This is a genomic window from Nocardioides sp. NPDC057577 (genome assembly GCF_042801335.1).
GTDB lineage: Bacteria > Actinomycetota > Actinomycetes > Propionibacteriales > Nocardioidaceae > Nocardioides.
Window position 1 is genome coordinate 1 of record NZ_JBHVGB010000029.1, and the last position, 47,901, is coordinate 47,901.

Genomic DNA, 47,901 nt, shown 5'->3' on the forward strand with positions numbered 1-47,901 from the left:
GCCGACGCCCAGCGGCACCGGCTCCTCCGCGAGCGGCGAGGCCAGCCTCAGGAACCCGCTGCGCCAGCACCGGCGCCGCTCGCCCTCGGGCGTGCGCAGGCTCACCCACACCTCGGCCGGTGCGGGCGGCGCGCCCTCGGCGAGGACGTGCGTCAGCGCGTTCTCCAGCTCCTCGACGCCCTGGGCGAGCAGATCACCGAGCGGCCGCCCCAGCACGGAGGTGCGCCCCGCCCCCAGCGCACGCGCCGCGTGTGCGTTGACCACGGCGGGCCGCAGGTCGACGTCCACGAGGACGACGCCCCAGCTCGCGTCCTCCAGCAGGGCCTCGCTCAGCGCGATGGAACGCTCCAGGTCGATCTGCGCGTGCACCTCGCTGAACGCGCAGTACACCCAGGTCTTCGGGCCGCCCTGCCGGGCCTGCCACTCCTCGTGCCGGTCCCGGATCCAGTCGCGCAGGTCGGGGAAACGGCCCTCGACCTGCTCCATCCAGTCGTTGGCGCGGCGTCCGTTGCGGGCGCCGCGATCGACGTAGTGACCGATCGCGCCGCCGTAGAAGCTCTCGGTCCTGCGCCGTTCGGTGTAGCCGTCGGTGTCGAAGAGCGGGTGGGTCGGCTGCAGCCACAGCTCGGCGCGCAGCCAGTAGAGGAACGGGTCCTGGTCTCCCATCTGCTTGCGCAGCCGCGGGGTCAGCCTCGCGACGAAGAACTCCGGGTCGAAGAGCGGACTGGGCTGTGCCAGCGGCTTGGCCGGGTCCTGCTCCAGATAGTGCCGGGCGGCCCGCTTGCGGTCGAGGCGCTCGCCGACCTGCTCGGCGTACCACTCATGGTCGAACAGCGGGCAGTCGACGAGCAGGCGTACGTCGTCGGCCCTGCTGTAGAGGGGCGAGTCGTTGTAGACCTTGCGGGCAAGGTCTCGCCCCCGGCGCAGTCCGCCACGTGCGATGCGCTTCAACTCTTCGTCCACTAAAGGTCCCCCAAGACGCTCTAGATCTGCTTCGGCAGTGGATCAGACTGTCACAGTGCCCATCAACCGTGAATGGTGCCACGCAAGGTTTGACCAAGCCTCACGGTCAGCTCTGCCGCCACAGCGGCATGACCGCGTCCCGGATCTCGTCGGGCATCGGCGTCACCGGGCGCGACGGGTCGGTGTTGTCGACGTAGACGTGCACGAACCGGCCCTCGGCCGCGGCCTCTTCGCCCGGACCCTGGAAGAGCCCGATCCGGTAGATGACCGACGAGCTCCCGACCTTGTCGACGACCAGCCCGGCCTCGACCGGCTCGGGGAACCCGATCTCGCGCAGGTAGCGGCACGAGGTCTCCGCGACGATCCCGATCTTCGGCAGCTTCCGCACGTTCACGCCGGTCGTCTCGAACAGGTAGGCGTTGACGGCGGTGTCGAAGTACTCGTAGTAGGTCGCGTTGTTGAGGTGACCGTAGGCGTCGTCGTCGCGCCAGCGGGTGGTGATCGTGCGCCAGTGCACGTAGTCGGCGCGGGTCGGGGCCTTGCGGTCAGGAGTGCTCATCGCGGCTGATCTTAGATCCTAGAGCTCGTCCTCGACCGCACGGACCAGATAGGGCGCCAGCGTCATCGAGAAGGTCGCGGTGATGTGGCTCCGGTCGCGATAGGCCTGCACGTGGCCGACCACCAGGGGACACCGGTCCTCGTCGCAGTAGGCCGCGGAGAGGTCTATCAGCGAAGCGCCTGGCCCTGCCAGGCGGACCGCCTCGGCGAGCGGGTCAGAGGTGGCGTACGCCTCCTGGCGGGTCATCTCGCACGCGCCGGCGTCCGCGAGCGTCTCGATCTCGTCGAGGCAGGTCGCCGCCTCGGGGGTGAGGTACGGGTTGTCGGCGAGCGCGACGATCTTCGTTCCCCGCGCGAGGATCGGCTTCCAGGCCTGCGCGAGCTGCTCGGCGACCGGGTCCGGCTCGCCGGCCGCGCGGTTCGGATTGCGGCGTTGGGTGACCAGCACGACGTCGTACGCCTCCTGGTCGAGCTGCTCGATCAGCGCCTCGCGGTAGGCGCGGCGCTGGTCACCCGCGGTGGCCGGGAGCAGCCCGCCGCCGTTGGCGACCAACGTGTCGACCGACCATCCTGAGCTCTCGGCGACGCGGGTCAGGCCGGGGATCAGCGAAGCGCCGTGCGAGTCACCGACCAGCGCGACCCGGAGCGCATCCGGGTCGTCGGAGCCGAGGTGGCAGACCTTGGGGCGGGCGTCAGCGGCGTACGTCTCGATCTCGGGGAGGTAGCACCGGTAGGCCCGGCCGGTGTCATCCTTGCGGGCGATCGGCGCAGGGAGAAGTACGCCGTCGAGCTCCGGGTTCCGGCACCCCTCGATCAGGGCGGCGGCGCCGAAGCAGTCGGTGTCTCCCGAGGCGAGCGCCTCAGCCTGGGCGCGGCTCTCCTCGACCAGGTTGCGTCCATGCAGGATCCCGGGGACCGCGACGGCGGTGACCAGGGCCGCTCCAAGCACAGCGAAGAGGAAGGCCCGCGGGGTGGTCCCCAGGATCGGTCCGGTGCGGAACGGCGTCTCCACGAACCGGTAGGTCAGGGCCGCGAGGCCGATGGTGACCAGGAGGATCAGCGGCTCGCGGAGCCAGGTGCCGAGCACGGGGCCGGTCTCGGGGAGCACGACCACGAGCGGCCAGTGCCACAGATAGAGCGAGTAGGAGACCGTCCCGATCCACTGCACGACCGGATGGCCGACGACCCGAAGCCCGAGGCCGCGGGGCGCGCCCGCCCAGATGACCAGCGCGGTGCCGCCGACCGGCAGCAGCGCCACCCAACCCGGGAACGGCAGCGAGTCGTTGAAGAGCAGCAGCGCGCCGACCATCCCGAGCCAGCCGGCCACTGCTGCGTACGGCGCCCAGCGCCCTGGAACGCGCTTGAGGGAGAGCGGCAGCACAGCGATGAGACCGCCGACCGCGAACTCCCAGGCGCGCACGTAGGTGACGAAGTAGGAGTCGGCGCCGTCCGTCGCGGTGACATAGACCGAGGCCGCGAAGCTGACCACGAAGACGGCGAGGAAGACCGCCCGGATCGCCGTCAGCCGCATATTCGGCCGTCGCCGGGTCAGGAGCGCCGCCGCGACGACCAGCAGTGGCCAGATGAAGTAGAACTGCTCCTCGACCGAGAGGGACCAGTAGTGCTGCGCCGGCGATGGCGGGTCCTCGGCGGCGAGATAGTCGACCGCCGCCCAGGACAGCTGCCAGTTCTCCACGTAGAACGCCGCCGCGACCGTCTCGCGCAGGAACTGCTGCCACAGTGCCTCCGGCACCAGGACGTACGTCGCGACCGCACCGCACACGAGCACCAGCAGCGCCGCCGGGAGCAGCCGACGGATCCGGCGGGCCCAGAAGGCACCCAACCGCACTCCGCCGGGCTTGGCGGCCTCGCGGACCAGGTGGGAGGTGATCAGGAAGCCCGAGATGACGAAGAAGACGTCGACGCCTGCGTACCCTCCCCTGATCGTCCCCGGCCACAGGTGGAAGAGGACGACACCGAGCACCGCGGCCGTGCGCAGCGCCTGGATCTCCGGCCGCTTGTCCCGGACCGGCGTCGACGTCCCGGTCTGCTCGGCGGCGGGCGCGACGGCGGTTGCGGTCACCGGCGCACCCGACGGACGATCCGGCCGGCGACGCGGCGGGCCTTGCGTACGCCCCGCTCGCCGAAGCTCAGCGGGATCTCGATCCCGTGGCGCGGGCGGCCGTCGAGCTGGACGATCTGCGCCCGGTCGCCGATGCGCTCGCCGATGACGTCCTCGTGGATGATCACCGGCCCGTCGAACTCGCCGAGCGCGTCACAGCCCTCGAACCGCACCCGCCAGCGACCGCCCGAGAGCGCGGCGGTGGGCAGCGCGACCTCGAGACTGCCGGAGGCGAGCTCGGTGGCGTCGTAGTCCAGCGTCCGGCGCCGACGGTCGTGGAGAAACACGACGCGGAGCCTAACGGACTCGACCATCGTGTGAGCCAGATGGAGATGGGCGCGGCCGTCGACGAGCGAGAGTGAGGTCGCGGTCACCGGATCGGTGGCACCGGAGACCACCCGGCGCAGCAGCTCGGGACCGTCCTCGAGGGCGGCCATGATCCGGCCGAGCCGCCAGTTAGGCACCTCCTCTGCTCTGACGGCCGCGGCGACCACGGTGAACAGGTCGCGGTGCTTGAGCACCAGGTCGGCGAGGTCGTCCCCGACGAGGGTCTCGTCGCCCAGCGAGATCGACGCGACGGCGTTGACCAGCGGCCGCTGGAGCGTACGCAGCGGCACCACGCCGCTGTCGGCGACGAGCTGCAGCGTCTCCAGGATGTCCGCGACCTCACGGTCGCCCCAGCGGACGCCGTCGCCGATCAGCCGGGCGGCGGTGGCCCACTGCCCCGACGCGACCAGTCGCCAGCCCCACCGCTTGTCGCGCTCCAGGTCGTCGACGACGCCGTCGTCGAAGTGCCCGACCAGCTCGGCGACCAGGGCCCGGGCCGGCTCGAGCGCGCCCGGGTCGATCACCTCCATCCCGCGCAGCGCCCGGACGATCGCCATCCAGCCGTCGGCGTCGAAGATCAGCGAGGCATACTCCGCGCGCACCTCCGGGTCGCCGAGCGCGACGATCCGGCGGGCACAGCGCAGCTCCTGCTCGAGATAGCTGATGATCCCCGCCGGGGAGTGCGACTTCGCCGTCATCGACCCCGGTCCTGGCCGGTCACGGTAGACGTAGACCGTCTCGGTCACGATGTCGAAGCGGGCCGTGGTCAGCGCGTGCACCATCGGCTCGATGTCGTTGGAGCGAGAGGCGTCGGGGAACGAGATCCCCGCGGAGTCCCAGAAGTCGCGCCGGAAGACCCGGTTCCAGCAGGCCCGGTTGCGCAAGGCCGACGGCGCGTCGGCCAGCCTCACCAGGGTGCGCTCCTCGTCGAAGGCCGGCCACGCCCGCACCGGCCACCAGACCCGGTCGCTGAAGAGCTTGAAGAACCGGCCGACGACCATGTCGGATCCGGTCTCCCGCGTCTTGCGCAGCATGGTGGCGTACGCCCCGCGGGGCACCAGGTCGTCACCGTCCGCGAACGCGAGGAAGCGGCCCCGCGCCAGCGAGACCCCGTGGTTGCGCGCCTGTCCCCCGCCCTTGCCGGGCGAGCGGACCACCCTCAGGCGCGGGTCGCGGGCGGCGTACGCCTCGACGATCTCGAACGTGTCGTCGGTGGAGGCGTCGTCGACGACGATGACCTCCATGTCGACCGGATCGGCAGGCGTGGACTGGTCCTCGAGGATCGAGGAGAGCAGGTCCCCGACCCACAGGCCGACATCGTGCGTCGGGACGACGACGGAGAGCTCGGGTGTGGTCATCAGGCTGCGCCCTTCAGATCGCCGGCCAGCCCGTCGAGCAGCCGCAGGTAGTCGCGCGACATGTCGTAGGGCGTGTACGTACGGGTGAACTCATGGGCGGCCCGATGCCGCGCCTCCTGCCCCTCGAGCGCCTCCAGGATCGCCGCGGCCAGGGCGACGGGCTCATCGGGCTCCGGCGCGTACGTCACCACCCACGGCTGGTCGGCGAACTGCCGCGCGACCGGGGTGTCCTCGGGGATGAGGGCGGTGCGGCCGAAGGTGCCGGCGGCCAGCAGCGAGCCGGAGTTGAGGATGCGGCGGTACGGCAGCGCCACCACGTCGCTGGCCCGCATCCAGTCGGAGAAGTCGGCGGTCTCGACGAACCCGAGCCGCTTGACGATGTTCGGCGCCGAGAGCATCTCCTCGACCGTCTCCACGTCGGAGGCGGGCACCACCTTGCCGGCCACGACGAAGGTCAGGTCCGGCACCTGCTCGGCGGCGATCTCCACCGCCCGGCACAGGACGTCGAGGCCCTTGTACGCCCGGATCTGGCCGATGAAGCCGACCGTCGGCACCCCCTGCGGGACGCCGATGCGATCGCGCGAGGCGGCGTCGTCGCCGCCGTCGGGGTAGACGCCGAGGTAGGACGAGTGCGGCAGGTCGACGACCTTGTCGGCCGGCAGTGCGTAGTAGGCCGCGGTCTCCTCGACGGTGGCCGGGTTGAGCTGGATGATCCGGGTCGCGTAGCTCGCCAGCGCCTTGGCGACGGCAAGCTCGACATCGACGTAGTCGGCCTCGTGGGCGATCGAGTTGTGCACCGTCCACAGCACGTCGGCGCCACGGTCGCGCAGACCGCTCAGCACGTCCTCGAACCGCGCGGCGTTGGCCCAGGCCTCCTCGAGGCTCTCGCAGCCGGCGGTCACCGGCGAGGTCCAGTGGACGTGGAGCACGTCGCCCCGCCCCATGTGCTCGGCACGTGCCTCGAGCCGGTGCAGACCCTGCACTCCCTCGACCACGTCCCAGCCCGCCGCCCGCGGTGCCACGGTGAGCATCGTCAGGTAGGGGTTGCTCCGGTAGTAGGGGAACGACAGCAGGGTCGAAGGCATGTGTGGGGGTCCTCAATTGCGTAAACCGTGACGATCCCCCGAACGTCGAGACAACGTCTCGCCGGTGCCCCGGTCGGCCCGGCGACCGAGCGATTCTAGGCAGCCGAAAAGACCCACCTTGACCACTCGAAGACGTTCTCCGCATGCCTTCATCACGGGTTCATCGACGGTTCATCGAACCCACATCGCTGAGTCGCTCAGCGGCGGGATCAGACCTCAACGGCGCAGGTTCGCGACCACCGTCGGGAGGCTGTCGCCGAACATCTCGACCCGGTCGACGGATCGGATCGGCACGTCGACGGTGGTCCCCCAGGCGCCGGTGCCCTCCTTGACGGTGCACGTCCCGAGCCACCGGGTGCGCCCGTCGGTGCCGACCAGGCGTACGTGGTAGGTGCCGTTCGGGGCGTCCTCGACGGACATGAACAGCCACGATGGCCGTCCTTGGTAGGCGAAGACACTCCCGGCGCTGGCTCCGTCGATCGTCAGGTCCGCGGCCCGAAGGTAGCTCCCGTCGGCGGTGGAGAGCACGCCGCGGTAGTCGTCGGCGACGTCGCGGTCCTCCGCGCCACGCCACCAGGTGAGCCCGCCGGCAAGGGTCGCGACCAGCACCATCGCCGCCGCGACGAGCAGGCCGGTGCGGATCCGGTGCCGAGGAGGACGCTGATCCAGGGCCGCCAGCACCCTCACGTCGAAACCGGCAGGCGGCTCGCGCTCCGGAGCGAGCAGCAGCAGGGCATCGACGGTGCCCGAGACGTCCTCGAGCTCGCGTCGACAGCTCGCGCAGGTTGCAAGGTGCGCCAGCCCACGAGCACGCGCCTCGCCGGACGCCACCCCCATCGCCAGCTCCGGGATCAGCTCTCGCACCTCCCGGCAGCGCTCGGACTCAGGCATCGCGAACCCCCATTCGTTGCCGCAGCCTCTCCAGGCCCCGGCGGACCCTGGTCTTCACCGTGCCCGCCGGAACATCCTCCCGGGTGGCGATCTCCTGTGCCGTCAGCCCGAAGTACGTCATCAGCACGATCGGAGCGGCCATCTCGTGCGGGAGCTCCGCCAGCGCCTGCCGCAGCGCGAGATCGGTGTCCAGGTCATCGCTCTCCTCGCTCTCGTCCCGCACCGTCAGCAGGGCCACCAGGAGATCCGGGTCCATCGGATCGTCGTGGCGGTAGCGGATCGCGTCGATCGCCGCGTTCCGGGTGATGGTCAGCAGCCAGGTGGAGGCACGCCCACGTCTCGGGTCGTACGTGGCCGCGTGCCGCCACGCCTTGACGAAGGTGTCCTGGGCGACGTCCTCGGCGAGAGCGGGCAGCCGGACGATCGTGAGGGCAAGGCCGTAGACGCGAGCCTGATGGCGGCGTACGAAGGCTGCGGCCGCATCCTGGTCGCCACCGGCCATCGCGGCCAGCAGCGACTCGTCCGACACGGCCCCCACGCCGGCCCTACCCTCCGGCCGTACGACGGATGGTCATCTCCGCGGTCCCGCGTCGCGACGCCACCGAACGACCGTACCCCCGTCAGTAGCCATAGCCGCCTCCGTTCTCCTCCGGCGTGGAGGACTCCGAGGGGGCCGAGGCGCCGTCGGTCCGCGCCGCCGCCCACACGAACTCGGTGCCCTGGAAGTCATCCGTGAACCCGTCGCCCTTGAGCTCCCCCGCCCCCTCCTTCGCGAACGTGTACAGCGGCAGCCCGTCGTGCGTCAGCTGAGACTCTCCGTCCGGACGCTCCACGGTCCCGAAGTCGTCACCCTGCGCAGAGTTCGCCGCTTCGACGTCCGCATCGGTAGCGACCACCGGCTCCCAGAACTTCGTGCAGGCGTCGACGCAGTGGATCTCCCCATCCTTCTCGACCTCTGCGGTGTAGAGCGTGTGCCCCTCGGCATCGACAAGCACCTCGGTCCCGTCGACCTCGGTCGCCGAGACGAGCGCCGCCCCTCCTCCACCTGCGTCCGACCCATCCCCGCCGCTGCTGCCGCACCCCGCGGCGAAGAGTGCTGCAGCCGCAACCACGAGGGCGGCCCTTGCCACGTACGAAGTCGAAGGTCTCATGCCAGTTATACGGGCCGACCCTCACCTCGGGATTCATCGCCTGGTCGAAATCTGGTGGCAGTACGCCGGGGTTGCTGCCAACCTCGACGCCATGAACGTCGAGGTACGCACCATCACCGCTGACGACTGGGCTCTCCTGCGCCACCTCAGCCTGCGGGCGCTGGCCGACTCCCCCGACGCCTTCAGAACCACGATCGCCGAGGCCGAGGCTCACCCGGAGCACTTCTGGCAGCAGCGGGCCAAGGGGTCAGCACCGATCCTCGTGACCCTTGAAGACGGCCGAGGAGTCGCGATGGGTGGCGCCTTCACGCCCCCGGACAGCGCCGTCGCCGACATCTGGGGCATGTGGACCGCACCCGAGGCACGCGGCCACGGGTACGCCGCCGAGATCCTCACCGATCTGGTCAACTGGTGCCGCGACCGCGATCTCGGCGTACGTCTGCACGTGACCGAGGGCAACGAACCCGCGCGCCGGCTCTATGTCGCCCACGGGTTCAAGCCGACCGGCATGTGGGAACCGCTTCGGGAAGGATCGGCGCTGCGGGTCGAGGAGCTACAGCTCGTGAAGTGACTCGATGGGACATTCGCCCGTCATAGGGGGCCGCCTCTCGCCCGCGCCCATTCGTCGTACGGCACCGGGTCGGCGTCGCTCTCCGCCTGGTCGACGATGCTCTCGGTGAACCAGGTCCGCAGCGAGACCATCTCCGGTGTGGAGCGCAGGGTGAGCAGCTGGTGGGTCTCGCTGATCTCGTCGGCCAGGTTGTCCGCGGCCAGCAACTCACGGAGCAAGGGAGCCATCTCGCGGGGCAGGGTCATCTCGATGTCGACGTACTCCAGCCCCGCGGCGGCTGCGTCGAGGGCGGTTCGACGACCCAGGTGGCGCGCGAAGGCCGGTCGAGTGACCAGCCGTTCGATGAGCTCGCCGAGCTCGCGCGGCGGGGTCGGGCCGTCCTCGGAGTCGATGAGCTGGAGCTCACGGACCAGATCGTCGAGGCGCTGGTCGATCTGGAGCCCGAGCTGCACCGGGCAGGCGGGCAGCCGGACGGTGACCCAGTCCGCGGGCAGGGCCGCCGGCTCGGGCATCGCCTGATCGCCGTAGGCCACGGTGGGAGGTCGTACGTCGTGCTCGACCCCGTCGCCGGCGAGCTCGGCCCAGATGCGCCGCCCGTCGACACGCTCGTCGATCCCCCACGACTTCGCCAGCACGGACACGATCGCCAGCCCGCGCCCGGTGGTGCCCTGACTCCGGAGAGGCGGCGGGGCGACGGCCGGGAGCGGGACCAGTGCGCCGTCGTCCTCGACGCTGAGCCGTACGCCCGGCTCGAGGTCGCGCAGCCGGACCTGCATGTAGGGACTGCCGCTGTGCAGGGCAGCGTTCGCCGCCATCTCGGTGACGCACAGGGCGGCATCGTCGAGGAGATGCCCGTGGCCCCACTCGGCGAGCCCGTCGGTGACGAATCTGCGCGCACCGGGCACGCTGGCGGTCTCAGCCGCAAGGCGCACCCGCAGCTCACGGCCCTCGTCCGGCACGGACTTCATGGGGCCAGTGTGCCCCGCGTCCACCGCGTCCGTCAGCGAACCGCGCGGACCGATCAGCCGGCGGTGACGGAGCGTCGGGCACGGTGCCGGCGGACCGCAGCGCGGTTGGCACAGCGGACCGAGCAGTAGCGCTGCCGTCCGTTGCGGGTGACGTCCACGACCACCGCCGAGCAGGGGTCGCCCTCTGCGCTCCCCGCGGCGCACCGGCCCAGTCGATGGATGCCCCGAGTGGTCAGGTGCAGCGCGGTGCCCACGCTGATCACCGCTCGCAGCACGTCAGGAAGCGAGTCGTTGGCGTCGTCGCGGAAGTGGAGGTGCCACCCCTCCCCGTCGTGGTCGGTCAGCCTCGGGTACGCGGTCGCCTGCGCCATCAGCTCGTTGAGCAGCCCCGCCCTCTCACCCGGCTCCGGCGCATCGACGACGCGAAGCCACTCATCGATCACCTGCCGGGTGCGCCCGTGATCGTCCGGAGATGAAGCGAAGTCCATCGTCATCCCGAACTCCCGGGTCCGGGCCTCGATCCCGGCCCGGTCCTCGGGCCAGTCGTCGGCGAGCGAAGCGGCCAGGAGCACGGCGTACTCACCGTAAGGGTTGAGATGCATAAGACCATTACAGCAGAGTGGCGACCATGACCGACAGCGCAACCGAGGAGTCCCGGCGCACGAACGCCACCCACGAACACGGCTGGCTCACCGAGTCCAGCCATCAGACCTCGGAGGGCCGAGTCCTCTATGTGCGCTGCGCGCAGTGCGGCGTACGTCGCGTCGACCTACAGCCCCACCCACTCCTGCCTCCGCGGTCACTGAGCCGCGTGCAGGGGCGCTAGCGGGAGCGTCAGGCGGGCTGGGCTCGGTCTCCGCCGGGCGCTGCTCATTCGCGTGCGCCCAGGCGGGCGGCGATGCTGGATCGGACCAGCCATGCAGCGACGCAGGCGAACACGGCCGCCGGCAACGCATCGGCGCCCTCCTTCCCGACCAGCAGCATCGCGAAGAGCATGCCGCAGAACAGCAGGCCCGTCCCCGCCGTCATGCCTGCTGCGGCGCCGACCGCGACCGCCCAGGTCGGGGAGCAGTCGAACATCGCGACGCACAGGCTCGCGATCCCGACCCCGAGGAAGACGGCGGGGAAGACCGCTCCGCCGCGGAAGCCGACCCCCATGCAGATCGCGAAGCCCAGTGCCTTGGCGAGCAGGACCACCACGATCACCCCCGCCGACTGGTTGACCACCTCACCGATCGCGCTCTGACCGGAGAAGAGGACGTCGTCCAGCTCACCGCCCAACGCCTCGGTGAGGAGGGTCAGCAGCCCGATCGCCAGACCGCCCAGCACCAACGGAACCAGCAGCCGTCGGCTGTTGGTGACAACGGTGTGCACCCGCTCGGCGCCCCTGTGGGCCACCGCCATCAGGATCGCAGCGACGATCCCCACCACGATCGCGAGCGCGACGTCGACGAGGCGCGTGCCGTCGTACGCAGGCAGGTCAGGCACCTGGAGACCGGCCGAGCTGATCCCACCCCAGTCGCCGAGTCCGACGAACAGCAGGTATCCGGTGGCGGCGGCCACCAGACCCGGGACCAGGACCGGCACGAGCTGGGCGCCGGTGGCCAGTCCGGCCTCGAGCAGCAGCAGTCCACCGACCAGCGGGCCGCCGAACAGGGCCGAGACCGCCGAGAACGAACCGGCCGAGGCGAGCACGCCCTGGGTCTCGGGACTCATCGTTCGGCGGCCGGCGAACACCATCCCGACCGCCGAACCGATCGCAATCACCGGCGCCTCCGGTCCGAGGATGACACCGAACGGCAGCGACCCCAGCGCCGCCAGGACGACCGATGGCGCGTAGCGGACCGGTGTCGGCGCCATGGAGAGCCCGTCCACCGGCGAGTGCCCACCATCACCGGGCAGGAAGCGACGTGCCAGCCAGACGATCAGCGCACCGGTGATCGGCAGGCCGATCACCAGGAACCAGGGTGCCGAGTCGTAGCCCAGGTCCGCGGGAAGGTCGTGCCACAGCCAGTCCTCGGCCCAGTGGACCACCGCGAGGAAAAGCGCTGCTGCGAGCGCGGCAGGGATGCCGATCGCCATGCCGAGCGCGACCAGGCCGAGGTATCCGCGAACTATCGGCGTAGGTGTCGACACACACCGATTCAACCAGTCTGGCACCGTTTCCGTGTGCCGGTTGCGGGATATCCGTCCCCGCCCCGGGTTGGTCGGCGCGAGGCAGCGATCAGGCCGGCTGAGCGTCGCGGAGGCGCTGCGAGATGACGGTGGTGACGCCGTCGCCGCGCATGGTGACGCCGTAGAGCGCGTCGCCGATCTCCATGGTGCGCTTCTGGTGGGTGATCACCATCAGCTGGGAGTTCTCGCGCAGCTCCTCGTAGATCTCCAGTAGCCGGCCGAGGTTGGTGTCGTCGAGCGCGGCCTCGACCTCGTCGAGGATGTAGAAGGGCGAGGGACGCGCCTTGAAGAGCGAGACCAGGAACGCGACGGCCACCAGGGACCGTTCGCCACCGGAGAGCAGCGAGAGCCGCTTGACCTTCTTGCCCGGCGGCCGGGCCTCGACCTCGATGCCGGTGGTGAGCATGTTCTCGGGATCGGTGAGGACCAGGCGGCCCTCGCCGCCCGGGAAGAGCCGCGCGAAGACGTGGTCGAAGGCGACGCGTACGTCCTCCCAGGCCTCGGTGAAGACCTGCTCGACGCGGTTGTCGACCTCCTTGACGATGTCCATGAGGTCCTTGCGGGTCTGCTTGAGGTCCTCGAGCTGCTCGGTGAGGAACTTGTTGCGCTCCTCCATCGCGGCGAACTCCTCCAGGGCGAGCGGGTTGACCTTGCCGAGCGCGCGCAGGTTCTTCTCGGCGATCTTGAGCCGCTTGGCCTGCTCGGCACGGACGTAGGCGATCGGCTCGCGCTCGTTGCCGTCCTCGTCGGGGTGCTGCGGGACCAGCTGGTCGGGACCGTAGTCCTTCACGATCGCCTCGCCGTCGAGACCCAGCTCCTCGAGGATCCGCTCCTCGAGCTGCTCGATCCGCATCCGCTGCTGGGCGCGGGCCATCTCGTCGCGGTGGACGGAGTTGACCAGCTCCTCGAGCTCCTTGCCGAGGTTGCGCAGCAGCGAGCGGCACTCGCGCAGCGCCTGCTCCCGACCGGCGCGGGACTCCTCGATCTCCGTGCGGGCCCTGGCGGCCTGCTGCACCGAGACCTCCAGACGGTCCAGCGCGTACGCCACCGCGGTGCCGACCGCTCGCGCGGCCTCGCCCTCGCGGCGCATCTGCTCGCGGCGGGCCGCGGCCTTGGCGCGCTGCTCGCGCTCCTGACGGGCGGCGCGGAGCAGACCTTCGGCACGGCCGGCCAGCGCGCGGGCGCGCTCCTCGGAGGTGCGCAGCGACAGCCGGGCGTCCATCTCGCGCTGCCGTGCGTCGCGGGCCGCCTGGGCCAGTGAGTCGCGGGCGCTGATGTCGGGCTCGTCCTCGGGGTCCTCCTCGGCCATCGCGAGACGCTCCTCGAGCTCGGCGAGCCCGGCGACGGCGTTCTCGCGCGCCTCCTGTGCCTGGGTGACGGCCGCGAGCAGCCGCTCGGCCTCGCCGCGCGCCGCCCGCGACTGCGCGCCGAACTGGCCGAGCTCTTCGGCCACGGCGGCCAGGGTCGCGTCGGACTCGTGCAGCTTGGCCAGGGCGACGTCGACCCGCTTCTGCGCGGCCAGCCGCTCCGACTCCAGGCGGGAGGTCTCGAAGGTGGCCCGCTCGGAGACCGCGTGGGCCTCGGCGAGCTGGGCGGTGGCCTCGTCGACCGCGGCCTGTACCTCGATCAGGCTGGGTACGCTCGAGGAGCCGCCGGAGGCGAAGTGGGCGCCGATCAGGTCGCCCTCGCGGGTCACCGCGGTGACCTCCGGCGAGGCCGAAACCAGCGTCTGGGCAGCGGCGAGGTCCTCGACCACCGCCACCTTGTCGAGCAGTCGTGCCACCGCGGGCCGCAGCACCGCCTGGCACTCCACCACGTCCACTGCGTACGCAGCGCCGGCAGGCAGCGCCGGCCAGCCGCCGGTCTCCTCGGGCGAGCCGCCCAGGAGCAGCCCGGCCCGGCCGAGGTCCTCGGTCTTGAGATGCTCGATCGCGCCGACCGCACGCTCGGCGGACTCGACGACGACCGCGTCCGAGGCGGTCCCGAGCGCCGCGGCCACCGCGGCCTCGTAGCCCGAGCGCACCGCCAGCAGCGACGCGACCGATCCCAGCACCCCGGGAAGGTCGGAGCCGAGCAGGGCCCCGGCGCCGTCCTTGCGGTTCAGCCCCATCTCCAGCGCATCCTTGCGGGCGGCCAGGGTGGAGCGGTCCCGATCAGCCTGCGACGCCTCGGCCTGCAGCTTGGCCAGCCGCTCCTCGATGTCCTCGAGCACGGCGGCAGCGGCCTCGTGCTCGGCGTCGAGGCCCTCCTCGCCCGCGTCCAGCCCGGCGACCTTGGTCTCCAGGGCGGTGAAGTCGCGCTGCGCCCGCTCGGCACGCGCCAGCGCCTCCTCACGAGCAGCGGTCAGGCGCCCGACCTCGTCGTCGGCGGCAGCGGCCCGCGACTTGAGCGCGTTGACCTGACCGGTCAGCCGGGCCAGCCCCTCACGACGGTCGGCGGCAGCCCGCTCGAGCCCCTTGACCCGTCGTTCCTCCTCGGCGGCGGCATCTTCAGCCGACTTGCGGGACTCGACCGCCTCCTCGAGGGAGTAGCGAAGCTCCTCCACCTCGGCGTCAGCGGTCTCCTCCTGCTCGCGGGCCACCTCGGCCTGGGCCTCGAGCTCCTCGGGGTCGCGCCCCTGGCGCACCTCCAGATCCTCGGAGCCGGCCGCGTTGCGCACCCGCTCGGAGGCCAGCGACTGCGTGCCGCGCAACCGCTCGCGCAGGGAGTTCAGCGCGAACCAGGTCTCCTGCGCGGCGGCCAGCGCCGGCAGGTCCTCACGCAGCGCCGCCTCCAGGACGGCCTCCTGCTCCCGCCCCTCCGCGATGGTCTCCTCGACCTCGGCACGCCGGGCCAGCAGCGCACCCTCGTCGGCCAGCTCCTTGTCGAGCTCGGTCTTGGCGGTGACCAGGTCGTCGGCGTAGATGCGGGCCTTGGCGTCGCGTACGTCCATCTGCACCGTCTGCGCCTGCCGGGCGACCTCCGCCTGGCGGCCGAGCGGCTTGAGCTGGCGGCGGATCTCGACGAGCAGGTCCTGGAGCCGGTCCAGGTTGACCTGCGTGGAGTCGAGCTTGCGCAGCGCCTTCTCCTTGCGCTTGCGGTGCTTGAGGACCCCGGCGGCCTCCTCGATGAAGCCGCGCCGGTCCTCGGGGGTCGCGCGCAGGATCGTGTCGAGCTGGCCCTGGCCGACGATGACGTGCATCTCGCGGCCGATACCGGAGTCACTGAGCAGGTCCTGGACGTCCAGCAGCCGGCATGGTTGGGAGTTGATCGCATACTCCGAGCCGCCGTTGCGGAACATCGTGCGCGAGATGGTGACCTCGGCGTACTCGATCGGCAGTGCGCCGTCGGTGTTGTCGATCGTCAGCGAGACCTCGGCGCGGCCCAGCGGGGCGCGCCCGGAGGTGCCGGCGAAGATGACGTCCTCCATCTTGCCGCCACGCAGGCTCTTGGCGCCCTGCTCACCCATGACCCAGGCGAGCGCGTCGACGACGTTGGACTTGCCCGAACCGTTGGGCCCGACGATGCAGGTGATCCCCGGTTCCAGCTCGAGGGTCGTGGCGGAGGCGAACGACTTGAAACCCTTCAGCGTCAGACGCTTGAGGTACATCGGCTTCTCCCCCGGCTCAGGACCACGTGGTCATACACAGTTCGCAACACATCAGCGTGGCTGAGGTGAGCCAGCAAATCTAATCGCCGCTGCTCAGGGGAACCCCAGCGGGTCGAGGATAACCCGCCGGGGCTGTCGATCTGGGGACCTCGGCCCCCACGGCAGTCGGAGTCAGAGACCGACTGTCTGCTTCACCGAGGCCCGCAGCTCCCTCAGGTGGGCGTCGGCGGCCGTACGCAGGCCCGCGACCGCCTCGGGGTCCGGGACGACCCGGTCGGCGAACCTCTCGGCCAGGTCGGCGGCGTCGAAGGCGGAGACGTTGGCCTCGAGCCCGATCCGCTTCATGAAGTTGCGGTTCTTGTTGGTCGCGATCATCACGATCGACGGGACGCCGTACATCGTGGCCACCACCGAGCCGTGGAACTTCATGCTCGCGAACGCGGTGCACTCCCCGATCGTCCGGGTGAGCTCGTCGAGGTCCTCGGTGTAGACGACCTCCTTGCCCGCGATGTCGAGGTCGTCCGCGTTGGACACGTCGCGGCGGCCGACGTCCATCGTGCCGAGGATGAGGTGGCGTACGCGCCAGCCCTCCGCGATCGCCTTGCCGGCCATCTCCTCGATGCGCGAGTAGTCGTCGGGCTCCTCGAGGTTGGGGCGGTAGCGGGTGACCACGCCGAGGATCGGCGCACCCTCGGGCTTGGACGCCGCGGGAAGGTCCAGCGAGCAGACCATGTCGGGGGCGACCTTGATGTCCAGGTCGGCGGAGATGTTGGCGAGGATCCAGTCGGCGGTCGGCTGGTCGCGGACGCCGATGAACTTCACGTTCGGGTGCTCGAGGAACTTCTTGTGCTTCTCGATGATGTGCGGCTTGATCTCGGTGTTGCGGTAGAGCGGCACGCCGATGCCGACCACGAAGACGGGCTTGGCCAGCATCTTGTGGTTGAAGTAGCGCGGGTCGGCCTGCCACGGCTGCAGGATGTCCCCGCCGCCGATGAGGACGGCGTCCACCTCGTCGACGATCTCTGCCAGCGGCCGGTCGTAGTAGGGCTTGGTCATGTTGTCGGCGAGCACCCGCAGCTCGAACTCCTCGCCGAAGTACTGCTCGTAGACCGACAGGAACAGCTCGTCGCCGTAGTTGCCGGCTCCGAAGAACCCGGCGAGCCCGATGACCGGCTTGCGGCCGCGCCGCTCACGGCGGGCCAGCGCCGCCCTGATCTGCTCCTTGAGCGGGGCGGGCAGGCGGCGGGCCGCGGAACGCAGGACCGGGTTCTGGCGCAACGAGGACAACGGAGAGCTCCTGGGGGATCACGATACGGGCCGCCGACGGCGGCGAACCGCGCGAGCGTAGCGACGCCGGGAAGTCCTGGACGCCCACCGGCCGAACCTCAGGTGAACGCTCGGCGACCAATGCGGAGACCCCCGAAAAGGTCGAAACCGACCCTGAGTACAGAGTCGGTTCCCCCTGAACGAGGCCAGCGTTGAAAATAGCTCTCGCTCGTGGTGTTGCAGAGTTGCCCGCAGGTCAGGCGGGCTGCATCTCCTGCATCGAGGTGTCGAGGTCCGCGGTGTGCGCCTCGACCAGTGCATCGTTCTCCGTCTTCAGGGAGAGAACGAGATCCTCGAGCTCACGCACACGTGCACGCAACCGAGCATTCTCGGCGGTGAGGTGGGCGGGAGTCCGCAGGTCGCTGCTCATGTAACCGATCAGCGCCTTCGCCATGAATACGTTTCCTTCGTTGGAATCACTAGAAGTTCCCGCGATACCGGGCCGTCTACAAGAGTGACACCGTAATCGGCGAGCGTCAACGTCGGGCGTCCAAAGCCGGGACTTCCGACCGTGCGATCCAGCGGATTCCACCGCAATTCGGGCAAAACTTGAGTGCATCGCACTCAACTTCGGTTCAGCCGCGGCGGCGGCGCTCACGCAGCTGCATGAGCTCCTTCTTCTCCTTGCTGGTCAGCGAGTCGGCGCCCTCGGCGTGGATCTTGTCGAGGAGCTCGTCCATCCGCTGGTCGTCCTTGGAGACGGTCGAGGACTCCCAGGGACCGGTGACCACGGTCGGGCCTGACTTGCGCTTCTTGGCCTTGGCGGGCTTGGCCGCCTTCGGCTGCCCGGGCGCGCCGGCCACCTGCGGGATCCAGGGGAACCGGTCGAGCAGCCCGAACTGGCGTGCCACGAAGGCGTTGACGAAGAGGCCGACGACGAAGACCAGCAGCATCACCCAGCTGCGGTAGCCGAGGTACTGGATCAGCTGGATGCCGACGAGGATCACACCGAAGAGCCAGGCCGGGATGTTGAACATGAACATCCGGTCGGGCCACTGCGCGATCCACAGCAGCACCACCATCATCTCCAGCATCCCGAGGCCGGCGAGGACGTACGTCGGGTCCAGCACCGCACCGAAGAGGACAGCCAGGAACGAGAGCACCGCGGTGAACGCCACCAGCAGCCAGGCGAACCGGACCCGGCCGAGCTCGTTGCGCTCGAGGTCGGAGCCGAAGTACCAGAAGAAGAAGATCGCCAAGACGTCGAAGATGCTGAACTGCGGGTAGGCGAACGGCCAGGTGACCAGCGTCCACAGCTTCAGATCGGCGAGGTTGGGCTGGATCAGGGCCAGCCCGGCCAGCACGCCCTGGCCACCCATCACGGCGAACAGGACCAGTCCGACGATGCTCGCGAAGACCACGAGCCACGTCGTGGTCACCCCCAATGAACCGATGTGGAACCAAGGCTCGTGGGGATAACGACCGCCTGGGGTCAACCGGAAACGTTCTCGCACGGGGCGAGCCTATCCACGCATTGGTTGCCGCGTCAGCAGGGCACTCCCACCGACCTTCTCGATGTTGCCCAGATCCGGGGGCAGCGCCGGATCCGAGCGCCACGGATGCTGCCGAACGGCAGCCCGGGCGCCGTACCTGTCGATCATCGCGATCAGCGCGACGAGGTCCTCGGCCCGGTTCTGGGCGACCAGCCACGCCATCAGCCGTTGGGCACGCGGAACCGTGGTGTTCTCGAACGGCACCCCGGCCTCGTACCAGAACTCCAGGACGGCGCCGCGCAGCAGCTCCCAGTAGCGGCTCGGGTCCTCGGTGTCGGGGTGGACGGCCGCGCGGAAGTGCTCCCACATGTCGATCGGCAAGACCTCGACGAGCAGGGTCTCCATGAGCTTCGCCGAGCCGGCCGCGCGTACGAGGTCGATGGTCTGGCGCTTGGTGTCGATCCGCTCGACGAGGTTCGCGATCTGCGCGCGCCGCTGCGTCGCCGAGGACCGGTCGGAGCGGACCTGCCAGTCGTAGACGATCTCCGTGATGACGTCGAAGGAGTCCGCGGCGAGGAACGCCTGCGTGAGCGCAACCTGGTCCTGGTAGCGGGTGCGCTCGGGGAAGGCGATCGCGTTCTCCGTCCAGAACGATCGCCGGAAGATCTTGTTCCACACGAAGATGTCGGCGAGCATCAACGGTGCGTCCTCGATCCGGCACCTGAGCCGCTCCTCCGCGTGGTTGCGGCGCATCAGCGGTGTCATGAACCTGCGTTCCACCCCGCCTTCGACCGCGACCCGCTCTGCCGCGCCGACCGCGAAGTCCGAGCCCGTACGCCGCAACGACCGCACCATCGCCGACCACGCATCGTGCGGAAGCGTGTCGTCGGGGTCGACGAACGTCAGCAGCTGTCCGGTCGCCGCGTCGATCCCGGTGTGACGCGCCGTCGACACCCCCGAGTTCGGCTGGGTGATGACGGTGACGCAGGCTTCCTCAGCGGCGAGGCGCCGCAGGATCTGCGCGGAACCGTCGGTCGAGCCGTCGTCGACGACGATCACCTCGAGCTTCGAGATCTCGGTCCGCGGCTGGCCCAGGATGCTGCGCAGGCTCTTCTCGACGTACTCCGCCACGTTGTAGACCGGCACGACCACGCTGAGCGTCGGCCTGCCCCGCAGCAGCCCGCGCGCCCGACGGGCTCCGGCTTCGGTCAGCTGGCGCCAGTCGCTCACGGTGCGCCGTCCCCCGTGGGTGGAGTCCCTGGGCGGGGATGTCGGGCTGTCAATCATTGGTGATCACTTTCGCAGCGCAAGGACGGAACGGAACTGCTTCCGCGACGCCCTGGGTTTGTCACAAGGCGTCTTCGATGGCGCGGCCCAGGTACGGCGCAAGGGTTCGCGTGTAGGTGAGGGTCAGGTGTTCACCGTCATCACGGTAGACGATGACGTGACCGACGACCGGACGGCAGAACTTCGGTTCGCAGTAGAGGTCCGTCAAGTCCACCAGCACCGCATTCGGGTCGATGGCCACGGCCTCTGCCAGCCCCGACGGCGGAAGGACCTTTCTGCGCGGCTGCGCACACGCTGAAGCTGCGTCGAGCCGCTGCGCCTCCACGCAGGCCATCGTTCCTTCCGGCATCGCCGGGTTGTCCTCGATCGCGATCACGGGCACCTTTCGGGCGGCCGGCCGGCGCGCCCACGCGCGGGCAAGCCCTTCAGCCGTCTCAGCGACCGAGGTCGTCACATCGTCTCCGGCCAGGATCGGAGAGGAGTTTCGCGCCTTGGAGGTGAGGATCGCGTCCAGGTCATCAGCGTTCTCGACGTACGCACTGATGCCACGCCGCCACTCCTGGCACAACCGATGGTCTGCGGTGCTGTTCTTCTGGAGGTCCGACTCTGTCCAGTAACAGCCGACTCGGCCGGCGACATCGATCCGCCACCCGAACTCGTGCGCGATGTCCTCGTACGCCCCGACCAACTGGTCGTTGTGGGAGTCGCCGACCGCAAGCAGTCGTCTGCTGTAGCCCGTCTTCGGACCGAGCCGGCACATCACGACGTCCCCGGTCGTGGCGGCCGAGCTCGACCAGCACTCGCTTCGGTTCGCCTGGTCAGTTGCGAGGTCCGACGGGTTCGGGACGAGAACGCCCTCCAGATCGGGGTTCTCGCAGGCCGGATCGGCGAGCTCGGCTGCGCCCAGACATGGCAGGTTCCGGGCCAGGAGGGCGTTCGCCTTCCGTTCCGACTCCGCTGCGCTGATCACCTGCGCTGCCAGCCCCGTGGCAGCGACGGACAGCACGACCACCATCGCCGCAGCACTCCACAGACCGACCGAAACCGGAGAGCGTCCGCCAAGAAGCCTGGTGGAGAAACGCACCCGGTTCTCCCACTGGGTCGTACTGAGCCACGCGAGCGGGAAGGTCACACCGAGAATCAGGAGCTTCGCCACGACGTCCAGGGGCGCACCGGTGACGTACGGCACCAGGACGATCAGCGGCCAGTGCCAGAGGTAGATGGCGTACGAGGTGTCTCCGACGATGGACACGGGTCGCCACGACCCGGCTCGTGCGAGGAACGTTCCGCGGCCGAGCCAGATGACCAGCGCGGCGCCGCCCACCGGAACGAGGGCGGCGACCCCAGGAAACGGCGTCGCGCTGGTGTACTGCGTCGCCGCCGCCGCGATCAGGGCGAGGCCGATCGCCACCCCCAGAGCGCGGGCCGTCCTCGACGTGATCATCGGCAAGAACCCGATCAGAACTCCGACGGCGAACTCCCAAGCGCGGGTGAAGGTGGAGAAATACGCCTCCGGGGTGTTCGCGGTGAGCCAGACGCCGTAGGTGATGGAGGCGCAGGCGATGAGCGCGAACAGCCATCCGGCGAGTCGCCGGGTGGTGACGTACGACGCGGGGCCGGTCGCTCGGGAGACCAGCATCACGGCGAGCAGTAGGAGTGGCGTGAACGCGTAGAACTGCTCCTCGACGGAGAGGCTCCAGAAGTGCTGGACCACGGAGGGCACGTTGTCGGCGGCGAGGTAGTCCACGCTCGCCCAGGCGAGCCGCCAGTTCTCGACGTACAGGCTCGAGGCGGCGATCTCGGTCAGGAACTGCGACCAGAGACTTCGCGGCACCCAGATGAACGTCGCGACGGCACTCACCAACAGGACCAGGAGCGAAGCCGGCAGGAGGCGTTTCGCGCGCCGTGCCCAGAACGCCCCCAGGCGAATGCGGCCGGTCGTCTCCATCTCACGGAGCAGGTGACTTCCGATGAGGAACCCCGAGATAACGAAGAAGACGTCCACACCGATGTACCCACCGCTCAGTCGCCCCGGCGCGAGGTGGTAGGCGAACACGGATAGGACCGCGATCGCGCGCAGCGCTTGGATGTCTGGCCGGAACGCACCCGCTCGCGCAGGCGCACTCGATGCCGTACGCGTATCGTCCGTCCGCGTACTCGTAGTCGTCGTCACGGAGCCCTCCCGTCCACGTGCACCAACGCGGCCGTCAGAGGAGCGGCGCCGTGGCGAGGTCGTCCGGGCCGATCACGCGGCCGTCGTCCGCGACACCTCGGATGCGCTGCAGCAGGGCATCGTGGGAGACCCCCACCCCGTCCTCGAGGTGGTCGAGCACCTTCTCGAGCACGCGGTCGTTGTTGCCCTGGAACGCGTTGCGACGCCACAGGGCGACGGTCTGGGCCTCCTGGATCTGCTGGTAGCCGGCACGCTCACGGGGCATCCAGACCGGGTAGCCGTTGGCGGTCGCCATCGCCTTGAGCCACAGGTCGTCGGCGTACAGCGCGGTCTCTGAGATCGCGTCGAGGTCGAAGGTCGCCGCCGGGAGCGAGTGCGGTGGGTAGAGCACCCCTCCGATCCCGGTCGGAAGGAGCTGGTAGCTCGCCTTGCCGCGCAGATAGTTGCAGTCGTAGACCCACCCGTCGTAGGAACGAAGGGTGCCGTCGGGCCGGAACATGGCCAGGTTCGCCCGCTGGCAGATGATGGCCTTCGGGTTCGCCAGGTGGCCCTCGTACAAGGTCTCGACGAGGTTCTCGTCGTAGACGACGTCGTCGTCCACGGTGACGACGAGCGCCTCGGGATACTCCTGCACGGCGTAGAAGTACTTCTTGTGCGGCGCGATGTCGCCGTCCACCCAGCGGATCTGGAAGCAGTCGTCCTGACGGTCCAGGACATCCTGCGGGACGTCGGCCTCTCGGTTGGGGAAGTTCTCGGTGGACAGCCACAGGAGCACCTTGTCGGGCCGCATCGTCTGCTCCACGAGGGAGTCGATGCACTGGCCGATGGTGAGCATCCGGTGAGGGATCGAGGTCAGCGACACCACAACATCCTGGGTGGCTGACGGAACTCGTCCGCGGCGTCGCTCAGCCTTCGCCACCACCGGCTGGATCCTGCGGCCGGCACCAGCAGCGATCCGCCGTTCGAACAGGCCCCCGAGGTCCTTGGTGTAGGCATCCATGCTGGCTCGCTCGTCGTACGCCCGACGGGACGCGCTGCCCATCTTCTCGAGCGTCGAGGCCTCCTTGTCCATCATGGCCATGAACGCGTCGCGGAGCGCCATCACGTCACCGGTGTCGACGACCAGGCCGTTGGCGTTGCTGACCATGTACTTGGCGCCGACGTTCTCCGTCACGATCAGCGGCTTGGAGAGCATCGCTCCCTCGAGCGCGACCAGGGAGCACGACTCATCGCGCGAGGCGACGACCACGGTGTCCATCTGTGAGAGGAGCTCGATCTTCTCCCGCTCCTCGGAGATCACGCCGTGGTAGTGGATGTTCTCCTCGTCCGCGATCTGGCCGAACACGTAGGAGCTGACCGAGGTGCCACTGTTGATGAACCCACCCGCGAAGTGCAGCTCTGCGCGAGCTCGATACTCCTCAGGCATCGCCTGGTAAGCAGCGATGAAGACGTCGTATCCCTTGCGGTGCTCGATGGTGCCGAGCTGGACGAACCTGAACGTGCCTCCGGCGGCGATCTCGTACGGCTGTGCGTACTCGGAGACGTCGACGACGCTGTTACGCACCACCTCGACGGGGCCCTCTGCGTGCTCCGCGACGGCTGCTGCGGCGTACTCGCTGACCACGCAGATGCTGCGGCTCTGGCGCAGAGTCTCCTGGCGTTCCGGGGCTGCGGCGAAGAAGTCAGGCAGGTTGGTCGCCTCGCGCACGTACCAGACGAGTGGAATCCGTCCCTCGAGGACGCGTACGTAGTCGTCCGTCGCCACGGTGTTGCAGACGACGAGCTCGACGCCGCTCTCGATGAGCTTGTTGATCCGCTTCGGGCCCAGCTGGCCGGCACGCATCACCTTCACGGAGATGCCGAGGGCCGCGAACTCCTTCGAGAAAGGACCGGGCTTCGCGGTCCAGACCACCGGCTCGTACCCCAGGGACATCGCGACCTTGCACATCCGGTGCAGGCTCCTGGGCGTGCCGGTGTAGGTCATCTCCGGCGACACGAACACGATCCGCCGTGACCGCGAGACCTGAGCGAAGTCCTTCGACGTAGCCGCAGGCTCGAGAGCCTGGAGCGGCCCACCGAGGTCGAACAGGTCACCGAATCGCTCGGTGTGCGTCTCCTCGCCGAACAGGGCCGGCGTGGCGTCGTAGAGGAAGTCCTTGTAGACCTCGTGGGAGTACGCCTCGTTCTCGATCGCAGCCTTCAACGGGTTGAACGCGACGTAGGGCGAGATCGGACGGATGTCCTGGCAGCTCTTCGAGCGCGCCAGGTACGCCTCGACGAAGTCGAGGATCCCGCGCTGCATCTCGGTGATCTGCTCGACGTTGCGCGGAGCGTTGTTCCCACGGACGGCCACAGCACGGCCATCCTCGAACCCGTAGCCCACGACGCTGGAGGCGACCTCGGTGAACAGGTACTCGAGCGGGTGGTGCAGCAGGTCCGTCCTGCGTGCCGCCTTCGGGCCACCGGGCATCATGAACCTCGCCAGGTCCAGGTTCGTCATCGGCGAGTAGGCATAGGCGCTCATGAAGCCGTCGGACACCGTGTCGGTGACCTGCTCGGTGCGGCTCGTGCACATCAGCGCGCCGGAGACCTCGAGTGCGCGGTCGGCCAACGCGGTCCGGAAGAAGTGGCGAAGAGCGGTGATACAGGTGCCGCTCCAGCCGATGTCGACGATCAGAACCCGCTTGGCATCGCCGACGGCCGCACCGAAGTACTCCTTCGCCGCCTCGACGCTGGTGCGGTTGTGCTCCTCGATGACGTGCTTGTGGTCCCAGAAGAACTGCTCCAGACGTCGCCGAGTGGCGCTGGCCGGGAAGAGGAACCGCTCGATGTCCGCTCGGTCCAGGTACGGCAGCAGGTAGTCGAACCCCGTGTCGATCAGGAGCTGCTCGATGGTCTTGGTGTTGTTGGACTCCTTGAACCAGCGGAAGAAGGAGCGCCCGACGAAGTCGTCGAAGTTCAGGTCGAGGGTGATCCCGGCGGCCGCGTAGCGGGAGATGTCGATGTAGACGCTGTCGGCGCTGCCGTAGAAACGGTCGTAGACGCGCGAGATCACGTCGCAGTCGCGCCCGCAGAACAGGATCCGGTCGATCCCCTTCTCGCGCACGACCGACTCGAGAAACTCGCTGAACCCCGCAGCCAGGACGCCCCCGACGCGGTAGCCGTGCGTGTAGTGCAGGCCTTCGGTCCAGGTGCCGGAGCCGATCGAGTTGTTGAGGGTGGCCCCGTAGAAGCTGCCCGCCAGCGTCTCCATGTACGGCTCTCGGACGAACCGTCGCTGGTCCTGGTTGTACACGGCCGGAAGGCCGACCCGCTCGGACTGCTCGACATCTGCCTCGAGGTTGTCGCCGACGTGGACGATCGAGGTCTCGCTGCCGTAGTACTCCAGGAGGACCTGCTGCAGCGTGCCGTCACCCTTGCGGCGAAGGTACTCGTTCGACAGGTAGATCTTCTCGTAGCCCGCGTACCCGTTGCCGACGAGCATCTCCTCGATGACCTCTCGGGAGAGGTACATGTCGGAGGTGAACACGATGGTCTTGCCCTGAACGAGGAGCCGGTCGAAGACCTCCTTGATGTACGGGTTCGCTTCGGCCAGCTCGATCTCGAGGTCCCGCTCGAGCAGCTCCCACGCCGGATCCGCACCGTAGCGCTCCTCCATCACGGCGTAGATCTCACCGAGAGTGACCTCGCGAGACCCCTTGTGGTTGTCGTTCTCCCGGCGCGCGTGCTCTTCTGCCTGCCTGCGGATGCTCGGGAACCTGTCGATGCCGAGCCGTGACCCCAGGATCCGGAAGACATCCTTCGGGAACTCCACCGCTCGGTACAGGGCCGTGTCGAAGACGTCGAACGAGACGACGTCATAGGCGGCCAAGGTCTCGACCATCTCCTCGACGCTGATTCGCTCAGCACTGTCAGGCTGGAGGTAGTACGGCCGCCCACTCTCCAGCTCGGCACCCGGAGTCTCTCCCAGCCGAGCGCGCAGGCGCTCGATCTTCGCGTTCAGACCCGACTGCCGGTCCAGGAGCCGGGTGTAGCGGGACACGACCGGACCGCCGTTGGTCGGACGACCGAACAGCACCAGCCTGTGCTCGCCGTCCACCTCTGCGACGCGCACCATCCGATGACGCAGCCCGAGCTTGTTGGTCGGCTGCTCGCCCATACCGGCAGGCATGGTTCCTCCTTGTGTTTCTGGGGTGACGACAGTGCGGGCGGACCCGCGGTTGGTCTGATTCCGATCGAGCCGGCTCATGAGCCGCCGCAGCATCGCGCTACTTCTCGATGACGCAGGCCCGCTGCTGTGGCGGGCGAACATCTCGCTTGAGCGAGTTGCGGATGACGCGGGGTCCGGACGTCATCAGGGACCCGATCCTGAACGACACCGAGCCGCGGGTGTCGGCGAGCTCCTGATCACGGCCCTGGAGCTCCTGCTCGAGGGTCACCACCCGGCTTCTCAGCCGCGTGCGGACGGCCGAGGCGGTCCCGGCTGCCGCGGCGACCGCGTCGGCCAGATAGGTGGCCACGATCTCTGCGCACATCGGGCTCAACGCCGCGTACTGCCACCATCGCTCCGCGAAGTCGGCCGAGACATCCATCCACGGCTTGCGCTTGTCGGCGAAGTGGATGATGACCGGCGAGCTCATCGCCTCGTCGTACTCGTCTCGGGACCAGACCCGCTGGACGGCCGGCCTGCTCCAGAACTCCTCGACGTTCTTGGGGCCGTACTTCGTCATCAGGTTGAAGCGGAGCGGAAGATGGCGGATGCCGTCATAGCAGACGATGTTGATGATGTCCTGGTCGTCGGAGTCGAACTCCTTGGCGGAGAGCTCGAGGAACTCCTCGACCAGGCCGTGCTCACGCATCTTCTCCAGGTTCATCACCATGACACCGGAGTTGACGTAGCGGTCGAAGGACGGGAGGCCCATCGCCTGTGCGGCCTCCGTCGAGCGGAGGTGGTAGACGGCAGCCGGCACCGCAGCGACGTAGACGTCGTGCACGTCCTGCCCGTAGAGCGTAGACAGATCGCTCTCGATGACGGTGTCGACATCGAGGTAGACGATCTTGTCGACCTCCGGGAAGAGGTCGGGCAGCTTGAGTCGGAAGTACGCAGGCGCCGTCAGGTGCGAGGTGCTGACCTTGACCTCGGCGAAGTCGTCGACGACGACGAACGTGATCGTGTTGCCCGGATAGCGGCTCTCGAAGCTGAGGATCTGGTCGCGTACGCCCGCCGGGTACTCCTCGGCCACCAGGATCTTGAGGTCGTACCTGGTGTCGGTGCCTGAGTTCTCCAGCAGCGACGTGATCGTCACCGACATCGGCTTGGCGTAGTTGAGGTCGGCGGCCATGGCGACCGGGATGACCCGGGTCTGTGTGCCTTGGTCGTTGTCTACACGGGGGTGCGGTAAGTCCAGATCCTGCGGGCGCGTTGTGGGCGCATGATCGGATACGGCGAGCTTGTGGGGAGCCACCTGTTGTCCTTGTCGAGCTTGACCACCCGAGGGCAGGGCATGGTGGTTCACGCCCGTGCCGGTATGGGTCGGCCGTGGTTTGTCTTCCCCGAGATCCGGATGGCCACGTAGCCACCCGTCAAAACCGCCAGCCCGAACATGGCGGTGCGTCGTCTGTTGCCCCCCGGCCGGTGCAGAGCTGCACCCAGGACGAACGACCGAGAGACTAACCCAACCGAATCCCGTTCACTTAACTTTCGCCGCCGATTTTCGGAAGCGTCACAGTGCTGCAACATTCACGGGCCCAAACGGGCCGTGAGCAATAGCCCAGACGGGCTAATTACCCCTGGATTCGCCTGACCCGAGGGGCCGGCTGGCAGGTGGGGCAGAAGTAGGAGGAGCGGTTCATGAAGGCGATGCGGCGCATCGGGGAACCGCACCGGTCGCAGGGCTCGCCCTCACGTCCGTACGCAGCGAGCGAACGCTCGAAGTAGCCCGACTCGCCGTTCACGTTGACGTAGAGCGCGTCGAAGGAGGTGCCGCCCTGGGCGAGCGCCTCGGTCATCACGTCGCGTACGTGGCCGAGCAGCTCGCGCACCTTCGGGCCGGTCAGCCGGTCCCCCGGCCGTTCGCCGTGCAGCTTGGCGCGCCACAGCGCCTCGTCGGCGTAGATGTTGCCGACGCCGCTGATCACGGTCTGGTTGAGCAGGATCCGCTTGATGCCGCTGGCCGATCGCCGGACCCGCCGGACGACCGCGTCCTCGTCGAAGGCGGCCTCGAGCGGGTCGGGGGCGATGTGGACGATCTCGGGCGGGAGCTCGGCTCCCCCGGGGCTGATCGAGAGGCCGCCGAACATGCGCTGGTCGACGAAGCGGAGCTCGCGCCCCTCGGCGGCCCCTTCGAGGCGGATCCGGACACGCAGGTGCCGTTCGTCGGGAGATGCCGGCGGCTGGACGAGGATCTGGCCGCTCATGCCGAGGTGGGCCATGAGGGCATCACCGGAGTCCAGCGGCAGCCACAGGTACTTGCCGCGGCGGCGAGCACCGACGAGCGCGCGGCCCCTCAGCTCCTCGGCGAAGGCCGAGGCACCGGCGAGATGGCGGCGCACGGGCCTGGGATGCAGGACCTCGACGGCGATGATCCTCGCGCCGAGAACGTGGCGCTCGAGGCCGGCGCGTACGACCTCGACCTCGGGGAGCTCAGGCAACGGGCATCTCTCAGGCGGACGAGGCTGCGGCGGCGGCCTGGATCTCGCCGTAGGCCGTCTCCGCGGCGGCCTGCTCGGCCTCCTTCTTGGAGCGGCCGACGCCGTTGCCGTAGAGCTGCTCGCCGACCCGGACCTTCGCGGTGAAGGTCTTCATGTGGTCGGGGCCCTCGTCGGTGATGACGTATTCGGGCACACCGAGGGTGCGCTCGGCGGCGAGCTCCTGGAGAGAGGTCTTCCAGTCGAGCCCGGCACCGAGGTCGGAGGCCGCCTCGATGAGGGGGTCGAAGAGTCGGTGGACGAGGACCGTGGAGACCTCGATGCCACCGGAGAGGTGGACCGCCCCGATCACCGCCTCGACGGTGTCGGAGACGATCGACGCCTTCTCGCGCCCACCGGTGGCCTCCTCGCCACGGCCCAGCTTGATGTGCTGGCCGAGGCCGATGGCCTGACCGACCTCGGCCAGGGCGCGGGCGTTCACAACTGCCGCCCGCAGCTTGGCCAGCTTGCCCTCGGGCAGGTCGGGGTGGGTGCGATAGAGGGTCTCGGTGACCACGACGCCGAGCACCGAGTCGCCCAGGAACTCCAGGCGCTCGTTGGTGGGCAGGCCACCGTTCTCGTAGGCGTAGGACCGATGTGTCAGCGAACGCTCAAGCAGCTCGGGGTCCAGAATCGGATCCCCGAGCGCTTTGCGAAGCTCGGCGTAGTTGGTCAGGAGACTAACCGCGTGTCAGATCAGAGGACCTGGCGACGCTCGGCGCGAGCGCCGTACTGGCCGCACTCGCCGCACGCACGGTGCGGGATGTGCTTGGCGCCGCAGGCGGGGTTCGCGCACGTCACCAGGGTCGGCGCAACGGCCTTCCAGGCCGAGCGGCGGTGGCGGGTGTTGCTGCGCGACATCTTCCGCTTCGGAACAGCCACTGTTATCTCCTCATAATTCGACCGGCCGGATCTCGGCCGGCTACTGAAGCCTATTTGCTGGGTTGAACCCTAGTTGCTGGGGTCGTCATTCAGCGAAGTCAGCCCCGCCCAGCGCGGGTCGATCTTCTCGCCGTGGTCGTGCCCGGGCTCGTCCGCGAGCCGCACCCCGCACTCGGGGCACAGTCCGGGACAGTCGTCCTGGCACATCGGCTGGAACGGCAGTGCGAGCACCACCGCATCCCTGAGCACCGGCTCGAGGTCGATCAGATCGCCCTCGGTCCGGCTGGTCTCGTCGTCCTCGTCAGGGGCCTGGCCGTCACGAGAGTCGTTGTAGACGTACAGCTCCTGGATGTCGACCTCGGCTTCGTCCTTGATCGGCTCCAGGCACCGTACGCACTCGCCCTCGAGGACAGCGAAAGCAGTCCCCGTGACCAGCACGCCCTCCATGACCGCCTCGAGCCGCAGGTCGAACTCGACCGGCGAACCCTCGGGGACGATGAGGACTTCGATACCAAGATCCGCCGGTGCCGGCACCGTCAACTCCACGTGACGCTCGGACCCCGGGCGGCGGCCGAGCTCGCGTGTATCGAGCACGAGCGGCGCTCTCGGGTCCAGCGCAGTCATGTTTCACTTCCGGATCAGGGCACGACAGATCAGAAAGATCTTAACGGGACCGGGCGAGCGCGACCAAAAGGACAGGCACGGCCTCACGGACAAGTTGACCGCCTTACCGCGTGCGCTACCGACGCCCGGTCCCGACTACTCATAGGTTTTCGGTTGTGCACTCATCCGATCGGTGGCGCTCGGGCGTCGTACTGGCGCTTCTCCTCCTCTTCGTCGCGGTGACCTTCGGTCCCGCGCTGGTGGGTCGGGGGATGCTGCTGGACACCGGATGGCTGCACGCGATGATGCCGTACGCCGCCGACGGGCCGATCCCGCAAGGGACCCTGTGGTGCCGTGGCGATACCTGGGACTACTACCTGCCCGGCGTCGAGAACATCGTCGAGGGCGTACGCCACGGCAACTGGCAGACCTGGGCGCCCTACGAGGTGGGCGGCGCGCCGCTGGCCTCGCTGCCGAACCACGCGGTGCTGAGCCCGGTCTCGTGGCCCTACTGGGTGATGCCGATGTGGCTGGCGCCGGCCTGGGTGAAGCTGACCGAGCTGGTCCTGGTGCTGGCCGGGATGGTGCTGTTTCTCGGCCGGCTCGGGGTGCGGCGCAGCATCGCGCTGGTGGCCGGGCTGGTCTTCTTCACCTCCGGGTTCATGATGATGTGGACCAACTGGCCGCACACCAAGGTCGCCTGCCTGATCCCGCTGCTGCTGTGGGCCCTGGACCGTGCGGTGCGGGAGCGCGGCGCGCGCGGCCTGGCCGCCGTCGGCCTGGTCGTCGCGGCGATGCTGCTCGGCGGGTTCCCGGCGGTGACGATGTTCGCGCTGACCCTGGGGGCGATCTACGTGGTCGTGCGAGCGCTCACGCTCGGCGACGTGCGGCGCACGCTGGTCGCGGGCGGCGTCGCCGCCGGTGGCGTCGTGCTCGGAGTCGCGCTCTCCGCGGTCCAGCTGCTGCCCTTCGTGCTCAACATGAGCGCTCTCGGGCTCGACGGGCGGGTCCCCAACCAGGTCAAGCCCGCCAGTCTCGTGCTGACGACCGTCGCCCCTGACGTCTACGGCACCTGCGTCGACGGGCTCTGGTCCGGCGAGGACAACCCGATCGAGTCGATCTCCTTCGTCGGCGTCGCGGCGCTGATCCTGGTCCTGTGTGCCCTGGTCGTCCGGCTCCCCGGCGGTCGCCGCCCCTCGACTCCCGCACTGCTCACGGTCGTGCTGGGCGCGGTCGTCTGGCTGCTGTGGATCGGCGGGCTGCCGCTCGAGCTGCTCCAGAAGCTGCCCGGCTACAGCTCCAACAGCTTCGGACGGGCCAACTCGATCTTCGGGTTCCTGTGTGCGGTGCTGGCTGGGATCGGGCTGGAGCGGCTCGTCCAGCGGGCCGAGGCGTCTCCTGACGGGGAGGGCCGGTCCAGGCGTCCGCGACTGGTGGTGTCGCTGGTCGTGCTGCTGGCGGCCGCGGGTCTGGCTGCGTACTTCCTGTATGCGGCGTACGTCTACATCGACGGCGCCCCGCGGCCGATCCCCGACCTCGCCGCGAAGCTGCGGGTGCCGGCGCTGCTGGGGGTGGTCTCGGTCCTCGCGGTGGCGGCGACGCTGCTGCTGCGGGGCCGGTGGCGGCTGTTGGGCCCGCTGGTGCTCGTGCTGGCGGTGCTCGCGCAGAGCACGATGTTCGCGCGCGAGGTGCTGCCGCTGACCGACCGCGAAGAGTTCTACCCGGTCACCCCGGCCCACGAGTTCCTGAAGGAGAACCTCGGAGCGGAGCGCTACGGCGCCTCGGGCTGGGAGCACTCGGCCGTCGCCGACCACTACCGGCTGCGTACGCCGACGGGTCATGAGTTCACCTCGCCGGAGTGGAAGGCGCTGATCGCCGCGGTCAGCCCGGATGCCCAGCTGTCGCCGACCTACACCGACTTCCCCGCCAACGTGCCCACGCCGGGGCGTCAGCCGGTGCTCGACCAGCTCTCGGTCCGCTACTGGGTGGCCCAGCCGCTGGAGGTCATCGGCGTCTCCGAGCCGACGCCGGTGCCGGTCGCGCAGCGGCAGCGACTGACCGTGATGCCCGGCCAGCAGGCGACGTGCCAGGTCCCGCAGGGAACCCTGCGCGGGATCGAGGTCACCGTGCCCGACGGCCTGAAGCCGCGAGCGCAGACGCCGACGGTCGTGCGGGTGAGCGTCGGGGCCGGCGCCGAGAAGCTCACCTCCGAGCGGGCCATCGCCGTGAACCGACCGCTCAAGCGCGGCGAGAAGCTGCGCGTCGCCGTGCCCGACCACCGCTTCACCGCCGGACCGGTGCCGGTCACCATCTCGTTCGAGGGGAAGCGGAAGCCGGTCCAGCTGGCCGGCCGCACCGACGGCTCCGCGGTCTGCGCCGCGGTTCGGCCGGAGCAGGGCGACGGCCTCAGGGTGGTGCACGCCTCGGCCGGCGCGGTCGTCTACGAGCGCGCGAGCGCATTGCCGCGGATCCGCTGGGCCGGCACCAGCGAGGTCGTCCCCGACGGGCCCACGCGAGTGCGCCGGCTGACCGAGGGCGTCGCGCCCGGCACGGTGCTCCTCGACGACGACTCGACGCCGGCCGCCTCCGGCTCGACCGCCCAGGTCGACGTACGCCGCGACGAGGCCGAGACGATCTCGGCCGAGGTCACCGCGGACGGAGCCGGCTACCTCGTCGTCGCCGACTCGATCGCCCGCCCGGGCTGGTCGGCGACGGTCGACGGCCGCCCAGTGGACCTGGTTCCCGGCAACCACGCCTTCGCCGCCGTGCCCATCCCCGACGGAACCCACACGGTCACGCTGCGCTACGAGGCTCCGGGGCTGCGTACGGGTGCCGTGGTCTCGCTCCTCGGCGTCCTGGTGACGCTGGGTCTGCTGCTCGTCCCTCGGGTGCTGGACCGACGCCGTGGCAGACGCCGCGTGGACCTCTCCTGAACGCCAGGTTTCACTAGCACATACGCCGGATGACACCCGCGAGGGGGCGTGGGGCCGCGGAATCCACGCGGTAATGTGGCAGCTCGGAAGCCCCTCACCTGCCCGATCAGTTCGGTCCCACTACTTGCCCTGAGGTCCCTGTGAAGCTTGTCGTTCAAGTCCCCTGCCTCAACGAGGAGGAGACGCTCCCGTCCGTGCTGGAGTCGATTCCGAAGCAGATCCCCGGAATCGACGAGATCGTGATCCTGATCGTCGACGACGGGTGCACCGACCGGACGGTCGAGGTGGCCAAGGAGCACGGCGTGCGCGAGTTCGTGCACCACTCCCGCAACCAGGGCCTGGGTCGGTCGTTCCACGACGGCGTGGTCCGCGCGCTCGAGCTGGGCGCCGACATCGTGGTCAACACCGACGGCGACAACCAGTACCCGCAGGACCGCATCACCGACCTGGTCCAGCCGATCATCAACGGCCAGGCCGACATCGTCATCGGCGACCGGCAGGTCGACCGGATCGAGCACTTCTCCGGACTGAAGAAGAGGCTGCAGAAGGTCGGCTCCAAGGTGGTCAACATGGCCGCCGAGACCGACCTGCCCGACGCGGCCAGCGGCTTCCGCGCCTACTCGCGCGAGTCGCTGATGCTGCTCAACACCGTGACCCGCTTCTCCTACTGCATGGAGACGATCATCCAGGCGGGCAACAAGCGGATGAAGATCGCCTCGGTGCCGATCGAGACCAACGCCAAGACGCGTGAGTCGCGACTGTTCAAGTCGATGCCGGAGCACATCATGAAGTCGGGCGCGGCGATCGTGCGCTCCTACATGATGTACAAGCCGTACGCCATCTTCGTCTGGCTCACCGCCTTCTTCTTCGTCCTCGGCGCGATCCCGTTCGTCCGCTACCTCGTGCTGTGGTTGAGCGGCGACAACGGCAACCACATCCAGTCGCTGCTGCTCGGCGGTGTGCTGATCAACCTGGCCTTCATGTCCGCGATGCTCGGCGTGATCTCCGACCTGATCCGCACCAACCGGGTGCTCATCGAGGACGACCTGGAGCACACCAAGAAGGCTCGCTTCGGCAAGTCCGGCACCGAGATGCTCCGCGACCAGACCTCGGTCGCCGAGTTCGACCTGCCGCACACGCCGCGGACGAGCACGGCCCAGTCTTCGGCCCAGTCCGGCGAGACGTGGACGACCAGCCTGTGACAGCGACCCACTCCGACCCGGTCTCCGCCACGGAGGCCGGGTCTTCGGCTACGCCCGGTCCCACGAAACCCAGCCTGAAGAAGCGGCTGCTCAAGATCGCGCTCGCTCTCGTCGTCGTGCTCGGCGGCGCCTACCTGCTCTGGCGTCAGCGCGCCGACCTGGCCACCGCGGTCCAGGAGCTGAGCCTCGGCCGGGTCGCGATCTCCGGGGTCCTGGCGATCGTCGGCACCATGCTGATCGGCCAGATCTGGGTCGCCATCCTGCACGGCATGGGCATCCGGCCGTCGCTGCGTGACTCCCACTCGGTCTTCTACGTCTCCCAGCTGGGCAAGTACCTGCCCGGCTCGGTGTGGCCGGTCGTCGCGCAGATGCAGTTCGGGCTGCGCTGGGGTGTCGCGCGCCGGACGATGCTCGGCGTCAACATCCTCTTCATGGGCGTCGTCGTCGCCAGCGGCATCGGAGTCGGCGCGCTCCTGCTCCCCTGGTCGTCGTCCGAGGGCCTCGACCGCTACTGGTGGCTGCTGCTCCTGCTGGTGCCGCTGGCCGTCTGCCTGCACCCGCGGGTCGTCCCGGGCGTGCTCGACTGGCTCTTCGCCCGGCTCGGCCGGGAACCCCTCGGCGTACGCCTCACCGCGCGGGGGCTCTTCACCGCCATCGGCTGGGCAGTGCTCGCCTGGGTCGCCTTCGGCCTTCACCTGGCCGTGATGATGCAGTCGTACGCCTCGATCGGGCTGGTCGAGGTGGCGGCCGCGACCGGCGGGATGGCACTTGCATGGGCCGCGGGGATCGCGTTCATCCCCGCCCCGGCCGGCGCCGGGATCCGCGAGGCGCTGCTCACACTCACCCTCGGTCCGATCATCGGGGTCCCCGAGGCACTCACCGTGGCGCTGGCCTCGCGCGTCCTCCTGCTCCTTGCCGACGTGGTGCTGGCCGGGGCGGGAGCGGTTCTCGGGCGGCGTACGTCCTGACCGGCCAGGCCGCGAGGCAGACGGCGAGCACACCGCATGCCACGCCCGCGGCGACGACGAGCTCGGCGCCACGCGACTCGGAGTTGGGCAGGCGGCCGGCGTAGATGTCCGAGCTGACGAACCAGTCGAAGATCAGCAACGCGTACGCACCCAGCATCAGGGTGATCGAGGCTGCGGCCAGCCGCGCCCGCGGCTCTCGGGAGCCGATCGGGATCAGGTCGACGAGCACCATGACGCCGATGGCGAGCGCGGTGGCCAGCAGAGGCATCAGCGGCATCAGGTAGCGGTCGTTCGGGTTCCCCCCACCCGCGACGAACCCGACCAGGTTTGCCAGGACGAGCGCCGCGTGGACGGTGAGCAGCAGCCATCCCGCCCCTGAGGAGGGCTCAGCCGCTGGCCCGGCGATCCTCCGGCGGACGGCCAGCACGAGAAGTCCTGCCGCCGCGACGACGGCCAGCACGTCGACGACCACGACGTACCCCTCCGCCAGCAGCGGCACCCACAGTCGTTCGTACCAGTCCACCCAGAGCGAGCCGTCCGTCACGATCTGCCACCAGGTCCCGTTCGGCTCGCGGTCGAACTTGTCCAGCAGCGCACCGGTGGCGGTCGGGTCGCCGTAGAGGACGATGTTGCGGACGTAGAACCAGCCGGTCGCCAACGCCGGAACACCGGTGGCCACGGCCGGGGCGGCCAGCGCCCGGACCACCCCGCGACGGGTGTGGTCCCTCAGCAGCAGAGCCACCGCGATGGCCGCACCGCACAGGACGACGGTGAGGACCCCCGGCGCCTTCGCCCCTGCCGCGGCGGCCCCGGCCAGCGCGACCAGCGTCAGGCGCCCCGGAGACAGGCCGCGGTTCAGGATCCGGATCGTGGCCAGCAGGGTCAGCGACGACGCCGCGACCGCGACCCCGTCGTTGGCGATGTGCCCGCCGGCGCTCAGCAGCACGGCGCACGAGGCGCTGATCCCCGTGGCCAGGAACGCGACCGCCGCCCGACGGGTCACCTCGAAGGCGATCAGGCCCACCAGCAGTACGCACAGCGCGGAGCCGACGGCATTGACGAGCCGCATCCCGACGACCATCACCTGAGGTGCGTCGAGCGCCTCGGCCGCGGCCACGAACGGCAGCGAGATCAGGTAGTAGAGCGGAGGATGGTTGGCGGTCCAGATGTGGCGATGCGGCTCATCGACCATGGTCCCCAGACCCTCGACGACCTGGGGATAATGGCGGGCGTCCGTCGTCACAGGCGTGTCGATCGTCGGCAGCCGTCCCGAGGCCAGCTCCACCGCGTAACCGGCGTTCGGCCCCTCGTCCCGGGTCTGATACTGCAGCGCCCGGGTCAGCGCGACGTAGCTGCTCAGGCTCAGCGCGAAGAACGCGACCAGCACCATCGCCGCCAGCAGCCGCTTCGGGAGTCGTACGTCGACGCGGTCCTCGTGGGTGGAGCGGAGCATTCAGGACCTTCAGGTGGGCTTGCGGGCTGATCGCCAGCCTATGTCAGGTTCTCTGATGTTCTCGTGCTCTAGGCGCGTGTCCTCTGAGGACGACTAGGGAAGCGTGCGCGAGGTTCTGGTGCCGTCGGGGTGGACCGTGACAGCCCGCTTCTCGAACGGCTCGAGCGAGCGGTGCGCCCAGATGCGGAAGCGCCGGTGCTCGTCCTCGATCCAGACCTCGGCGCAGGGCTCGTAGTCCTTCTCGATCGCGGCCTCCACCCAGCCACCGCGGGCCATCGTCGTCGTCTGCAGCACGACCGGGACCTCGCCGCCGGCCATCAGCGCCGTCAACTGCTTCTCGTTGCGGTCGAAGTCGTAATGGAACAGGTAGAACGGCGTCGGGTTCTCGACATCGAGGGCGTCGTACAACGACAGCTGGTTGCCCAGCACGAAAGCGGTACGGCCTCCCTTCAAGCACCGTGTCATCTCGGGTCGTATCGCGTCTCCCCAGGCATCGGCGGCCTCGAGCTGACGGCTGTCCCGGCTCAGGTCGTCGACGTGCTCGACCGCTGAGGCCAGGGGAACCACCCCCAGGACGAGGCAGGCACCTGCGGAGACGGCGACCAGCCTCGCCCGCAGCCTCGCGCCGATCATCATGACGCTGACCACGAGCACGAGGATCACCGGACCGATGAGGCTGTGGGCACCGAATCCGAACGCCAGGGCTGCACCCGCCCACGCCGCCCCCGCCGCGAGTCCGACGACCGCGGTCACCATCTGCCAGCCGGACATGGACCAGGGCCGGCTCGGCGACGATACCTGGTCCCTGCGGTCGTACACGTCGCAGAGGACGAAGATCAGAGCGGTGAACACCAGCGCGCTCACGGTCTCGGCATGCCCGGGCCCGGGGCGTCGGATCGGGATGGTCGCGAGGAAGAGGGCGCACAACGCGAGGAACCGCGTCGGGTCGCTCGCCAGACGCCAGATGACCGGCACGAACATCAGCAGCAGGAGGAAGGGATAGAGAGCGACGATGTCGTAGCCCTCCCCATCGGACGGCACGTCGAAGAACGGCCATCCGAAGTGCTTCGGAAACTGCTGGGCCTGACCGAAGACGACCTGGCGGTTGAGCTCGGCGAGGCTCATCCCGTAGCCGATCCGGTAGAACAGCACCTCAGACACGAATCCGGCCAGCATCCCGGTGGCGAGAGCGGCAGATCGTGTCAGCCTCTCTCGCGCCGTTGCCGTGCCCCGACCGATGAGCTCGAAAAGTACCGCCGCGCCGGTCAGCAGGATCGCCAGCTCGACGTGCTGCCAGAAGAGGGCGGCCGGCACCAGGAACCGCACGACCGACGACCAGCGTCCGGAGTCGAGCCGACCTCCGGGCAGGAGGATGAAGGCGAAGGCGACGGGGAGGACGTACTTCACCTGAGCGGGCGACGCGAGCGTCAGGACGGCCAGCGCCATGGCGACCATCGCCGCCGGATGTACGCGTCTGCGCAGCCCCATCGCGGCCACGAGGACGGTCGCCAGGGTGACGCCGAAGAAGCGGCCCAGCAAGAACTCCCACCACAGCGGATCGCCACCGGCCAGGCGATAGATCAGGCTGTTCACCCACCACGACCCGGCGTTCCAGCCGTGCTGGAAGTCGACCAGCGGGACCGCACCCTCTGCGGTGAGCTTGCCGAGGTAGTACTGCGCGCCCCTGTCCCCGGTCAACGGCTCCATCTGTGCGGTGAGGGTGTAGGCGGCGCAGACGACGGCGACCACGACGATCACAGCGAAGGTCGCCCATCGGACCAGGCCGATGGGTTCCCGCACTCGGCGTGCGGGCGAGGGGGTCGCCGGCGTGGCCGCCGCATCGAGCATGCTCCGAAAGTACGCGCTGTCGCGGGCAACCGGGGCGGAACGCTGCGACCTACGTCATGATCATTCCCGTCAGATCTGCTCAACGCGATGCTTGATCAGCCGCGAGGCGTCCTCTGCCACTTGCACGTTATCGAATCCGATAACGATGCGCTTGCCTCACCCCTACGGGGTCGGAACCGCCTTGCCCTGGCGAATGGTGAGATCTTGCTGGGCGACCTCGCCGCGAGACTTGTGGACCCAGATGGTGACAGTCGTGGCCTGCTTCTCGATCCTCACGATCGAGCAGGGGACATAGTTGGCGCGGATCGCGCCGGTGAGCCACGGCTGCGGCGTGTGCAGCGGCATGGTCTCGATGATGACCGGGATCGAGCCGTCCTCGAGCTGAGGCACCAGCACGTCCTCGTACTGCGCGAAGTCGTAGTGGAACAGGTAGTAGGGCGTCGGGTTGGTGATCTGCAGAGCGTCGTAGAGCTCGAGGTAGTTGGGCATGACCAGCGCCTCGCGGGTGCCGCCGCTGCACCGCTCGTACTCCGGGCCCGCCCAGCGGGCGATCGAGTCGCTCACCGCGAAGGACTTCGCGTCGCGGTGCATGTCGTCGAGGTGGTCGACGGCGGCAAGAGCGGGTACGCAGCCGAGTACGACCAGCGCGCCGGCCGAGACCGCCGCGGTCGCTCCACGAAGGAACGCTCCCCCGAGGACCGCCCCGGCGACAGCCAGAGCCACGAGGAGCACGGCACCGGCCATGCTCTGGAGGCCGAAGCCGATCCAGAGGGTGCCGACCGCCCACAGGGCGCCGGCCGCGGCTAGAGGTAGCGCGGTGGCGGAACGTGTTGGTTTCGACACGCTCGCTGGCGCTCGCGGCTCAACCAACGGGGTGGAATGGCGCTCGTAGAGCTCGGCCACCGCCAGGACCAGGGCGAGGAGGACGAGGGCGGAGACTGTGGTGGTGTGGGGGTTGTCGACGCGCCGGATCGGGACGACGACGAGGACCAGCCCGGCCAGCGCGACCAGCCGGGTGGAGTCCGAGACCCGCTGCCACACCAGCGGCACGAACGGGATCAGCAGCGCGAACGGGTAGAGCGCCAGGATGAAGAAGCGCCCCGACTCGGTCGGCAGGTCGAAGAAGTTCCACACGGCGTACTGCGAACCCTCATGGGTCTCGGTCTGCCCGAGGATCACCTGCCGGTTGAAGTCGGCGAAGGAGAGCCCCCACAAGACCCTGTACGCCGTGGCCTGGGCGACCAGCCCGAGCACGAACCCACCGGCCAGCTGAACGCAGTTGAGGATCCGGGTGCGCCACCCGACCTCCCGGCGGGCGAAGAGCTCGAAGAGCCCCGAGGCGCCGGTGAGGAGCACGGCGAGCTCGACGTACTGCCAGAAGACGAGGGCCGGGAGGAGGACCCGCGCGGCCGCGGCCAGGCGCGGGCGCGACTCGAGCCAACCGGTCGGCAGGAGGACGAAGACCCACAGCAGGCAGATCGTGTACTTGATGTGCAGCGGGGTGGCCAGCAGGAGCACGCCGAGCGCCAACGCGATCATCACCGCCGGGTGCAGCCGGAGACGAAGGCCGATGGCGGCGGCGAGGACCGCCCCGAGGCCGGCGCCGAGCAGGCGGCCCCAGAGGAAGTACCAGATCGTCGGGCTGCCGCCCGCGATCGCGTAGAGCGCCGCGTTGACCCAGAACGAGCCGGCGTTCCAGCCGTGCTCGAAGTCGACGAGCGGGATCGCGCCGTGGGCGGTGATCATCGCCAGGTGGTACTGGGCGCCGAAGTCCTGGGTCAGGAACGAGCCGTTCTGGGCGCCGACCGAATAGGCCGCCCAGACCAGCGCGACCACGCAGACCCCGGCGAAGGTCGCCCAGCGCACGGTTCCCACACGTTCGGCCTGCTCCCCCGATGTCGCCATGAGGAGGACCCTAGATCAACCCTTCGTCAGGACGGAGGTGCGCTCCGGGTACGGCAAGGTCGGGGTGAGACCGGCGTGGATGGTCTCCTTCATGCCCGAGGCGGCGATGGCCTCGACATAGCGCTTGCGGCGGCTGTTGTCGAAGACGACGATCCCGCCGGGAGCGAGCCGGTCCTTGGCCTTCTCCAGGCACGCCTCGCGGGCGCGCCCGTCGACCACCACGAGATCGAACTCGCCGTCGACGTTGTCGATGGAGTTGACGTACGCCTCGAAGTCGAGGCCCGCGTGGCCCTCCTTCTGCGAGGGGACGACCGGGTTGTCGGAGGCCACCGGCTCGATGACCCGCAGCGAGATCTTCTCCTCGCCGGCGAGCTCGGCCTGCATCATCTCGCCAAAACCCTTGTGGTGCTCGACGGAGTGGATCTCGTCGGCGCGGCGGGAGAGCCAGATCGTGGAGGCGCCGGAGCCGTACTCATAGACCCGGATCGGGCGCTCGCGCTGGCTCAGCCAGGCATCGACGGCGGTGATCGCGTCGTAGGTCCACCACGGCACATCGAGCTTCGCCATCGCCAGGGAGTCGTAGACCTTGGTGAGCGAGTGGGCCCAGTGACGCCAGCGCTGCTCGACCGGCGGTGGGGTCTCCTTCGCGAGTCCCGTCTTCGTCAGCCCGCGACCGACGGCCTTGAGCGAGGCGGCATAGGACTGCTTGGCCAAGGAAAGCGGGGAACGGCCTGAGGTGGACATTGATCTCCAGAGAAAGAATGGCGGTCAGCACTCGAAACGATACCGGCGAACCGTGCCCCTCACTCGGAACGTTCTGCCAAACGCTTGGTGAGTCGTGCGAGAACATCCGGCGGCAGGAAAGCCGACACATCCCCACCGAAATGGGCCATCTCCTTGATCAGCGAGGAGGAGACCGCGGCCCAGCGTGGGTCGTTGAGCAGGAAGACGGTCTCGACGCCGGTCATGTGGGCGTTCATCTGCGCCATCGGCGCCTCGTACTCCAGGTCGGGCGCCCCGCGCAGCCCCTTCACGATCGCCTGGGCGTCGATCTCGACACAGAAGTCGGTGACCAGACCGGTGAACCCCTGTACCCGTACGTTGCCCAGCGCAGCGGTCATGTCGGTGAGCATCTCCATCCGCTCCTCGGCCGTGAACAGGCGCTTCGACTTCGACGGGTTGACCCCGACGGCGACGACGACCTCGTCGAACATCGCCGAGGCGCGGGTGAAGATGTCGAGATGGCCGAACGTGGGCGGGTCGAACGAACCCGGGCACACCGCACGACGCGTCATTGTCATTTCTCCCATTCGATCAGTCCAGTTCGATCAGTCCAGCCGATCTGTCGGCCTTGATTCATTCCGGCGCGTGGCCGTACCAGAGCGTGGTCTCGCCGTACTTCTTCGACTTCTGGTCGGTGAACCCGTCGGGCCAGACCGGCTCGGGACTGCGTGCGGACCGCTCGACGACGACCAGGGCGCCCGGAACCAGCCAGCCGTGCTTGACCAGCAGCGCGATGTCCTCGGAGACGGCGTCGTCGGAGAGCGGGTAGGGCGGGTCGAGGAAGACCATGTCGTAGGGGGCCGGCGGCGGCGTCACCAGGGTGCTGGCCACGGTGGCGGCGACCACGTTGGCCCGCGGGAAGCCGAGCTCCTTCGCGTTGGAACGGATCACCCCGGCCGTACGCCGGTCCGACTCGACCAGGGTCACCACCCCGGCGCCACGGGACCACGCCTCCAGCCCGACCGCGCCGGTGCCGGCGTAGAGGTCGAGGAAGCGCAGCCCGGCCAGGGAGCCGTAGGAGGACTCGATCGCTGAGAAGAGCGCCTCGCGGACCCGATCGGTGGTGGGACGGGTCCGCACCCCCTTGGGAGCGAGTAGGCGCCGCCCTCCTGCGACGCCACCGATGATCCGAGTCATTGGGATACCTTAGGACTTTTCCAAGTAGTCAGCGGAAGCGGACTCCTCGATCTCGGAGACCCGCTCGGCCAGGAGCGGTGCGGTCGCGAGATCCGGGTCGTCCTCCAGCAGTGCCTCGGCCGCCTCGCGCGCCTCCAGGATCGTCTCCTCGTCGCGCAGCACACGGAGACTCTCCAGGCTCGATCGGCGGCCGGACTGGGAGGCGCCGAGCACGTCCCCCTCGCGGCGCTGGTCGAGGTCGACCCGGGACAGAGCGAACCCGTCGGTGGTCTGGGCGACCGCGTCGAGGCGGGTCCTGGCCGGGGTGTCGGCCTCCGCGTGGGAGACGAGCAGGCACAGCCCGTGCAGCCCACCACGGCCGACCCGACCGCGCAGCTGGTGGAGCTGGGAGACCCCGAAGCGGTCGGCGTCGAGGATGACCATGGTGGTGGCGTTGGGTACGTCCACGCCGACCTCGATCACGGTGGTGGCGATCAGCACATCGACGTCGCCGGCGGCGAAGGCGCTCATGGTGCGCTCCTTCTCCTCGGCGGGGAGCTTGCCGTGGAGCTTGGCGACGCTCAGCCCCTGCAGCGGACCGGTGGTCAGCTCCTCGGTGACCTCGTCGACGGCGGAGAGCTGGGCCGGGGCGGCCTTGACCTCGTTGCCGTCGGCGTCGAAGTCGCGCTGGTCGCTCTCCCCCTGCTCGGACTCGTCGCCGCTGATCCGCGGGGCGACGACATAGACCTGGTGGCCCGATCCGACCTCCTCCTTGACGCGTTCCCACACCCGGGCGATCCACGCGGGATGGTCCACGAGCGAGACCAGGTTGGTCTGGATCTCGGCCCGTCCGGCCGGGAGCTCGGTGAGCGTGGAGACCTCGAGGTCGCCGAAGACGGTCATCGCGACCGTGCGCGGGATCGGCGTCGCGGTCATCACCAGCAGGTGCGGTGGGGTGCCGGCCTTATCCGTCAGAGCGGCCCGCTGCTCGACGCCGAAGCGGTGCTGCTCGTCGACGACGACCAGGCCGAGGTCGTCGAACATCACCTGGTCCTGGAGCAGGGCGTGGGTGCCGACGACGATCCCGGCCTCGCCGGTGGCGATCCGGCTCAGCGGCCCCTTGCGCTGGGTCTTGGTCATCGATCCGGTGAGGAGCTCGACATGGGTCTGCTCCTGGTCGCCGGCGAAGAGCCCTCCGGCCAGACCGCTGGCAGCCAGGTCGCCGAGCATCGCGGTGATCGAGCGGTAGTGCTGCTGGGCGAGCACCTCGGTCGGCGCCAGCAGGGCGGCCTGGCCGCCGGAGTCGACGACCCTGAGCATGGCGCGGAGGGCGACCAGCGTCTTGCCGGAGCCGACCTCGCCCTGGAGCAGGCGGTTCATCGGGTGGGGCTGGGCCAGCGCCACCTCGAGCTCCTCCCCGATCTCGGCCTGCCCCTGGGTGAGGGTGAACGGCAGCCGCTCGTCGAACGCCCCGAGCAGGTCGTGGACACCGCCGGTGCGGGCAGTGGTGCCCAGTGCCTGGAGCGCCCGTCGCCGGCGCCCCAGCACCAGCTGCAGGCCGAGCGCCTCCTCGAACCGGAAGCGGTGCTGGGCGCGCTGGACGTCCTTGAGCTCATGGGGCGCGTGGATCAGGTCCAGGGCGTCGCGCAGCCCCGGGACGGCGTACGTCTCCCGGAGCTGCTCGGGGAGCACGTCGGTGACCTCCTCGACGACCTGCCGGGCGAACCGCACCGCGCGCATCACGTCCCAGTGCTGGAGCCCGGCGGTGAGCGGATAGATCGGGAAGAGCTCGGTCAGCTCCTCGACCGCCATCTGGTTGTCGGCCGCCTCGGCTGCGCTCTCGGAGTCGGACGGGTCGCCGAAGACGACCATCTGCGGGTTGGCCAGCTGCCACTCGCCGCGGAACGATCCGGCCTTGCCGACGAAGACTCCGCGCACGCCCGGGGCGAGCACGCCGCGGCGCCACTCGGCGATCCGCTGGGACTTGGAGAAGAAGGTGAGCTGCAGGTCGGCGGTGCCGGCCTTGAGCTGGGTCTCGACGCGGAAGGCGGGCCGGCCGGTGCGGCGGTCGGTGTGCTGTCGCACGACGCTGCGGACCACCTCGCCGAGCACCGTGAGCATCTCGCCCTCGTGCAGCTGCGGCGTCTGGCTGAGGTCGGCGGTGCGCAGGTAGCGACGCGGGAAGTGGTAGAGCAGGTCGCCGACGGTGCGCAGCCCGAGACCCTTGGTGAACTTCGTGGCGTGCTTGCTGTTGCCCAGCACGGCCTCGATCGGCGACTCGAGGGTGATCGGCACCGTCTCTTCTCCTCTACTCCACCGACATCAGGAGGGGGTAGCGCTCCTGGCCTCCGTCGTACACCATCACATCAACGGCCGGATGGTTGGCAGCCAGCCACGCCGCGACGGCACCGGCGAGCTCACCCGTGGGGTCCTCGAGGCCGGAGACCAGCGTGACCAGCTCGCCGCCACCACCGATGAGCCGGGCGAGCACATACGTCGCGCACGTCTCCAGGTCCTGGCCGACCTTGACGAAGTCTCCGTCGAGCACCCCGAGCGCGTCACCCGGCATACACGGCCCAGCCATCGTAATCGCTCGGGTGTTCGAGATGGTGACCGCACCGTGCCGCGCGTGTCGCGCGGTGGCGGTCATCTCGAGCACGTCCTTGTCGAACTTCCGGCCGGGCTCGTGAACCGCGATCGCCGCCAGCCCCTGCACCTGGCTGCGGGTGGAGATCACCGCGACGTTGATGTCGAGGTCGTCCTCGGCGGTGCGGGCGGCGGCCTCGGCCGACTGCCGGGTCGGAGCGTCGTTGGGGAGCACGATCACCTCGTCGGCACCGGAGGCGGTGATCGCCTCGAGCAGCTCGGAGGTCGTCGGGCGCCGATGCGGGCCGCCCTCGATCACGATCGCGCCGGCGCCGCGGAAGAGCTCGGCCAGACCCGGCCCGGCCGCGAACGCGATCACCGCACGGCCACCGCGGGTGGCGTGGCGATGGGCCTGGCCGGCGATCTGCTCGGCGAAGTGGGTCACATGGATCCGGTGGGGCCGCCCGGCGTTGATCCCGGCCTCGATCGCGGCGCCGACGTCGTCGACGTGGACGTGGACGTTCCAGATGCCCTCGCCTCCGACGACGACCAGCGAGTCGCCCAGCGGCTGGAGCCGCTTGCGGAGGTCGGGGATCGCGGCGTCCTCGGCGTCGAGCAGGTACATCACCTCGTACGACGGGCCGCCGGGCTCCAGCGCGTGGCCGTCGGCCGCACCGGCGACGGCCTGGATCGGGATCGGGATGTGTGGGACCGGCGCCTGCGGGCTCGGCCGGCGACCGGTCAGCGCGGTGTCGAAGGCGTCGAGCAGCACGCAGATCCCGCGGCCACCGGCGTCGACCACCCCGGCAGCGGCCAGAGCCGGCAGCTGCTCCTGCGTGCGGGCAAGAGCCGCGCGGGCCGCGCTGGCGGCGACCGACATCACGTCGCGGGTCCGTGCGGTCTCGTCGATCTCGACGCACGCCTCGGCCGCGTCCGCGGCGGCCCGGAGCACGCTCAGCATGGTGCCCTCCTGGGGCTCCCCCACCGCGGCGTACGCGGCGTTCCCGGCGTTGCGCAGCGCGTCGGCGAAGACCACCGCGGTGCGCTCGTCCTCGGTGGCCTGGACCAGGCGGCGCAGCAGGGCGCCGATCATCTCGGCCAGGATCACGCCCGAGTTTCCGCGGGCGCCCAGCAGCGCGCCGCGCGAGAAGGCGCGCAGTCCCTCACGCCAGTCGGGGCCGGTGAACTCGCGCAGCCGGTCACGGGCCGCGGCGATCGTGAGGTAGAGGTTGGTGCCGGTGTCGCTGTCGGGCACCGGGAAGACGTTGAGCGCGTCGATCTCCTCGCGGTGCGACGCGAGCGCGTCGGTCGCCAGGTCGCCGAACCGGCGGAACAGATCGAGCTTGACCTCGGCCACGCTGCCTCCCTACTCCTCGACACCTGAATGCAGCCAGACACCGTGACGCCGGACACACTGCCCGGTACCGCGGCACCCAGGGTAGGCGGTGTCCGGGTACGGGGTAAACGACGGGTGAACAAATCCGAGGCCGCAGGAAAGTCACGAGCGAGTAACACCTTCTGCCGAGTTGCGCCCCACCTCGGTGACGATCATCCCTAGTGTGGGGATGACCCCAACGCCGAAGGAATCCCGGATGTCGATCCCGACCCCGACCCCACGCGCCGAACGCGTCAACGAAATCTTCGACTTCTCGGCCGGACGCGGCCTGGAGATCGGCCCGCTGCACCAGCCGCTGATCCCCCGAGATGCCGCGGAGGTCTCCTATCTGGACCTCTACGACCGCGACCGGCTCTACGAGTCGTACGCCGAGCATTCCCAGGTGAACCACGACACCATCCCCGAGATCGACTATCCGATGTGGGACGGCACCCGGATGCGTACGCTCGAGGAGGCCGCCAAGGATGGCGCTCCGTACGACTGGGCGCTGGCCAGCCACGTCGTCGAGCACGTCCCTGACCTGGTCGGATGGCTGGCACAGGTCGAGGCCGTCACCGCACCCGACGGGGCCCTCGTCCTGGTCGTCCCCGACCGGCGCTACACCTTCGACGCCCACCGACCACCCACCACGATGGGTCAGATCCTGCAGGCGTACGAGGCAGGCGACACGACCCCGTCGGTGCGTGCGGTCTACGACCACCACCGGTGTGCGGTCAACACCGACGCCAAGCGTCTCCACCACCGGGGGCCGAGCGAGGCCGAGACCTGTATCCACGACCTCGGCTACACCCGGAGCCAGCTCGAGCGGGCCCGCCGGGGCGAGTACGTCGACTGCCATGTGTGGACCTACACCGACCGCTCGTTCCCCGAGATCATCGCCGAGCTGCGCCGCCTGGGGCTGACCGGCTGGTCGGTCGAGTCCCTCCTGCCCGTGCCCGAGAACGACATCGAGTTCTACGTCGTCCTACGCCGCGGTCTCTCCCCCGACCTCCCCGCGGTGCCCGCACTCCCGGACTGGGTCGAGCAGGGCCTCGAGCTGCGCGACGAGGTCGCGAGGCTCCGTGAGATCGTCGCGGACCAGCGGCGACGGCTCGAGTCCCAGCGCAAGCAGCTCGCCGGCCGCCGCACGGAGATCGACGATCTGCGCGGGTCGAAGCGGTGGAAGCTGGCCACCGCACTGGCCGCACCGCTGGACAAGTGGCGGGATCGCCGCTCGGAAGACTGACGATTTCGCCGGGTGCAGCCGGACGGGCTACGCTTGTTCGGTTGTCTCGGCAGGGCAGCCGTTCATCGCGCCCGCCGACACCATTCAATTGACCTCGATCATCTATTCAACCTCAGGAGTTCACGGTGGCTGCCGTCTGCGACATCTGCGACAAGAAGCCGGGCTTCGGCAACAACCGGCCGTGGTCCAAGAAGGCGACCAGGCGCCGCTTCGACCCCAACATCCAGCGCGTCCGCGCCGTCATCAACGGCACCCCGAAGCGCATGAACGTCTGCACGACCTGCATCAAGGCCGGCAAGGTCGCCCGGTAGGTAGATAGCACGAAGGGCCCCGCGGC

At 69.3% G+C, this 47,901-nt stretch carries 38 protein-coding genes; 7 read left to right on the forward strand and 31 right to left on the reverse strand.

The window, feature by feature from the left end; genetic code table 11:
• The 8 genes from ACFU7D_RS08650 to ACFU7D_RS08685 all read right to left on the reverse strand — a co-directional run.
• Positions 1-951, reverse strand: a 951-nt coding sequence (locus ACFU7D_RS08650; protein ID WP_378865807.1) for a PAS domain-containing protein, incomplete at its 3' end; no start/stop codon positions are given.
• A gap of 118 nt (positions 952-1,069) precedes the next feature.
• Positions 1,070-1,522, reverse strand: coding sequence for an acyl-CoA thioesterase (locus ACFU7D_RS08655; protein WP_378865810.1), 453 nt, complete (start codon positions 1,520-1,522; stop codon positions 1,070-1,072).
• An 18-nt stretch (positions 1,523-1,540) separates the two neighbouring features.
• Positions 1,541-3,604, reverse strand: a complete 2,064-nt coding sequence (locus ACFU7D_RS08660; protein ID WP_378865813.1) for an acyltransferase family protein — start codon at positions 3,602-3,604, stop codon at positions 1,541-1,543.
• Entirely contained in the window at positions 3,601-5,328 is a 1,728-nt protein-coding gene (locus ACFU7D_RS08665; protein WP_378865816.1) for a glycosyltransferase family 2 protein, read from the reverse strand. Before ACFU7D_RS08665 ends, ACFU7D_RS08660 begins: the two co-directional genes overlap by 4 nt.
• Positions 5,328-6,413, reverse strand: coding sequence for a glycosyltransferase (locus ACFU7D_RS08670; RefSeq protein WP_378865819.1), 1,086 nt, complete (start codon positions 6,411-6,413; stop codon positions 5,328-5,330). Before ACFU7D_RS08670 ends, ACFU7D_RS08665 begins: the two co-directional genes overlap by 1 nt.
• A gap of 216 nt (positions 6,414-6,629) precedes the next feature.
• On the reverse strand, positions 6,630-7,304 hold the full coding sequence (locus ACFU7D_RS08675) for a zf-HC2 domain-containing protein (protein ID WP_378865822.1): 675 nt from the start codon (positions 7,302-7,304) through the stop codon (positions 6,630-6,632).
• Positions 7,297-7,842 (reverse strand): RNA polymerase sigma factor, encoded by a 546-nt coding sequence (locus tag ACFU7D_RS08680; RefSeq protein WP_378865825.1) that lies wholly within the window; start codon positions 7,840-7,842, stop codon positions 7,297-7,299. Before ACFU7D_RS08680 ends, ACFU7D_RS08675 begins: the two co-directional genes overlap by 8 nt.
• Positions 7,843-7,924: 82 nt before the next feature.
• Entirely contained in the window at positions 7,925-8,434 is a 510-nt protein-coding gene (locus ACFU7D_RS08685) for a hypothetical protein (RefSeq protein ID WP_378865828.1), read from the reverse strand.
• Positions 8,435-8,453: 19 nt separating this feature from the next.
• Between ACFU7D_RS08685 and ACFU7D_RS08690 the strand changes: the two genes are divergently transcribed.
• Entirely contained in the window at positions 8,454-9,026 is a 573-nt protein-coding gene (locus ACFU7D_RS08690) for a GNAT family N-acetyltransferase (RefSeq protein ID WP_378865831.1), read from the forward strand.
• 20 nt (positions 9,027-9,046) lie between these two features.
• Here the strand turns inward: ACFU7D_RS08690 and ACFU7D_RS08695 are convergent, their stop codons facing one another.
• Positions 9,047-9,994, reverse strand: a complete 948-nt coding sequence (locus ACFU7D_RS08695; protein ID WP_378865834.1) for an ATP-binding protein — start codon at positions 9,992-9,994, stop codon at positions 9,047-9,049.
• Between the two features lie 53 nt (positions 9,995-10,047).
• Positions 10,048-10,596 (reverse strand): CGNR zinc finger domain-containing protein, encoded by a 549-nt coding sequence (locus ACFU7D_RS08700; protein ID WP_378865836.1) that lies wholly within the window; start codon positions 10,594-10,596, stop codon positions 10,048-10,050.
• 26 nt (positions 10,597-10,622) lie between these two features.
• On the opposite strand from ACFU7D_RS08700, the gene ACFU7D_RS08705 reads away from it, so the two are divergent.
• Positions 10,623-10,820, forward strand: coding sequence for a hypothetical protein (locus ACFU7D_RS08705; RefSeq protein ID WP_378865839.1), 198 nt, complete (start codon positions 10,623-10,625; stop codon positions 10,818-10,820).
• Between the two features lie 44 nt (positions 10,821-10,864).
• On the opposite strand, the gene ACFU7D_RS08710 is transcribed toward ACFU7D_RS08705, so the two are convergent.
• The 13 genes from ACFU7D_RS08710 to ACFU7D_RS08770 all read right to left on the reverse strand — a co-directional run bounded on the left by ACFU7D_RS08710 (position 10,865) and on the right by ACFU7D_RS08770 (position 30,170).
• On the reverse strand, positions 10,865-12,130 hold the full coding sequence (locus ACFU7D_RS08710) for a chloride channel protein (protein ID WP_378865842.1): 1,266 nt from the start codon (positions 12,128-12,130) through the stop codon (positions 10,865-10,867).
• Positions 12,131-12,218: 88 nt separating this feature from the next.
• Positions 12,219-15,758, reverse strand: coding sequence for a chromosome segregation protein SMC (gene smc, locus ACFU7D_RS08715; protein ID WP_378865845.1), 3,540 nt, complete (start codon positions 15,756-15,758; stop codon positions 12,219-12,221).
• 171 nt (positions 15,759-15,929) lie between these two features.
• A complete protein-coding gene (locus ACFU7D_RS08720) occupies positions 15,930-17,045 on the reverse strand; it encodes a polysaccharide pyruvyl transferase family protein (RefSeq protein ID WP_378865848.1) in 1,116 nt (371 codons plus the stop codon).
• Positions 17,046-17,280: 235 nt separating this feature from the next.
• Positions 17,281-17,478 (reverse strand): hypothetical protein, encoded by a 198-nt coding sequence (locus ACFU7D_RS08725; RefSeq protein WP_378731028.1) that lies wholly within the window; start codon positions 17,476-17,478, stop codon positions 17,281-17,283.
• Positions 17,479-17,659: 181 nt separating this feature from the next.
• A complete protein-coding gene (locus tag ACFU7D_RS08730) occupies positions 17,660-18,463 on the reverse strand; it encodes a DUF6576 domain-containing protein (protein ID WP_378731026.1) in 804 nt (267 codons plus the stop codon).
• A gap of 84 nt (positions 18,464-18,547) precedes the next feature.
• Complete coding sequence (locus tag ACFU7D_RS08735; RefSeq protein WP_378865852.1) at positions 18,548-19,747, reverse strand: glycosyltransferase family 2 protein; 1,200 nt, start codon at positions 19,745-19,747, stop codon at positions 18,548-18,550.
• A 118-nt stretch (positions 19,748-19,865) separates the two neighbouring features.
• The gene (locus tag ACFU7D_RS08740) at positions 19,866-21,977 is read right to left on the reverse strand and encodes an acyltransferase family protein (RefSeq protein ID WP_378865855.1); all 2,112 of its coding nucleotides are present in this window, start codon (positions 21,975-21,977) and stop codon (positions 19,866-19,868) included.
• A gap of 34 nt (positions 21,978-22,011) precedes the next feature.
• Complete coding sequence (locus tag ACFU7D_RS08745; protein WP_378865858.1) at positions 22,012-26,148, reverse strand: glycosyltransferase; 4,137 nt, start codon at positions 26,146-26,148, stop codon at positions 22,012-22,014.
• A gap of 97 nt (positions 26,149-26,245) precedes the next feature.
• Positions 26,246-27,319 (reverse strand): glycosyltransferase family 8 protein, encoded by a 1,074-nt coding sequence (locus ACFU7D_RS08750; RefSeq protein WP_378865861.1) that lies wholly within the window; start codon positions 27,317-27,319, stop codon positions 26,246-26,248.
• A gap of 442 nt (positions 27,320-27,761) precedes the next feature.
• Positions 27,762-28,628 carry a bifunctional DNA-formamidopyrimidine glycosylase/DNA-(apurinic or apyrimidinic site) lyase gene (gene mutM / locus ACFU7D_RS08755; RefSeq protein ID WP_378731014.1) on the reverse strand — a complete coding sequence of 289 codons (867 nt, stop codon included), beginning with the start codon at positions 28,626-28,628 and terminating at the stop codon, positions 27,762-27,764.
• 10 nt (positions 28,629-28,638) lie between these two features.
• Complete coding sequence (gene rnc / locus ACFU7D_RS08760; protein WP_378731033.1) at positions 28,639-29,340, reverse strand: ribonuclease III; 702 nt, start codon at positions 29,338-29,340, stop codon at positions 28,639-28,641.
• 20 nt (positions 29,341-29,360) lie between these two features.
• On the reverse strand, positions 29,361-29,546 hold the full coding sequence (gene rpmF, locus ACFU7D_RS08765) for a 50S ribosomal protein L32 (protein WP_008358292.1): 186 nt from the start codon (positions 29,544-29,546) through the stop codon (positions 29,361-29,363).
• Positions 29,547-29,615: 69 nt separating this feature from the next.
• Positions 29,616-30,170, reverse strand: a complete 555-nt coding sequence (locus ACFU7D_RS08770) for a YceD family protein (RefSeq protein WP_378865864.1) — start codon at positions 30,168-30,170, stop codon at positions 29,616-29,618.
• A gap of 155 nt (positions 30,171-30,325) precedes the next feature.
• Between ACFU7D_RS08770 and ACFU7D_RS08775 the strand changes: the two genes are divergently transcribed.
• The 3 genes from ACFU7D_RS08775 to ACFU7D_RS08785 all read left to right on the forward strand — a co-directional run bounded on the left by ACFU7D_RS08775 (position 30,326) and on the right by ACFU7D_RS08785 (position 35,252).
• Positions 30,326-33,082: a YfhO family protein gene (locus ACFU7D_RS08775; protein ID WP_378865867.1), complete on the forward strand. Its 2,757-nt coding sequence runs from the start codon at positions 30,326-30,328 to the stop codon at positions 33,080-33,082.
• Positions 33,083-33,222: 140 nt separating this feature from the next.
• Positions 33,223-34,284 (forward strand): glycosyltransferase family 2 protein, encoded by a 1,062-nt coding sequence (locus ACFU7D_RS08780; protein ID WP_378865870.1) that lies wholly within the window; start codon positions 33,223-33,225, stop codon positions 34,282-34,284.
• The gene (locus ACFU7D_RS08785) at positions 34,281-35,252 is read left to right on the forward strand and encodes a hypothetical protein (RefSeq protein WP_378865872.1); all 972 of its coding nucleotides are present in this window, start codon (positions 34,281-34,283) and stop codon (positions 35,250-35,252) included. The genes ACFU7D_RS08780 and ACFU7D_RS08785 overlap by 4 nt, the downstream gene beginning before the upstream one ends.
• Here the strand turns inward: ACFU7D_RS08785 and ACFU7D_RS08790 are convergent.
• The 8 genes from ACFU7D_RS08790 to ACFU7D_RS08825 all read right to left on the reverse strand — a co-directional run bounded on the left by ACFU7D_RS08790 (position 35,161) and on the right by ACFU7D_RS08825 (position 46,300).
• Positions 35,161-36,705, reverse strand: a complete 1,545-nt coding sequence (locus ACFU7D_RS08790; RefSeq protein ID WP_378865875.1) for a phospholipid carrier-dependent glycosyltransferase — start codon at positions 36,703-36,705, stop codon at positions 35,161-35,163. The genes ACFU7D_RS08785 and ACFU7D_RS08790 overlap by 92 nt on opposite strands.
• 93 nt (positions 36,706-36,798) lie before the next feature.
• Positions 36,799-38,553, reverse strand: a complete 1,755-nt coding sequence (locus ACFU7D_RS08795; RefSeq protein ID WP_378865878.1) for a hypothetical protein — start codon at positions 38,551-38,553, stop codon at positions 36,799-36,801.
• 162 nt (positions 38,554-38,715) lie between these two features.
• The gene (locus ACFU7D_RS08800) at positions 38,716-40,458 is read right to left on the reverse strand and encodes a hypothetical protein (protein WP_378865881.1); all 1,743 of its coding nucleotides are present in this window, start codon (positions 40,456-40,458) and stop codon (positions 38,716-38,718) included.
• A 15-nt stretch (positions 40,459-40,473) separates the two neighbouring features.
• A complete protein-coding gene (locus ACFU7D_RS08805) occupies positions 40,474-41,202 on the reverse strand; it encodes a class I SAM-dependent methyltransferase (protein ID WP_378865886.1) in 729 nt (242 codons plus the stop codon).
• A 59-nt stretch (positions 41,203-41,261) separates the two neighbouring features.
• Positions 41,262-41,753: a pantetheine-phosphate adenylyltransferase gene (gene coaD, locus ACFU7D_RS08810; protein WP_378730993.1), complete on the reverse strand. Its 492-nt coding sequence runs from the start codon at positions 41,751-41,753 to the stop codon at positions 41,262-41,264.
• 61 nt (positions 41,754-41,814) lie between these two features.
• Positions 41,815-42,378, reverse strand: coding sequence for a 16S rRNA (guanine(966)-N(2))-methyltransferase RsmD (rsmD, locus tag ACFU7D_RS08815; protein WP_378730991.1), 564 nt, complete (start codon positions 42,376-42,378; stop codon positions 41,815-41,817).
• 9 nt (positions 42,379-42,387) lie between these two features.
• Positions 42,388-44,652 (reverse strand): ATP-dependent DNA helicase RecG, encoded by a 2,265-nt coding sequence (locus ACFU7D_RS08820; protein ID WP_378865889.1) that lies wholly within the window; start codon positions 44,650-44,652, stop codon positions 42,388-42,390.
• 13 nt (positions 44,653-44,665) lie between these two features.
• Positions 44,666-46,300 carry a DAK2 domain-containing protein gene (locus ACFU7D_RS08825; protein WP_378865892.1) on the reverse strand — a complete coding sequence of 545 codons (1,635 nt, stop codon included), beginning with the start codon at positions 46,298-46,300 and terminating at the stop codon, positions 44,666-44,668.
• Positions 46,301-46,535: 235 nt separating this feature from the next.
• Here ACFU7D_RS08825 and ACFU7D_RS08830 point away from each other — a divergent pair, with 235 nt between their 5' ends.
• Both ACFU7D_RS08830 and rpmB read left to right on the forward strand, forming a co-directional pair.
• On the forward strand, positions 46,536-47,564 hold the full coding sequence (locus tag ACFU7D_RS08830; RefSeq protein ID WP_378865895.1) for a class I SAM-dependent methyltransferase: 1,029 nt from the start codon (positions 46,536-46,538) through the stop codon (positions 47,562-47,564).
• A 125-nt stretch (positions 47,565-47,689) separates the two neighbouring features.
• The gene (gene rpmB / locus ACFU7D_RS08835) at positions 47,690-47,875 is read left to right on the forward strand and encodes a 50S ribosomal protein L28 (protein WP_141803692.1); all 186 of its coding nucleotides are present in this window, start codon (positions 47,690-47,692) and stop codon (positions 47,873-47,875) included.
• Positions 47,876-47,901 lie beyond the last annotated feature (26 nt).

Bases quoted from the DNA above. Each gene is read 5' to 3' on its own strand.
- ACFU7D_RS08700 (WP_378865836.1), bottom strand. From the start codon at position 10,596: ATGCATCTCAACCCTTACGGTGAGTACGCCGTGCTCCTGGCCGCTTCG.
- ACFU7D_RS08670 (WP_378865819.1), bottom strand. From the start codon at position 6,413: ATGCCTTCGACCCTGCTGTCGTTCCCCTACTACCGGAGCAACCCCTAC.
- ACFU7D_RS08750 (WP_378865861.1), bottom strand. From the start codon at position 27,319: ATGGCCGCCGACCTCAACTACGCCAAGCCGATGTCGGTGACGATCACG.
- ACFU7D_RS08745 (WP_378865858.1), bottom strand. From the start codon at position 26,148: ATGCCTGCCGGTATGGGCGAGCAGCCGACCAACAAGCTCGGGCTGCGT.
- ACFU7D_RS08805 (WP_378865886.1), bottom strand. From the start codon at position 41,202: ATGTCCACCTCAGGCCGTTCCCCGCTTTCCTTGGCCAAGCAGTCCTAT.
- ACFU7D_RS08675 (WP_378865822.1), bottom strand. From the start codon at position 7,304: ATGCCTGAGTCCGAGCGCTGCCGGGAGGTGCGAGAGCTGATCCCGGAG.
- ACFU7D_RS08725 (WP_378731028.1), bottom strand. From the start codon at position 17,478: ATGGCGAAGGCGCTGATCGGTTACATGAGCAGCGACCTGCGGACTCCC.
- ACFU7D_RS08665 (WP_378865816.1), bottom strand. From the start codon at position 5,328: ATGACCACACCCGAGCTCTCCGTCGTCGTCCCGACGCACGATGTCGGC.
- ACFU7D_RS08655 (WP_378865810.1), bottom strand. From the start codon at position 1,522: ATGAGCACTCCTGACCGCAAGGCCCCGACCCGCGCCGACTACGTGCAC.
- ACFU7D_RS08705 (WP_378865839.1), top strand. From the start codon at position 10,623: ATGACCGACAGCGCAACCGAGGAGTCCCGGCGCACGAACGCCACCCAC.
- ACFU7D_RS08770 (WP_378865864.1), bottom strand. From the start codon at position 30,170: ATGACTGCGCTGGACCCGAGAGCGCCGCTCGTGCTCGATACACGCGAG.
- coaD (WP_378730993.1), bottom strand. From the start codon at position 41,753: ATGACGCGTCGTGCGGTGTGCCCGGGTTCGTTCGACCCGCCCACGTTC.
- ACFU7D_RS08795 (WP_378865878.1), bottom strand. From the start codon at position 38,553: ATGCTCGATGCGGCGGCCACGCCGGCGACCCCCTCGCCCGCACGCCGA.
- ACFU7D_RS08830 (WP_378865895.1), top strand. From the start codon at position 46,536: ATGTCGATCCCGACCCCGACCCCACGCGCCGAACGCGTCAACGAAATC.
- ACFU7D_RS08690 (WP_378865831.1), top strand. From the start codon at position 8,454: ATGCCAGTTATACGGGCCGACCCTCACCTCGGGATTCATCGCCTGGTC.
- rsmD (WP_378730991.1), bottom strand. From the start codon at position 42,378: ATGACTCGGATCATCGGTGGCGTCGCAGGAGGGCGGCGCCTACTCGCT.
- ACFU7D_RS08695 (WP_378865834.1), bottom strand. From the start codon at position 9,994: ATGAAGTCCGTGCCGGACGAGGGCCGTGAGCTGCGGGTGCGCCTTGCG.
- smc (WP_378865845.1), bottom strand. From the start codon at position 15,758: ATGTACCTCAAGCGTCTGACGCTGAAGGGTTTCAAGTCGTTCGCCTCC.
- ACFU7D_RS08790 (WP_378865875.1), bottom strand. From the start codon at position 36,705: ATGCTCCGCTCCACCCACGAGGACCGCGTCGACGTACGACTCCCGAAG.
- ACFU7D_RS08800 (WP_378865881.1), bottom strand. From the start codon at position 40,458: ATGGCGACATCGGGGGAGCAGGCCGAACGTGTGGGAACCGTGCGCTGG.